This window comes from Streptomyces sp. NPDC104581 (genome assembly GCF_055583685.1).
The window spans coordinates 56,723-114,393 of sequence record NZ_JBVJNN010000008.1; the positions used below are offsets into that span (position 1 = coordinate 56,723).

Genomic DNA, 57,671 nt, shown 5'->3' on the forward strand with positions numbered 1-57,671 from the left:
TCGGGCTGCCCGCAGGGGCAGCGGTGCGCGATGGCGCGCAGACCGCGCGGGGGCCGGCCGAGCTGTTGCCTGAACGCCGCGACGTCCGCCTCGGTGAGTTCGGTGCGTCCGGTCTGCGGAGGGGGCGTTTCCATACCTGCGTCGGTTTCCTTGGTGTCTATCTGTCCGTCCGGTCGGCGCTGTCGACGCCGTCCAGGAGATTGGAGTACCAGGGCCGGTCGGCCGCGCCCTGGTCGGTGCGGCGCTCCTCGGCCGCCCGGGGGTCGGACATGATGTAGCCGGTCTCCCCCGGCATCACGTAGTGCAGATGCTCGCGCGCCAGGCGCTGGATGTACGCGTCGTCCTGGAGGCGGGCCCTCTCGTCGCGCAGCTCCTCGACCCGCTGCCGGGCCTCCCGCGTCAGCCGCTGCTGCTCGGCGATCTCGCCGCGCTGCGACACGTACTGCCGCATCGGGTAGGCGAGCGCCACGACCAGCGAACAGACGACGAGCACGAGGAACGCGGCGCGTCCGGTGAGCCGGGAACGGCGGGCCTGCCTGCGGGTCTGCGAGCGGTAGACCCGGGCGGCGGTCTGCTCGCCCAGAATCCTGATCTTGGTCGCGGTGGAGAACCGGTCCCGGTTCGCGGCCATGGTCCCGCCTCCCTCAGAGGTCCGAGCGGGCCCCGTACCTCTGGTACTGCCGTTACCGCCTCTGTACGCGCGTACGTCCCCGGACACGGTACGGGACCGGGGACGGGGACGTACGCACGACTGGCTGTGCCGGTCAGTCCTTGAAGCGGGGGAACGCGCTGCGGCCCGCGTACACGGCCGCGTCGTCCAGGATCTCCTCGATGCGCAGGAGCTGGTTGTACTTGGCGACGCGCTCGGAGCGGGCCGGGGCGCCGGTCTTGATCTGGCCGCAGTTGGTGGCGACGGCGAGGTCGGCGATCGTGACGTCCTCGGTCTCGCCGGAGCGGTGCGACATCATGCACTTGAAGCCGCTGCGCTGCGCCAGCTCGACGGCGTCCAGGGTCTCGGTCAGCGAACCGATCTGGTTGACCTTCACGAGCAGGGCGTTGGCGGAGCCCTCCTCGATACCGCGGGCCAAGCGCTCGGGGTTGGTGACGAAGAGGTCGTCGCCGACGATCTGGACCTTGGTGCCCAGCTTCTCGTTGAGGACCTTCCAGCCGGCCCAGTCGTCCTCGAAGAGCGGGTCCTCGATGGAGACCAGCGGGTACGAGGCGACGAGCTCCGCGTAGTACTCGGTCATCTCGGCGGCCGAGCGGGACTTGCCCTCGAACTCGTACGAGCCGTCCTTGTGGAACTCGGAGGCCGCCACGTCGAGCGCGAGCGCGATGTCCTTGCCCGGGGCGTAGCCGGCTTCCTTGATGGCCACGAGGATCAGGTCGAGCGCGGCGCGGTTGGACTCCAGGTTCGGCGCGAAGCCGCCCTCGTCGCCGAGGCCCGTGGAGAGCCCCTTCTCCTTCAGGACCTTCTTCAGCGTGTGGTAGACCTCGGCGCCCCAGCGCAGGGCCTCGGAGAACGACTCGGCGCCGATCGGCGCGATCATGAACTCCTGGATGTCCACGTTGGAGTCCGCGTGCGAACCGCCGTTGAGGATGTTCATCATCGGCACGGGCAGCAGGTGCGCGTTCGGACCGCCGAGGTAGCGGAACAGCGGCAGGTCGGACGCCTCGGAGGCGGCGTGCGCCACGGCGAGCGAGACGCCGAGGATGGCGTTGGCGCCGAGCGAGGACTTGTCGGGCGTCGCGTCCAGGTCGAACATCGCCTGGTCGATCAGCCGCTGCTCGGTGGCGTCGTAGCCGACCAGCTCCGGGCCGATCTGCTCGATGACGGCGAGGACGGCCTTCTCGACACCCTTGCCCTGGTAGCGGTTCGGGTCACCGTCACGGAGTTCGAGGGCCTCGAACGCGCCGGTGGAGGCACCGGAGGGGACAGCAGCACGGCCGGTGCTGCCGTCGTCGAGGCCGACCTCGACCTCGACCGTTGGGTTGCCTCGGGAGTCAAGGATTTCCCGGGCTACGACGACGTCGATGGACGGCACGAGCATCTCCTTCTGGGATGTGACGCGTTGGTGCGGGGCCTCATTGGTCCTGCGGCATGAGCCTAACCGGCTCCCGGGCGAGGGTCGGCCGATGCCCGCCCGCTGGGACGAAAAGAGTCCGGAATGCACGATGTGCGGCGAATGTCGCACCGGAGTCACGCCGATTCACCCGGCGGACGGACCCCGGCCCCGGACCCGGCGCGTCCGGGGGGAGTGAGGCGCGCCGGGCCGGGGCCGGGGTTCCGGGGAAGGGTCAGCTCAGGTGGAGCTGCTGACCCGGGAAGATGACATCGGCCTTCTCGACGATGTCCTTGTTCAGCTTGAACAGCTTCTTCCAGCCGCCTTCGACCTTCTCGGCCTCGGCGATCTTGGAGAGGGTGTCACCGGCCTTGACCTTGTACTCGCCGTCGCCCTTCTTGACCGGGCCGCGCGTCTCGCCACGCGAGGCGGGCTGCTCCTGCTCGGTGCGCGGCTCGGCCTTCCGCGGGGCCGGCTGCGCCTCGGGGGCGGACTGCTCCGGGGCCGCTTCGGCGGAGCCGGCGTCGTTCGAGGCGTTGGACAGGCCGACGCCGCAGCTCGGCCAGGCACCCTTGCCCTGGCCCGCCAGGACCTTCTCGGCGATCTGTATCTGCTGGGCCTTCGACGCCTGGTCGGCGCTGGAGGCGAAGGCGCTGCCGCCGTACGCGGCCCAGGTGGAGGCGGAGAACTGGAGGCCGCCGTAGTAGCCGTTGCCGGTGTTGATCGACCAGTTGCCGCCGGACTCGCACTGGGCGACGGCGTCCCACTCGGCGGTGGTGGCGGCGGAGGCGGAGGTGGCGCCGAGCAGCGGGGCCGCGACAGCGGCACCGGTGATGCCGGCGAGGGTGGCGTAGCGGACGGTCCTGGAGGGACGGCGGTGCTTGCCCTTGCCTGAGTTGCTGGAAAACAGCATGCGTGATCTCCTCACCGACGCCTGCGAGGTGAGCTGTCGGGTTCGGGCCAAGTGAGTTGCCCGGCCGCGCCGCCGGAGAACGTCTTCACGTCCTCCCGCGCACGGCTGCACCCCGAGCCGGCCGTGATGACCGGCACTTACCTTGGGTCCCCCGCTCCTGCCTTCGGCGCTTGACGCGACGAGTACTCCCCCCGACCGACGGCAGGATTCGGCGTGACGGTCGACGGTGCCCGCGGTGCGAGCGGTTAAGACGTTAAACACAGGCATCCCGGATGTTCAAAGACGGAACATCCGGGATGATTCGCCCGTCCCGCCCCGAGGAAACCTCTGTTTACGCAGGTCGGAAAGGACGTGGGGTGAGTTGCCGGGCAGACCGTGTCAGTTGGGGCGAAGAGACGCTTGTCTCACTTGCGCAGATACGGACATAGTCCGCCTAACTACCCCTGACCCACGGCCAGATCGAGGCTCTGGCCCGGCAGGATCAGATCGGCGTCGGAGCCCACGACCTCACGGTTCGCCTCGTACAGGGCGGGCCAGCCACCCTCCACCTTCTGCTCGTCCGCGATGGCCCACAGGTTGTCGCCGGAGCGGACGGTGTACGAGCCCTCGGCGGCGGCGTCGTCGCGTGCCGAACCGTCACCCCGTGAGGCATGACGACCGCTATCACGCGCCTCGCCGGACGTGCCGGGATCGCCCGCCTCCGCCGAGGCGTCAGAACCGCCCGAACCGTCCGCCGACTCCGGCGAACCGGTCGTCGCGTCGCTCTCGGGGGCCGGCTCGCCGCGGTGCTTGCCCTTGCCCGTGCCGGCCTCGGTGCTCGGCCGCGCGCTCGACTCCCCCGTGCCGGGCTTCTCGCCGCCGGCGGCGGAGTCACGGCCGAACTGACCGGAGGGGGGCACCGACTCGGGAGCGGCGGGCAGGACGGCCGTCTCGGTCGGCTCGGGCTCGGGCTCGGCGGGCGTCTCCGGCTCCTCGGTGGCACCGCCGGAGGGCTCACCGTCCGGAGCGCTGTCGGCGTCCGCCGTGAGACCGGTGATCAGCGCGCACGTCGGCCACGCGGTCGGCCCCTGCGCGTCGAGGATCTTCTCCGCGACGGCGATCTGCTGGCTGCGGCTGGCCTGGTCGGGGCTGGGCGCGTACGCCGTACCGCCGAAGTCCGCCCAGGCGTCCTGGGAGATCTGGAGTCCGCCGTAGTACCCGTTGCCGAGGTCGGCGCTCCACATGCCGCCGCTCTCGCACTCGGCGACCCGGTCCCAGGTGGTGGCGTCGGCCGCACTGGCGCCGGTCGCACCGAGCAGCGGGATGGCGATCGCCGAGCCTGTCACCCCTGCCGCGACGACAAGGGCGGGGGCCTGGCGGGGCCGACGGTGCCGGCCGTTCCCGGAGCGCATGCGGTTGCCTTCCTTGAGACTGCTGAAACGTGAGTTGCGAACACGTGACTGCTGAGACGGACGTGAAGGTAGCGGTACTCGAACGTCTGTCACAAGTCGATGCAGCGGAGATCACGTGAAAGTCACAGTGCTGACGGCCCGTCAGTCACGCACCGCTGTGAACTGCACCGGGAGCGTGCGCAGTCCACGCATGATGAGCCCGCCGCGCCACCGCAAATCGGATGGATCGACCGCGAGCCGCAAGTCGGGCAACCGCGTCAGCAGAGTGCGGAGCGCGGTCTGTCCCTCCAGCCGGGCGAGCGGCGCGCCGAGGCAGTAGTGGATGCCGTGGCCGTATCCGAGGTGCTTGTTGTCGCCGCGCGACAGATCGAGCCGGTCGGGATCGGCGAAGCGTTCCGGGTCACGGTCGGCGGCGGCGAGCACGACGAGTACGGGGTCGCCCACCGCGACGCTCTGCCCGCCGAGTTCGACGGGCTCGGTGGCGTAGCGCCAGGTGGCCAGCTCCACCGGCCCGTCGTAGCGCAGCAGTTCCTCTATCCCGGTCGCGAGCAGCGCACTCTCGCCGGCGTCGAGCGAGCGCTGGAGCCGGGCGCGCTGGCCGGGGTTGCGGAGCAGGGCGTACGTGCCGTTGCCCACCAGGTTCACGGTGGTCTCGAACCCCGCGAAGAGAAGGATGAACGCCATCGCGGCGGCCTCGTTCTCCGTCAGGTGCTCGCCGTGGTCGCTCGCCCGGATCAGGCCGGAGATCAGGTCGTCGCCGGGGTCGTCCCGCTTGCGGTGGATGAGGTCGGCGAGGTACGCGCGCATCTTCTTCACGGACCGGGCGACCCCGCCGCGCGGTCCGCCACCGTGCCGGATCATCATCCCGGCCCAGTCGCGGAAGTCGTCCTGGTCATCGCGCGGGACGCCGAGCAGGTCGCAGATCGCGTAGATGGGCAGCGGGAAGGCGAAGTCGTGGATCAGGTCGGCCTCCCCCTTCGCCGCGAAGGCGTCGATCAGGCCGTCCGTCAACTCCTGTACGCGGGGCTCGAATTCGGCCACCCGCCGGGGCGTGAACGCCTGCGAGACCAGCCGACGCAGCCGGGTGTGGTCGGGCGGGTCGATGTTCAGCAGGTGCGTCATCAGCTCCGCCCGGCGCTCACCCGGAATCCCGGTCTTCCCCTTGGCGTGCGCCTGCTCGGCGTGGTGCGCGGGGTTCTTGGACAGCCGGGGATCGGCGAGGGCGCGCCGTGCGTCCGCGTACCGCGTCACGAGCCACGCGTCGACCCCGCTGGGCAGCCGGGTGCGGTGCACGGGGGCGTGCTCGCGCAGCCAGGCGTAGGCGGGGTAGGGGTCGGTGGCGAACTCCCAGGTGAAGAGTTCGGGCGGGGCGTCGGCGGGTGGCGGGTTCTGCATGCGACGACCGTACGCAACGGGTCACGCCTGTCCGCACGCCGAGGCCCCGAGGGGCTGCTACGAGGTGGTCACCCTCACGCCCACGGCACGGCCCCGGTGGACGGGAGGCCGACATGAACGCCCGCGAGACGTACCGGTCCCCGGCAGTGGGCCGCCGGGGCCCGGTCGCTGACCGGCCCCGGACGGCAGACCGCACGAACGGCGGGTCGCCCGACCGGCTGCGGTGGACGGGGGGTCGGCATGAACGCCCGTGGGGCGCCACGAGGCGCCATGCAGCCCCCGACAGTGGGCCACCCAAGGGCCCGGTCACTGACCGACCCCCAACGGCAGGCAGCACGGACAGCAGACCGCACGGCGGCGGCCGGCGCGGGCGGTGGGCCGCCCGACGGGCCGCGGTGGACGGCGGGCGGCACGGGCGGCGGGCCGCACAGGCGGTGGGGGCGTGCCCCGGTGGGTGGCTAGCGGGCCGGAGCGTGCCCCTCCGCCGCGCGGATCGCGTCGCGGTAGCCGCGGGCCGCCGCGCGCAGGGCGGCCTCCGGGTCGACGCCCGACTCCTCGGCGCGGGCGGCCAGGGCGAGCAGTTCGTAGCCGATGCCCTCGCCGCGCGGGAGGGGCACGTCCAGCGGCGAGGCGGTGGCGCGTGAGACGAGTTTGGCGGCCAGGGCGAGCGCCGGCTGGCCGAGCGGGACGCCGTCCGTGACGGACTCGCGCCGTTTCTCCTCCGCCTTCGTACGCAGCCAGTGCGCCTTGACGTCGGCCGGGGTCTCGGCGCTCTCGTCGCCGAAGACATGGGGGTGGCGGTGGATGAGCTTCTCGACGATCGTGGCGGCGACGTCGTCGATGGAGAACGGTTCGTCGTCCTCGTCCGGGCCGCCCTCCTCCGCGATCCGGGCGTGGAAGACCACCTGGAGCAGTACGTCCCCCAGTTCCTCGCGCAGTTCGTCGCGGTCGCCGCTCTCGATCGCCTCCACCAGTTCGTACGCCTCCTCGATGGCGTACTTGGCGAGGCCCTCGTGCGTCCGGGTGGAGGACCACGGGCATTCGGCGCGGATCCGGTCCATGACCTGGACGAGGTCGAGGAGCCGGGCGCCCGGCAGGTCGTACGAGCCGGGGAGCAGTTCCAGGTCGGGCATGCGCGTCCTGCCCGAGCCCGCGAGCCGGGAGAGGCCGTCGGTGAGGGCCCGGTCGCCCTCCCCGGAGGGCAGGACGACGACCGTACGGCCGCCGGCGCAGGCGTCGACGAGTTCGGCGGCGCCGGGCGCGGACCGTTCGACGGTGACGCCGGCCTCGCGCAGATACGGCAGCTGGGGGTGGTCGGGGTCCGCGCACAGGACCTGGTCGGCCTCGCGGAGCGTCTGCCAGGCGGGCCAGGACAGCACACCGGGCGCGACCCGGTGGCTGACGGTCAGCAGGACGATACGGCCGGGGTCGACGGCGGGTTCTTCAGTCACCCGAAGCAACCTACCCCCGGCCGCCGGCCGTCCCTCACGCGCGGGCGCGCCCGGCTCGGGCGCGGGCGGTCACGCCCCGGCCGGGACCTGCTCCGGGGGTGCCTCCTTGGTGACCTGGGTGAGCCACGGCGTGCTGGTCTCGCCGAGCCTGACCTGCTTCACGTCCCAGGCGCCGTACCTCGGGTTGACGTCGATGCCCAGCTCCTCGGACGTCTTGACCAGCGTCGCGAGAACCTGCTGCTGGCCCTCCGGCGTCGTCGTGTTGGCGCCGAGCGACTCCGCGAGCTTCGACATCAGCACCTCGCGGCGGATCGCGGTGTCGATCTGGCCGGGGGTGAGCGCGCCCTGCTGGAGGAGCATCGCCGCGAGCTGGTCCTCGCCGCCGGACTGCTGGGCCGCCGCCTGCCGGGTGCTCTGGATCTCCTTGCGGGAGACCTTCACACCGGCGTCGTCCGCGGCCTTCTCCAGGATCCGGTCGAAGATCATGCTGTTGAGCTTGACCTGGCCGAGCTGGGCGGTGTTCTTGAGGAGCTCGGCCGCCTGCGGGGACGCCTCCTGCGCGTCGCGTACGTCCCGTACCTGGGCCTGCAGCGCGGACACCTCGATGCGCTCGCCGCCGACGACGGCCGCGGCGCCGGGGTGGGCGTCGTTGCCGCAGGCGGTGAGGAGCGGGGCCGCTGCGAGGAGCGCGGCGGTGAGGGTGAGCGCTGTGCGACGGCGGCGGTGCAAAGGGTGCCTCCTGGATCGTGACAACGACCGTGCGTTGATCGATGTTAGGCAGTGGCGGCGGATCCGATCCAGTCGGCCGGAGTTTTTTCGAAAACTTCGCCGAACAAGCGATCACGTCTACGCCGGCCGGGCACGGTCGGGGCGCAGCATGATCGTGTGGGAGAGGGCGAACGTGATCGGGACCGCCGCGGCGGCGGCGATCAGCGGCGCGTATCCGCTGCTCAGGTGGAGCACGTCGACCAGCAGACAGACACCGCCGGTGGTGACGGTGAAGTTCGCCGCGTTGGTGAGCGGGAAGAGCAGGAACTTCCGCCAGGTCGGCCGGGTCCGGTAGGTGAAACGGGAGTGGAGGAAGAAGGAGCCGGTCATGCTGAGCGCGAAGGCGACGACATGGGCCGCGACATACGGCAGCCGGGTCAGCAGCACTAGGTAACAGGCGTAGTACGTACCGGTGTTGGCGACTCCGACGAGCGCGAATCTGATCAGCTGGCCCCGCACCGTCATGTGCCCACGAGCTCCTGCTCCTGATCCTGTTCCGTCGGGGACCCGGTCCGCAGTGTGACACAGGCGGGGTGCCGAAGCCGGTTTCCGTGGACGGCCCGGAGCGGAGGCGCTACGCGCGCCGGGTGGTGCCGCCCCGGAACTGCTGCCGCCGGTCGAGCCCGCGCCGCAGTTCGATCGGCAGGGGGTGGTACGGGCCGTAGACCCGCTCCGCGTCGTACAGCAGGTACTGCAACTGCTGCTGCGCCGCCGCGTGGTCGCCCACCGCGAGCAGCAGATGCCCGATGCGGTGCCTGATGTCGAAGGCGCGCGACTGGTCGCCGCCCGGCTGCCCCGTGCCTTCGTAGTAGGGCAGCACCGCGCGGTACTCCTCCAGCGCCGCGCCCGCCTCGCCGAGCTGTTCGAGGCACTGCGCCGCGTCGTAGCGGAACTGGAGCGTCTGCGGGTCGCCGGGACCGGCGTCGGCCGCGCGGTCGTCGGCGAGCCGGCGCAGCTCGGGCAGGGCGCGGCGGTACTGGCCGTCGTCCATCAGTGTCGTCGCGTACTGCTTGCGCAGGATGCGCACGACCGGTGAGCGTTCGCCGTGCTCGGCCGCCGCGGCGGGGAGGATTCCGCCGAGGATGTCGACGGCCTGGGTGATGCTGCCCTCGCCGAGGAGCCGCTTGGCCTCGTCGACGGCCGCCGCGACGTCGGGGCGCCGGGCGGGTACGTGCTCCGGCCTGGGCGGCGGCAGGGGTACGGACGGCGGGGCGGTGGCCCGGTCGGGCCAGGGCGCGTGCGGGCGCAGGAAGGGGCGGGTCGGGTCGAGCGGTGTGCCGGAGCCCGTGGAGCCGGGCGCGCCGACCACACCGCGGGTGGGCAGCAGCGGGGCGAGCGCCTCGTACACCTCCTGTGCCCCGGCCGGGCGGTGCTGCGGGTCCTTGGCGAGCAGGCGCAGGACGAGCGCCTCCAGGGTCTCGGGGATCTCCGGGCGGATCCGGCGGACCGGCATCGGCGGCTCGTACAGGTGCCGGTGCAGGACTCCGAGGGCGGTCGCGCCGGGGAACGGGACGGTGCCGCTGAGGAGTTCGTGCAGGACCACGCCGAGGGCGTAGAGGTCGGTGTACGGGCCGACGGCCCCGCCCATCACCTGCTCGGGGGCCATGTAGGCGGGGCTGCCGATGACCGACCCGGTGTGGGTGAGACGGGTGGTGTCGGTGTCGATGACGGAGGCGACGCCGAGGTCGAGTACGAGGACCGTCCCGTCGGGCTTGACCATCACGTTCCGCGGCTTGAGGTCGCGGTGCACGATGGGCACCGCGTGTACGGCGGCGAGGGCGGCGCAGAGCTGGGCGGCGATCGAGGCCGCCCACTGCCACGGGTAGGGCGCGTGCGTGGCGAAGTGGGCCGCGAGGTCGGTGCCCTCGACGTACTGCATGATCAGGAACAGTTCGTCGCCGTCGCTGCCCGCGTCGTGCACGGTGACCAGACCGGGGTGGTTGACCTGGGCGGTGACCCGGCATTCGCGGATGAAGCGGCGGCGCATGTCCTCGGCGCCGGTGTCGGCGGCCATCTTGTCGGGGCGCAGCAGTTTCACCGCGACGCGGCGGCCGAGGACCTGGTCGTACGCCGTCCAGACCTGGCCCATACCGCCCTGGCCGATGAGCGTGGCCATCTCGTAACGGCCCGCGACGACGCGGGCGTTCACCGCTTGTCGCCCTCGCCGCTGTCCCGGCGCAGGAGATCGCTGAGCTCGTCCAGTTCGGCGCGGACCTGGTCGATGCGGGGCGGGGCGGTGTGGTTGGGCTGCGGCGGCTGGTTCTGTGGCCGGGGCTGCGGCTGGGGTTGCGGCTGCGGCTGGTTCCGCACCGGCGGGGTGTTCATGGGGCGGGTCGGACCGCCGTACCCGTAACCGGTGTTGGGGGGCGGCTGGTATCCCTGCTGCGGTGTGATCTGCGGCGGGTAGTAGCCCGCGTACGTGTGCCGCTGGGGCCCGTAGTGCTTGAAGTCGGCGTACAGGTAGTAGGCGATGGCGGCGGCGCCGGTCATCAGCATGCCGCCCATGCCGGCGTTGCCGGCCGGGCTGCTGAAGTCGTCGGTGTCGTCCTGGGCGAGGAAGACGACCCACAGGATGTTGAGGGCCACGTTCCCGACGAACAGCCACCAGTTCAGGGCGGACCTGGTCACGATCGCCACCCGCAGCGTCGCCGCCCAGGCGAGGAAACCGCAGGAGATCAGCGGCAATCCCACGAAGATCACTCTTATGAAGGCGAGCATCCCCGGCGAGGACGTGCCGTTCGGCGGAGGATGCGCTATTCCGGGGCCGTGCATGCTGCTCCTGACAGGCCAGGGGGGACGACTGCGAAAGCGTATCGAGGGTATCCAGCGGCACGACCCGCCGAACCCGCATCCATGGATCCCCCTGTCGCCGGACCCGCCCCCATCGCGCGGATCCGGTGACGCACCCACACACGGGGTTCGACATGGACACCGTATCCGCGCGGGGCCCCGTGGCGCACGGGCAAGAGCGCACCCGGTACGCCGACGGGCCCGTCGGCGCCGGGCGAAGGCCCGTCCGGCGCCGGGCCGAGGCCCGTCCACGAGGCGCCAGGGCCCGTCAGCCGCCGCACTGCGTCAGCATCGTCTTCCGGTCGGCCGCGGTCACCGGCATCTCGTACTTGGCGGCGACCTGCGCGAACCGCACCACGTACGCGCAGCGCACCGGCTTGCTGGGCGGCAGCCAGGACGCCGGGCCCGAGTCCCGCTTGCCGCTGTTCGTGGGGCCGTCGACCGGGAGCAGGTTCAGCGGGTCGTTCGCCAGCCGCTCGCGCTTGTCCTCGTTCCAGCGTGCGGCACCCATCTGCCAGCTGTAGGAGAGGGGCACCAGGTGGTCTATCTGGACGGCGGTCGCCTTCTGCTTCTTCCAGGCGATGTCCTTGCCCGTGTACGGGTCGTGGAGCGTCATCGAGACGATCACGCAGTCGGAGCCCGACCGGAACTCGATGTCCTGGCCGTCGCGCTTCAGCAGGTCGTTGCGGGTGTCGCAGCCGTTGCGGGCGTACGGGACGCCGTCGGCCGTGTCCATCCACGCGTAGCCGAACTCGTCCCGGTCGTAGCCGGTCCCCGGCCCGCGCCCCTTCACCTCCAGCGCCGCGATCAGTTCGCGGGCCGCCGCCAGGTCCGCGTCCCCGGTGAGGGGCGCGAGACCGGGCTCGGTGCCGTCGGTGTTCTTCAGCGGGCTGGTCGCCCGCCCGTCCGGTGCGCCGCCGTCGGCCCCGCCGGAGGCGGCCGAGCCGGAAGACCCGGCGGATCCGGCGGATCCGGCGGAATCGAGATCGACGGAGTCGCACCCCGCGAGCAGCGACACCGCGAGGGCGGCGACGAGCAGCGGGAGTACCGGGCGGGCGGTGCGCGGGCGCGGGCGCGTAAGTCTTCTGGAGGGGGTCACGACCCCAGGATGGTCGTCAGGAACTCCCCCGTCCACGACAGCAGTTCACGGCCCACCACCGGCTTGCCGCCGATCCTGCCCGCCGTCGGGCGCGGCACCAGGATCTGCTGGGCGGTCGGCTTGATGACCGTACGGGGGTGCAGCCGCTTCAGCCGCAGCTCCTGCGACTCCCTCAACTCCACCGGTGCGAAGCGGATGTTGGGGCCCTGGAGGACGATCTCGCCGACCCCGCAGGCCCGTGCCAGCATCCGCAGCCCCGCCACCAGCAGCAGGTTCTCCACCGGTTCGGGGAGCTTGCCGTAGCGGTCCGTCAGCTCCTCGCGCACGGCGGTGATGTCGGCCTCGGAGTTGGCGGAGGCGATGGCGCGGTACGCCTGGAGGCGCAGCCGCTCGCCGGGCGCGTAGTCGTGCGGGACGTGCGCGTCGACCGGCAGCTCGATCTTGACCTCCAGCGGCGGCTCCTCCTGCACCGTGCCGTCGACGGCCGCGCGGTAGTCGGCGACGGCCTCGCCGACCATGCGTACGTACAGGTCGAAGCCGACACCCGCGATGTGCCCGGACTGCTCGCCCCCGAGCAGATTGCCCGCGCCGCGGATCTCCAGGTCCTTCATCGCGACGTACATGCCGGCGCCCATCTCGGTGTGCTGGGCGATCGTCGCGAGCCGTTCGTGCGCGGTCTCCGTCAGCGGCTTCTCCGGCGGGTAGAGGAAGTACGCGTAACCGCGTTCCCGGCCACGGCCCACCCGGCCGCGCAGCTGGTGGAGCTGGGAGAGGCCGAAGTTGTCGCCGCGCTCCACCACGAGGGTGTTGGCGTTGGCGATGTCGATGCCGGACTCCACGATCGTGGTGGAGACCAGGACGTCGAACTTCTTCTCCCAGAAGTCCACCACGACCTGCTCCAGGGCCTGTTCGGACATCTGGCCGTGCGCGGTCGCGATGCGCGCCTCGGGCACGATCTGGCGCAGCCGCGCCGTGGCGCGGTCGATCGACTCGACGCGGTTGTGAATGTAGAAGACCTGGCCCTCGCGGAGCAGTTCACGGCGGATGGCCGCGCCGATCTGCTTCTCCTCGTACGGGCCGACGAAGGTCAGCACCGGGTGCCGCTCCTCCGGCGGGGTGGTGATCGTCGACATCTCGCGGATGCCGGTCACCGCCATCTCCAGGGTGCGCGGGATCGGTGTCGCGGACATGGTCAGGACGTCGACGTTGGCGCGGAGCTTCTTGAGCTGTTCCTTGTGCTCGACGCCGAAGCGCTGCTCCTCGTCCACGATGACCAGGCCGAGGTCCTTGAACTTCGTCTCGGAGGAGAACAGGCGGTGCGTGCCGATGACGATGTCGACCGACCCCTCGCGCAGCCCTTCGAGGGTCGCCTTGGCCTCCGCGTCGCTCTGGAAGCGGGACAGGGCCCTGACGACGACGGGGAACTGCGCGTACCGCTCGGAGAACGTGCCGAAGTGCTGCTGCACGAGCAGTGTGGTCGGTACGAGGACCGCGACCTGTTTGCCGTCCTGGACGGCCTTGAAGGCGGCGCGCACGGCGATCTCCGTCTTGCCGTAGCCGACGTCGCCGCAGACGAGACGGTCCATCGGGACCGTCTTCTCCATGTCCTCCTTGACCTCGGCGATGGTGGAGAGCTGGTCGGGCGTCTCCACGTACGGGAACGCGTCCTCCAGCTCACGCTGCCAGGGTGTGTCCGCGCCGAAGGCGTGGCCGGGGGCCGCCATCCGCGCCGAGTAGAGCTTGATCAGGTCGGCGGCGATCTCCTTGACGGCCTTCTTGGCGCGCTGCTTGGTCTTCGTCCAGTCGGCGCCGCCGAGGCGGTGCAGGGTGGGTGCCTCGCCGCCCACGTACTTGGTGACCTGTTCGAGCTGGTCGGTGGGGATGTAGAGGCGGTCGCCGGGCTGGCCGCGCTTGGCCGGGGCGTACTCGACGAGCAGGTACTCGCGCGTCGCGCCCTGGACGGTGCGCTGCACCATCTCGACGTAGCGGCCGACGCCGTGCTGCTCGTGGACGATGTAGTCGCCCGCCTCCAGCGTCAGCGGGTCGATGGACTTGCGGCGCTTGGTCGGCATCCGTACGCCGTCCTTGCCCGCCGCCTTCTGGCCGGAGAGGTCGGTCTCGGTGAGGACGGCGAGGCCCAGCTCCCGGTCCACGAAGCCGTACTCGATCGAGCCGCAGGCGACGTGCACGACGGACGGGGTGATCTCGCCCAGTCCCTTGCCGCCGTGCGCGTCGGGGATGTCCAGGCGGGCGGCGATGCCCTCGCCGCCGAGCACCTCGACGGTCCGCGAGGCGGTGCCGTGGCCCTCGGTGACGTAGACGGTGCGCCAGCCGTCGGCGAGCCAGCCCTTGGTGTCGGCGAGGGCGCGGGCGGTGTCGCCGCGGTACGTCTCCGGGGCGCGCATGCCCAGCTTGAGCGTGTCCTGCGACAGCTCCTCGTCGGCGGCGAACGGCGCCACCGACCACCACATCATGCCCAGCTCGCGGGCCCGCTCGCGGACGTCCGCGATGCCCCAGAGCGACGCCGCGCCGACGTCGATGGGCGCCTCGCCGCCGCCGGCCCCGGCCGCCCAGGACGCCTGGAGGAACTCCTGACTGGTGGCGACCAGGTCGGCGGCCCGGGTCCGGACCCGCTCGGGGTCGCAGACCAGGGTCATCGAGCCCTCGGGCAGGACGTCGAGCAGCAGCTCCATGTCGTCGACGAGGACCGGAGCGAGGGCCTCCATGCCCTCCACGGCGATGCCCTCCGCGATCCTGCCGAGCATGTCGCTCAGCTCGGGGTGCACCTCGGCGAGTTCGGCGGCGCGCTCCCGTACGGCCGGTGTGAGCAGCAGCTCACGGCAGGGCGGCGCCCACAGACCGTGCTGGGCGACCTCCAGGGACCGCTGGTCGGCGACCTTGAAGTAGCGGATCTCCTCGATCTCGTCGCCCCAGAACTCCACGCGCAGCGGGTGCTCCTCGGTGGGCGGGAAGACGTCCAGGATGCCGCCGCGCACGGCGAACTCGCCGCGCTTCTCGACCAGTTCGACCCGGGAGTACGCGGCGGCCGCCAGCGCTTCGGTCACCTCGCCCAGATCGGCGGTGCCGCCGCCGCGCAGCGAGACGGGCTCCAGGTCGCCGAGGCCCTTGACCTGCGGCTGGAGCACGGAGCGGATGGGCGCGACGACGACGCTGACCGGACCGGCGCCCGGGTCGTCGGCGCGGGGGTGCGCGAGCCGGCGCAGCACGGCGAGCCGGCGGCCGACGGTGTCGCTGCGGGGCGACAGGCGCTCGTGCGGCAGCGTCTCCCAGGACGGGAACTCCGCGACGGAGTCGGCGGGCAGCAGCGACCGCAGCGCGGCGGCGAGGTCCTCGGCCTCCCGGCCGGTGGCGGTGACGGCGAGCACGGGGCGGCCCGCGTCCCGCGCGAGGGCGGCCACGGCGAAGGGCCGGGCGGCGGGCGGTCCGACCAGATCGACATGGGCGCGGTGCCCGTCGGCGGCGGCGCCGACCGCTTCGGCGAGCGCCGGGTCTCGTACTACGGCGTCGAGCAGACCGTGCAGGCTCATGAAGGGTGTTTCCGTCCGGTTCCGGGGCGTGGTGGTGCGGGTCGGTGCGGTGGTCGCGCGCTGTGAGCAACGCGAAGGGCCCGACACGTGTCACGGGCCGGGGGCCCTCCAGCGTACGACTCCGGAGGGACAGCCGTCGCACGGGACAGGGCGGGGGCGGAGCGGAACCGGGGGACGTGGACGTCTCCCGGAGGGATCCGCGCGGCCCGCTCCCCGTGGACACCACGCGCGCTCCGTGTACTCCCCGGAGACCGTGGGGAGACTGCCCCGAGACCACCCAGGGGGAGACGGAGGCCAGGCCAGGGGACCTACGCGCGGTTCGGCGGGTGTGGTGGCGGGCGGTAAGCGAGGACACGCACGGTTCACCCACATCTACGGCACAGTTCCACGCAAGATCGGCTACAGAGTCATGGTGTTGCCTTTAGTCTCTCCAAGGTTCACCGGACCGTGCGCGATCCCGGTGGGCCGTACCGACCGGCAACCGGAACCCCCCACCCGTCCTCGGCATGAATTGATCAAGTAGCGGAGGCCAAGTCTTGGGCGACAACGAGATGTCCGTCTTCGGCGTCTCTCCGGCCGAGGAAGAGATCTACCGGCATTTTCTCCGTAATCCCGATACATCGGCGGACGACATACATCTGCTGGTCCATACCGAGCAGGACGACGCCAGACGCAGTCTCGAACGGCTGCGGGAGCTGGGCCTGCTCCATCCCGACAGCAGTCTCGAATGCGTCTCCCCCGCCGATCCCGGTGTGGCGCTGGCCCGGCTGACGGACGCGCGTCTCAACGCGCTCCACGAGGAGCTGCGCCGCGTGATGCAGGCGCGCGACCTCGTCGACGGTCTGCGTGCCGAACAGGGCTCGCGGCTGCCCCCGGTCCAGGGCATCGAGCAGCTGGAGGGCCTGTCGGAGATACGGAACCGGATCGACGACCTCGCGTTCTTCGCGCGGGACGAGATCCTTTCCGTGGAGCCGTACACGAGGCTGTCGGCCGAGAACATCGAACGGTCCCGCCCGCTGGACCTGCGATGTCTGCGGCGCGGGGTGCGCATCCGCAATGTGGTGCTCGCCGCCGCGCTCGACGACCTGCCGACCCGGGAGTACCTGCGCGAACTGGTCAAGCGCGGGGCGCAGATCCGGGTCGCGGAGAACATCACGGAGCGGATCCTGGTGTACGACGGCCGCACGGCCCTGGTGCCGGTGGACCCCCAGAACACCGCGCGCGGGGCGCTGCTGGCCCACAAGAGCGGACTCGTCTCCAACATCATCGCCCTGTTCGAGAAGATCTGGACGCAGGCGGACGACCTCCTGACCGTCACGAAGGAGGCCGCCGACGCGGTGGACGGGCTCAGCGAGATCGAGCAGCAGGTGCTGATCTCGATGTGCACGGTCGGCAAGGACGAGGCGGGCGCCCGGGAGCTGGGCATCTCGGTCCGCACCTACCGAAGACACGTGGCGGACCTGCTCCAGTCGCTGGGCGCCGCCAGTCGCGCGCAGGGCGCGCTGCTGGCCCGCGAACGGGGCTGGATCTGAACGGCGGACGGGCCCCGCGGCACCCGGACGAGAAGCCCCGGCCAGGTCAGGTCTGTTCCGCCCACCCCCACAGCGCCGTGTCCGAGAGGACCGCGCGGACCGCGCGGTGGATGTCGGTGTCGGTCGTCGCGGCGTCCCGCGCGATCCACAGGCGGATCCGGTCCTCGGCGGCCTCCGGTACGCATCTCCAGTGGGCGGGCAGCAGGCCGAGCAGGCGGATAACCGTCGTTTCGGCGGACGGGGCGGTGCTGTCCTCGCGGACGGTCACCACCTCCACATAGCCGGGCGTGTCCTGGACGTCCCACTGGGCCGTCATCATGACCGTGTCTCCTTGAACAGTTGCCTGGCCGCCGTCGCCATGGCCGCGATACCGGCGGGCAGCGCGGTCCGTACGTCGGGGGCGAACTCGGCCGAGTGGTTGGGCGGTACCGGCCGGGCGGCGGAGTGGGCCTCGCGCCACTGGCGCGGCGACGTCGTACCGACCATCCAGTATGCGGTCCGTACACCGCCTGCGGCGAAACGCGGGAAGTCCTCGGTGGCCATCGAGCCCGGCCAGTCCAGCACCCGGTCTCTGCCGAACTCCCGCTCGTGGGCGGCGCGCACGGCCGCCGTGGCCGCCGGGTCGGGCAGCAGCGCCGGGGAGCGGGAGGTCAGCGTGATGTCCGGGTCCTCGGAGCATCCGGAGGCCGCGCACTCGGCCCGGACGATCCGTCTCGCCGCCTCGACGGCCCGTTCCAGGGCCTGGTCGGTCGCCGCGCGGACGGTGATGCTCAGCTCCGCCTCGTCGGGGACGACATTGCCCCGGCTGCCCGCGCGCAGCGACCCGACGGTCAGGACGACCTGGTCGGAGGGGGCCGTCTCGCGGGAGACCACCGTCTGGAGGCGCATGACGGTCGCGGCGGCCGTCACGACGGGGTCCACGGTGAGCTGCGGGGTCCCGGCGTGGCCGCCGCGCCCGTGGATGACGACGTCCAGCGCGGCGGACGCCGCCATCATCGGGCCCCGGCCGTGCGCGAGGGTCCCGGCGGGCAGGGGCGCGGTGTGCTGGGCGAGGACCGTGTCGGGGGTGCCGAACCGCTCGTAGAGACCGTCCGCGAGCATCGCGTCCGCCCCCTCCAGGGTCTCCTCGGCGGGCTGGCCCACCACGAGGAGGGTCCCGTTCCAGGTGTTCCTCTCCGCCGCGAGCAGGGCGAACGCGCCCGCGGCCGACGCCAGATGGAGATCGTGGCCGCAGGCGTGCATGGTGCCGGGCACGGTGCTCGCGTACGCCAGGCCGGTGCGCTCGGTGATCGGCAGGGCGTCCAGTTCGGCGCGGATCAGGAGGGTCGGTCCCGGTCCGTTGCGCAGGGCGCCGACGACGCCGTGGCCCCCGACGCCGCGGGTGACGGTGGCGCCGTCGCCCGCCAGATGGTCGGCGAAGCGTCCGGCGGTCCTGGTCTCGGCGCCGGACAGCTCCGGATGGGCGTGCAGTTCGAGGTAGAGCCCGAGGGCGGCCCGCAGGGTCTCCCGCGGCACGGCGGCGGGGCCGGCGGGCGCGGAGTCCTGTTCCGGTGCGGGCGTGGATGCTCGGAGTGTGTCCCCGTTCGGCGCGTGGGTCATGCGCCGCTCACCTCCTTGCTGGAAAATGGTTGAGCATTACTTGAGGTTCGAGCGTGCGGCAGGGCACGCGCACCCGCGTCGCGTTCCGCTGACACCAGGTGTCAGCGATGTGACAGCGAAAGCCGGGCCCAACTGACAGCGCCCACCGATGGAATGAGGCCATCGCAAGGGAGCTGCACCGGACAGGCCGGTGGAGCCCCGGAGAACCGAAGGAGACCCTCATGGCCCCGAAGACCGTTCTCGCCACCCTCGCCGACGAGATCCTGGAGCTCGAGTCGGAGACCTTCGAGATCTCGGACTACTCGGACGCGTCCGAGGTCGTCCTGGCCGGTTCCACGTCGTGCTCCTCGACGTCCACCTGCTCCAGCACCACCAGCACCACCTCCTGCTCCGCCTGATCCGGCTTCGCAGTCAGGGTCTGTTCGGATCCCGCTGGCCCCTTTCCCCGTGGTCACCCCCACCGGGCGAGGGGCCGGCTGCCGTCGTGCCCGGGGGCACGGCGGCCCGTGAGACCCCGCATGACACGGGGAGTCACGGGAGCCGGCTCACGCGAACGGGCCCGGGGGCCCGGTCACGGGAACGGATGCGGGACGGCCTTGATCTCCGACTCCGGCAGGTCGTCCGTACGCCGTCCGGCCACCCGCAGCGCGGTCCGCAGTCTCGGCATCAGCAGGGCGCGCTGGCGCGTCCACCCGAAGTCGAGCGGCAGCAGACCGGGCACGAGCGTGCTGACCGTGTGCAGCCCCATCCGCCGCTGCTCCGGCGTGGTCTGGTCCACGGCGATCACGTCGTACCCCGCGCCCGCCAGCTGATCGCGCAGCAGCCGCAGATCGTCGAGGAGGTCGCCGGTGCGCGGCCGGACCGGGGCCCAGTCGGCGAACGTCTCACCGAGCGTGCGCACCGCGGTCGGCTCCAGGTACTCGCGGGCGTGCCGCGCCATCTCCGGCAGGCCGTAGAGCTGCGCGTGGTCCTTGAGGTGCAGGACCTTGCGGAAGTCGTCCGCCATGGCGCGCAGTTCGCCCTCGCGTTCGGCGACCTGGTAGGGCAGGTGGGGGATGTAGGTGAGGACTTCGGAGAGCGCGGCGTCGACCGTGCCCTCCGGGTCGAAGCCGGCGGCGGCGCTGAAGGACAGCGTGCCCAGTCCGCCGTCGCGGCGCACGGCGAGTGCCGTGACGACGGGTACGGCGAGATCCATCCGGGTGTCGTAGGCGTGCACGTCGTACCCGTGCAGCGCGGCCCGGTCGAGCATGGTGCGGATCGTGCCGCTGCCGCACGAGGCGAGGTCGATCTCGGTGAGTCTGGCGCGGCCGTACCAGGCGAGCAGGAACGCGTCGCGTTCGATCAGTTCCAGCAGGCCGAAGAGGATCGCCTCCTCCAGACTCCCGCCGGTGGCACAGCCGTTGGAGCACTCGAAGACGAAGTTGTCGGCCTCGACGCCCGCGCTGTAGTGCGCCAGGCGCGCGGGGACCAGGATCGGTCGCTCGTCGCGCAGCGAGTGGCCCCACACCCAGGGGATCGGCCGGTCCGGGTCGAACGGGCTGACCAGGTGGTCCTTCTCGTACGTCGCGTCCGAGTAGAAGCCGCGGTCGGCCGGGTTCAGCGCGTCGGCCGCGAGGTTGCTGTACGAGTCGACGACCGGGCTCGTGCCACGGCGGCGGTGGGTGCCCGCGTACCGCTCCAGTCCCTCCAGGAAGGCCAGGGTCCGGCTGGTGGAGTAGCTGTTGGCCTGGCCGCTCCAGGTGACGTCGTTGAGACCGGCGTAGCCGCGGACGAAGTTGGTGCCCGCGACGGGAGCGGTCGTGGTGGACGTCGGGTTGATCCAGGTGTCCGAACCGAGCGTGCCGCAGACGGGGTTGGCGAGCGCGGCGGTCGGCAGCGGGTACGAGCCGAGCGGGTGCAGCCGGTAGCCGTCCGGGTCCGGCTTGGGCCTGGCCGTCAGCCGCATGCGCGCGGCCTCGGCGGTGTCCGGGCGCTCGGGGACGCAGGACGGGCAGACCGGTTCGGGCAGCAGCGGGAACGTCGCGAGGGCGAGCGTGCCGAGGTCGATCCGGGTGACCTGCGGCAGCTCCCGGTCGGGGGCGCCGGTGGCGGGCGGGGTGAACTCCCCCGTTCGGACGGCCCGGTACGCCGCCCAGACCGCGTCCACGGCGTAGTCGGTGAGCAGCGGCCAGTCGGCGGAGCCGTGCGGTTCGTGGCCCAGCTCCAGTGCCTCGCGCTCGGAGCGGCTGCGCAGCCGCTGCCAGCGGATGGCGAGGCACTGGCCGCAGGCGGCGCCGGCCGTACCGCCCCAGGGGCCGACGAGTACGGCGCGCGCGGTGAGCTGGACGTTGGCCCGGGGGCGTACGGCGGCGTACGGATCGGGGAGTCCGAAGCCGAGGACGTCGGCGGCGCCGAGCGGCACCACGAGCGGCGCCGGCAGGGCTCCCCCGGCGGACCCGGCGGACGCGGAAGACCCGGCGGACGCGGCGGACGCGGCGGCCCCGAACCGTACGTCCAGGGCGTGCTGGAGGTGCGCGCGACCGCGCTCCAGCGGGCTGCCGTCGGCGGCGGCGGGGGCCACAGCCGCCCCCGCCTCCTCCCCCGCGGCCGATGCGGTGACCGTCCCTGTCGTCATGACTGGTCGCTCCAGCGGAAGGTCTTGAGCGCGATCGCGCCGAAGACGACGGCGAAGGCGATGATGCCGCCGCAGGCCACCAGGATGTCGCCGCCGCCCCCGTCACCGGTGATGGCGGCGGAGATGCCGTCGTTGAAGTAGCGCAGCGGCAGGACCAGCGACACGTTCTGCATCCATCCGGGCATCGCGTCCAGCGGGAAGAACGATCCGGACAGGAACGCCATCGGCACCATGAGGCAGTTGGCGACCGCGGCGACCGCCTCGGGGGTCCTCGCGAACGAGCCGACGATCACGCCGACCGCGAGGAACGCGGTGATGCCGAGGAACAGCACGGGCAGCGCCAGCGGCCAGCTCCCGGCCGGTTCGAGCCCGAAGAAGGGCAGCATCGCGACGAGCACGAACATCGCCGCCTGCACGGTGCCGATCGCGAGCGCCAGCACGTAGCGCGAGCCGAGGATCGTCGGCAGCGGGGTCGGCGTCATCCGGATCAGCCGCAGGAGGTCGTCGCGGCGCCACTGCATGATGACGAACCCGACGCCGAAGACGGCGGCGTTGGCGACACCCCACGACAGCACACCGGGGGCGATGTAGTTGATGTAGGGGCGCCCGCTCTCCTCGACCGTCATGCCGTGGAAGATCAGGCCGAAGACGATCAGGAAGAGGAGGGGGAAGGCGAAGGTGAAGAAGAGGGTGGTCTTGTCGCGGGTGTACGCCTTGTAACCGGCCTTGCTCAGCGCGGAGTACGCGCTCATGGCGCGCGGACGCGCCGTGGTCGTGGTCGTACCGGGCGGGTTGCCGGCGGCGCTCGTGGTGCTCATCGTGTCGGTGCTCCGTCTCTCGGTGCGGGCGTCGGGCTACGCTTGCGGGCTGCCGGTCAGTTCGAGGTACACGTCCTCCAGGCTGGCGGTGCGTGTCTGTACGCCGTGCAGTCCGGCGAGCGCGTCGACCGCCGACAGCACCGGGCCCGAGTCCTCGGTCTCCAGCACGACCGAGTCGCCGTCCTCGGTGGCCCTGAGCACACCGGGGATGGCCCGCGCGTCGGCGAGCGAGAGCCGGTCGGCGGGGACCACCAGCCGGGTGAGCGAGCTGCTGGCGGCGACCAGCTTGCCCGGGGTGTCCAGCGCGACGATCCTGCCGTCGATGACGATCGCGACGCGGTCGCAGAGCGCCTCGGCCTCGTCCAGGTGGTGGGTGGTGTAGACGATGGTCCGCCCGGCGCCCTTGAGCGCGCGCAGCACCGCCCACAGCGCGCGGCGGGCCTGCGGGTCGAGCGCGGCCGTCGGTTCGTCGAGGAAGATCAGCTCGGGGTCGTGGACGAGCGCGGACGCGATCGCCAGCCGCTGGCGCTGGCCGCCGGAGAGGTCGTCGACACGGACATCGGCCTGTTCGGTGAGGTCGACGGCGGCGAGCCCGCGTTCGGCGGCCTCCCGGTCGGCCCTGTAGAGCGCGGCGACCGTCTCCAGGTGCTCGCGCGCCGTGAGCCGTACGAAGAAGGCGGACGCCTGCGTCTGGACGCCGAGCCGGGGCAGCAGTTCGGGGTCGCGCGGCCAGGGGTGCCGGCCGAGGACGGTGACCGATCCCGAGTCGGGACGGCGCAGGCCCTCCATGATCTCGACCAGGGTCGTCTTGCCGGCGCCGTTCGGGCCGAGCAGCCCGAAGAACTCACCGCGCGGGACGGTCAGCGAGATGCCGTCGACGGCCCGCTTCTCCCCGTACCGCTTGTGGATCGTGTCGAGGACGACGGCGGGTCCTTCGGTGGAGTCGCCGGCGGAGCCGTCGGCGGGGATGGGGGTCATGCGGGTCTCCTTGCGGGCGGGACGGGTGTGCGGGGGTGCGGGCGGTGCGGGCCCGCCGTGCGGACGCGGGCGGGGGCTCAGTCGGCGACGAGACGGACGGCCAGCGCGGCGGCGGCCACCACGATCCCGGCGAGGACGAGCAGCGAGCCCGCCGTGTAGCCGAGGTAGGCGGTACGGGCCCGGCGCGGGTACGCCTTGGCCGCCGGGTCGCGCCGCACGGCCAGCCGTACGTACTCCCGGCTGGAGGCGGCGAGCGCGGTCGCGCCGCACAGTTGCGCGGCGATCTTGTACCCGTCGAGGGGCGGGAACGGGACGAGCATGGCCAGCGCCTGCACACTGCCGAGGAGCAGCAGCCCGGCCAGCGCCTCGCCGGTGGCGTCGTCCACCGGTACGAAGAGCCAGACCGCGCAGAACGGCAGCAGCACCGCGAGATTCATCACCGCGCCCGCGACGGCGGTCGCGATCCGGTGCCAGCGGGTGCGCAGGTACTGGTAGTTGTCGACCGTGCAGTACATGATCACGACGGGCAGGCGCCAGCGCAGTCCGATCTCGGCGACCTGCCCGCCGTAGCGTCTCGCCACCACCCCGTGGGCCAGCTCGTGCAGCGCGGTGCTGAACCAGAGCAGCGCGGCGACACCGGCGAGCAGGACCGGGTTGGTGAAGAGCGCCACCGCGCCGTCGACGAGTTCGCCGAGCCGCGCGACGGCGACCACTTCCATGGCGGTGATCAGCAGGAGCAGCGGGACCATGAAGGGCGCGGCGAGCAGGAAGCCGACGGCGCGGTGGAGGCGGTCGGCCGTCGCGTCGGCGTCGGCGACCAGGGGGAGCGTGCCGCGCAGCAGGGTGCGCTTCGGCGGCTCGTCGGCGGTGTCGGTGGCGGAGGTCCCGGCCGCCCCGGCCGTTCCCGCCGTTCCGGCGGGCGGGGTCGCGGGGCCGCCCTCCAGCAGCCCCCGGACCCCCAGCATGCCCAGCAGCCGCTGCCAGTTGGCGTCGCCGAGGCGCTTGCCGTACTCCGCCGCGTACTCCGCGCCCAGCTCGTCCAGACCGCGCGTACCGTCCATGCGCGCCATCAGGAAGTGTTCCTTGACCCCGACCTCGTACGACTTGCCGCTCCGCGGGTTCTTGACGAGGTGCACGCTCCTGGCGCCGAGCAGGAACTCGTCGCTGACCAGCACGTCGGGGCGGAGAGCCGGGCGGTACCGGTCGGCGTCGACGCGCTCCGCGGGGGCGGTCACGGCGCGCCCACCGCCTCCGCCTCCGTCTCCCGCTCCGTGCCGGACTCCGTCCCGGACCCGGCCGGCGCCACGGACTCCCGCAGTGTCCGGCCCAGTACGTGCGAGAGATACGCCTCGTCGCGGATGGTGACGTGCAGCCGGTTGTTGGTCATGTGCATGTAGGGGGACAGCAGCAGCGGCAGCGCGACCGACGGGTCCGTCACCCGCTCGTCCCGCTCCCCGTCCCAGGACCGGAACACCAGGTCGCCGTCGAGCGCCAGCTGCCGTGCCCGGCGGTCCAGTTCGGCGCAGTGCTCGGCCCAGCCGGCGAGGAAGCCGGGCAGCCGGCCGGTCTCCCCGGCCCCGATCGCCGCCCTGATACGGGCGAAGTGGCTGGTGAGACCGGGGGCCATCGCCGCGTAGTTCTTGTCGTACTCGTCGGTCCCGATGAAGCCGGTGCCGGGGAACGCCTTGTGCCAGAACTCGTAGTAGCTCTCCAGATAGCCCGTCAGCTCACGGTCGTCGGGCAGGAAGGTCCCCGACATGACCATCATCAGCTGCGCGGACGTGCCGAGCAGCACGGTCCGCAGATGGAGGTTCTTGGTGCGCAGGGCCTCGATGACCAGATCGCTGGAGTGCCTGAAGTGCCATTCGGCCAGCTCGATCCCGGCGGGGCCGCCGTACTTGCCGTACTCCGGCTCGTACGGCTCGGCGCTGCGCGAGTTGTTGGGGCGCAGATTCATCCGGCCCTTGTCGTCCATGTAGTGGCCGCGCTCGCTGCCGGGGAACTCGATCTCGAACAGCGTGTTGTAGAAGTCGTTGAGGAACCCGGAGTCCACCTCGTACAGCGCCGGCCGCTCGGCCAGGAAGGTGTCGACGGCCTGCTCGGTGCGGGCGCGCACGGCGGGGGCCGCGGCCTCGCTGACGGGCTTGAGGCGCAGCCGTACGTGCGGGCCCTCCAGCCAGTAGTTGATGAAGAAGTAGTTGTCGATCAGTCCTTCCGCCTCCAGCTCCGCGACCAGCGGGCGCACGCACTGGATCAGGAAGGGCCGCGGGTTGGCGGCGTAGAAGACGTGGGTGGCCTGCCAGGGGCCGGAGCCGGTCATGAGGCGTCCCTCCGTGCGGAGTCGGCGGATACGAGCTCCGCGGATTCGGGTTCGGGCAGGTCCGGGGCCCGCTCGGGGGGCGCGCCGGCCAGCGTTTCGACGGCCAGTTCGGCGACATGGGCGCCGCGCTCGGAGACGGCGTGCAGCCCGTCCTCGTCGGGCAGCATCTCGCGGAACACGACGCGTGCCTCGGCCGTTTTGAGCAGCGCCTCGAACGCGGTGAGCGACAGGGCGCTGTCGAAGTCCAGATACTGCGGCTTGGCACCCGTGGCACCGCGCGCCCCGGAGTCGGAGACGGTCACGAAGACCCGGTCCGGCAGCCCGGTCGCGCGCCGGAAGCGGTGCCAGCCGAGGAACCACTCGTCGTCGGAGGTCCCCGGTGCGTGCAGCGGGAGTCCGGCGGCGGGCGCGCTCCAGCTCCGCCTGCTCAGGACGACGCTGCCGTGCCGTACGCGCGGCCTGCGGGTGACCCCGCCCACCGGCGCGCTCTCCGGGACCCCGCCCCAGACGTTGAGCGGGGCCATCGAGGTCGGCGAGAGGAGCAGCAGGGTGCGGGGCAGCTCGGGCAGGGCGAGCGGTACGAGGTAGCCGAGGTAGACGGGGATCACCTCGCGGCCGAGCCGGGTGGAGCGCAGCACCAGCCGGTCGGCGCTCTCGTCGTGCTCGATGTACAGGTCGTCGAGGTGGATCCGGTACTCCTGCGGCAGGGTGCCGGACTCGCCGGGGCAGACGATCTCGTACTCGGTGAGCCGCCCGTGCAGATTGAGGTTGCTGGTGACCGTGCCGCCGGTCACCTCGGCGAACACCGCGCCCGGCGGCCTTACCCGGTCCGCGGCGGCCAGCAGTGCGCTGTCGAGCCCCTCGAAGCACTGGGTGAAGCGGCTGAAGGGGAACGACAGCCCGCCGTACGAGCGGTTGAGGACGACCAGCGGGTCGTGCGGGCGGTCGGCGAGCTGGATGTGGTGGCTCATCGGCGCGAACGTGGGCGCGGCCGGGGCGAGTTCGGCGGTGATGTCGGCGAGGAATCGGGCGTCGAGATCGATGTCCGCGTCGTCGCCCTCCGCCCCCGCGGCCCAGAGCGCGCGCATCCGGTCGATGAACATCTGCCGCGCCGAGTCGATGGCCTTGAGCTGCGGCAGCCCGAGCCAGTTCACCTCGGGTACGTAGCGGCCGTCCGCGTCGAACGTCGTACGGCTCGCGGTGAACGTCATGTACTGGTCGAAGAAGTCCTCGTGGAAGTCGTGCACCAGCTTGAGGAGGTCGTCGCAGCGCCCGCCCTGTCCGTACCGCGCGAGGAAGAAACCCCTGAAGGTGACGCGCTGGGGCAGGGTCAGGTCGAAGGCCGGCAGGACGCCCTCCACCCGGGCGAGCGGCTCAGCCGTCAGCTCGCGCCAGGCCGCGAGGTCCATCGACGTCTCACGGCCGGCCGCCGCGTCCTCGTACAGCAGGGTCTGCGGCACCCTCGGCCGCTCGGCGCCCAGTTCCACCTGGACGTCGCCGATCGTGGCCCGGAGCGCGGCGAGCACCTCGCGGCGCTCGGCGGGCTCCGCCCCGGCGAACCGGTCGGTCAGCGCGACGGCCTCGTCCAGCCGGTCCGCCAGCGCGGTTGCCCAGGGCCGGTCCAGTGCGCGCAGCGACCGCTGGAAGGCGCGCAGCGGGTCGGTGTCGTGCACCGCCGTGCGCAGCGCGGGGACCTGGACCATGCCGATGTCCAGCAGCGCGGAGAGGTACTGCTCGACCTCCTCCGCGCCGGCCCCGGCGTCCTCGGCGAGCCATGCCGCCAGTTCGCCGTAGCGCAGCGCCGGGTTCTCCTCGAAGAAGTCGAGCAGCCGCTCCAGGGTGCCGCTGCGGCGCAGGAAGAACAGCCGGTCCTTCACGGCGTCGAAGGTGACGGCGGTGTCGTCGTCGCCGGTGGTGATCCAGCGGCGCACGTAACGCACCCGGTCGTCGTCCCTGCCCCAGCCGGACGCGGGCGCGACGGGCAGATCGGCGCGGCGTACGGGGTCGGCGATGACGCACTCGGCGAGGCGGCCCAGCGCGACGACGTTGAGCCGCGCGTGCCCGGTCCACTTCTCGGCGAACCGCACCTCGAAGCCGTCCCCGCCCGCCGGGTCCTCCCGGGACTCGTCGAACTCACCGAGCGCGACGCCGGTGAACGTGGAGAAGGGGCTGGTCTTGCAGACGGTGCGGTACAGGTACGAGAGCAGCGAGCGCTCGATCTTCCTGCGGCGCTTGTCGGGCTTGCCCTCCCCCTTCACGAACGCGTCGATCTGCGCGTCGAGCGTCGGCGAGGCCAGCAGCAGCCCCTTGCGCAGCCGCTCCTCGCCCGCGACGGCGCGCAGCGCGGCGCGCGCCTCGGCGCTCTCGCCGGCGAACAGCTCCGCGCCGTTGGCCCGCAGAGCGGCCAGGTCACGCCGGTCGAGCAGCCACCGCGACAGGGCCTCGCCCGCCGCCGCGTCGCGTCCGGCGACCAGCGCGAGGGCCTCGCCGGGCCGCTGCGGGAGCCGGTTGTTGAACACCTCGCGGCGCAGCTTCAGCAGCGCGCGCCGGTCGGCGGCCTCGTCGGGCCCGGCGTCCGCGCCGTCGCCGGTGCGGCCGACCAGATCGTGCAGCAGATCGCCGACGCGCTCCCCCGCCGCCCGCAGCCGCTCGTCCTCGGCGAGCACGGTGTCCGCCCAGCGGCGGCTCGCCGGGCAGCGCAGGGCGCGCACGGTCTCGATCGGCAGCCCGGCGACGCGCAGCATGAAGGCGCGTCTCGGGTCCTGGTCCCGCGCGTCGCGGGTCTGGTCAGACATCATGCTTCCCATCCGGTTGGTCATCGGCGCGGGCTCAGGCGATCTCGTACCGGAAGTCGGCGGGTGCGGGGCGCTCGTTGCCGATCATCATGATCAGGAGCGGCGCCTCGCCGGTGGCGTCGAGCCCCAGCTCCTCGATGTACGAGACGTTGTCGAAGCCCAGGGCGACACCGCAGCCCAGCTCCAGTGCGCTGCTCGCCGTGTAGACGGACTGCGCGACGGCTCCGATGGTGGCGTTGACGAGGCGGTAGCCGCGGTCGCCGACGGCGTCGAGGACGGCGGAGGTGCGGATCGTGGGCACCAGTACGGCGCCGGCCTGCTCCAGGTTGTAGTTGGAGAGGAAGTAGTTGCGCTGGAGGAATTCGCCGGGGCGGCCCGCCTTGACCAGCCGCAGCTCACGGGCGTCGGGGTCGTACTCGTACGCGCCCGGCTCCAGCCCCTCGACGTGGTTGACGAACGCGTACAGCTTCGTGAGCCGTACGCCGTCGCCGTCGCGGCCCGTGCCGGTGTCACCGCCGAGGCGCGCGCCCGCGGCGGACGCGGCGAGGCAGGCCGCCAGCTGCTCGCCCGTGACGGGCCTGCTCGCGTCGAACCGGCCGAAGCTGCTGCGCCGGCGGCGCAGCACGGTCCGTACGTCGGCGGGCATCGGCCGCGGCGCGGGCAGCGCCGCGACCGGCAGGTCCGCGCCGGCGGGGGGCGCCGCCGCCGGGGCGAGCGCGCCGGGGGCGGGCCGTTCGGTGGCGTGCGCCGACGTGGCCTCCTGCATCCTCAGCAGCGCGTCGAAGGTGAACACCTCGCGGGAGCGCTCGACGTCACGCCGCCGCACGGAGACAGGACCTGAGAGGGCGCCGGACCCGGCGACCGGGGCCGAACCCGCCCGCGCGCCCGCCCACTTGAGCGGGACGACCGCGAACACGCCCTCCTCCTCGCCCCGTACGCCCAGGAGCCGCTGGAGCCGCGCCTCGTCGAACCACATCGCCGGTTCGACCGACAGGCCCCGCGCACCCGCCCACATGCGCCAGGTCTGCACGGCGGCGCCGAGGTCCATGCTCACGGCGTGGAAGGAGAAGCTGTTGTACTTGAAGGAGTTCTGCCAGTACTTGATGCCCAGGACCAGGTACTGGTCGGTGTCCGCCCCGTATCCGCCCAGCGACTCCCGCACCTCGCCGGACACGTCGCCGGTGAGCAGGCGCTGCATGGCGTGGTGGCGGGTGGAGTAGTAGTGCAGGCCCGGTGTGACGGGGCCGCTCGGACCGGAGACCCAGTAGACGCTGACGGGGTAGAGGCCGCCGCCGGAGGCGGAGCCGCGCGACCAGTTGGCGAGCGGGTAGAACGGCAGGGCGCTCAGGTCGGTGTTGGCCTGGACGCCGAGCCGGCGGCCGGTCAGTCCGTAGGAGTCGAGGAGCATGCCGGAGAGCGACGTCAGGTCGAACGCCGCCTCCCCGGTGGCCGGGTCCGTCGCGCCCGCGGCGCCGTCGAAGGCGCGGTCCAGGCTCGCGTGCGCCGGATAGCCGGCGGCGGGCAGCGGCAGGCTGTCGACCCCGGGGTAGTACTTCGCCTTGCGGGGACCGTCGGACCAGTTCGGCACGAAATCGGCCGGTGCCATCGGGACCCGGCCCCGCTGCATGATCGCGGCGGCGTAGTCATGGGCGTACCCCATGGTGGGACTCCTCTCGGGGGTTCGGGTCAGGGGAAGGGGTGCGGCGCCAGGTTCAGGTCGGCGTCGGTCAGGTCGCGTTCCCGCATCCCCGCCTCGCGCAGCGCGGTGCGCAACCGGGGCAGGCCGAGCGCGCGCTGCCGGGTCCACCCGAAGTCGATGGGCAGCAGGCCGGGGACGATCACGGAGACCGTCGTCAGTCCGAGGTCACGCTGTTCGGGCATCGTCTGGTCGACGACGACCACGTCGAATCCCTTGTCGGTGACGGCGCTCACGCACCGGGTGAGGTCGTCGCGCAGATCGTCGGAGACGGGCGGCAGGGATCCGTCGCCGTACGCCCGGGCCAGGGACCGCTTCGGCGGCCGCGGCGCGCCGGGCTCGCCGATCAGGAAGTGGGCGTTGTCGCCCATCTCCGGGATGCCGTAGGCGAGCGGGTGGTCGTGCAGCGCCGCGACCTTGTCGTAGTCGGTGGCCATGGCGCGCAGCCGGTCCTCGTCGCGTTCGGTGCGGCCCTGGAGGTTGACGGCGTCGGTGGCGATCTCGCAGAGCGCCCCGGCGAGCGCGGACTCGGGGTCGAGTCCGGCGCCCGCGCCGAAGCACATCCGGCCCCTGCCGCCGTCGGGACGGACGGCGACACCGGTGATGACGGGGATGGGGAAGCTGATCCGGGTGTCGAAGAAGCGGGCCTCGTACCCGTACATCTCCAGGCGGTCGACCATCTGCCGGGTGGCGGCGCGGGTGCTGGTGCGCGGGTCGAGTTCGGGCAGGGCGGCACGCCCGTACCAGGTGAGGAGGAAGGCGTCGCGTTCCACGACCTCCATGAGGCCGAAGTACACGGCCTCCTCCATGCAGCCGCCGGACGCGCAGCCGTTGGAGCTCTCCTGTACGAACCGGTTCTCCAGACCGGGCGCGTGGTAGTACGTGAGCACTTCCGGCACCAGGACGGGCTGCTTGTCGCGGAGCGAGTAGCCCCAGACCCAGGGGAGTTCACGGTCGGGGTGGAACGGGGTGACGCGCGGGTTGGCCCGGTGGAACTCCTCGGAGTACAGGCCGACGTCGCGTGGATCGAGCGTGCGTTCCCCGGCGGACCGCAGACCGTTGAGCGAGCCGTGGACGCCGGCGACCTTGGCGCGCGAACGCATCCCCGCGTACCGCTCCAGTCCCTCCAGGACACCGATGCGCACGCTCTGCGCGAAGGTGTCGGCGTGGCCGCCCCAGAACGTCTCGCGCAGGTAGTCGCCGCTGCGCATCGAGAAGCAGCCGATGGTGGCCGAGGTGGAGGCGGAGGAGATGTCCTGGACGACGGAGGGGCCGAGGGAGCCGCAGACGGGGTTGGCGTACGGCTCCACGGGCAGTTCGTACGCGCTGATGTCGCGCAGCCGGAAGCTGCCCGGCTTGTGCTTGGGCGCGGGGTTGAGCGTGAGGACGGCCGCCTCGGCGGTGTCCTCCTCGGCGCGTCCGCAGCGCGGGCACTCGGGGTCGGGCACCAGCGGGTAGTGCCGTGTCCGAAGGGTCTGGAGGTCCACGAGGTGGACCGCCGGGAAGGAGCCGGTCGACGGCCCCGTCCCGGCGAGTCTGGCCGCGACGAGCCCGGCGAGGGCGTCGGCGGTGAACGGGGTGATGTACGGGGACTCCCCGGCGGCCCTGGTGCCGGAGCCCAGCTCCAGGGCCTCGCGCAGCGCGACGGAGCGCACGGCCTGCCAGCGGCGGGCCAGACAGCGGGCGCAGGGGCGGTGCGTGGCCGCGCCGGGCTCCGGGAAGGGTCCGACGACGGCGTGCCGGCCGTAGAACCGTACGGGCACGGCGTCCGCCGGCTCCCCGTCGGCCGGGCCCCCGTCCGCGAACGCGTCGTGGACGCCGAGCGGCGCGACGTCGAGCGCGGGCGCGGGCTCGAAGGCCGCGTCGAAGCCCCGGCGCATCAGGGTGGCGAGGTCGTGGGCCGACCGCGCCCAGGGCTCAGCGGGCATCGGGCGCACCCTCCACGCCGGTGGTGACGGCGCCGTCGCGGCCGGTGGCCGGACCGGTGGTGAGCAGGACGCGCGCCGTGCTGATGCCGCCGGCGGGCAGGTCGGCCGGGGTGGTGGGGACGTACAGCACGTCGCGCCCGGCCTCGCGGAGCCGGTCGAGGACCGCGTCGAAGGTGGTGGCCGTCGCGTCGGCGGCGACCGGATCGGCGGTCAGCAGGACGGTGGCGGCGGCGAGTTCACCCATCAGCGGGTCGCCGGTGTCGACCGCGGAATCCGGGTCCTCGGCGTCGAGCTGCACCTGGCCGATGAGGTCGCGCAGCGCGGCGCACGCGGCGGTGGTCCGGGAGAGCCCGGCCGCCACGGCCCAGCGACCCAGCCCCTCGGGCCGGTCCCCGTCCGCGCCGCCCGTCTCACGGGCCAGCACGACATGGGCGCCGGAGTGCTCCTGCTCGCCGAGGTCGACGAGTTCGGCCCGGATCCCCACGTTCGGCACGGACTTGAGCAGGAACACCAGCTCCGGGTCGGCGTCCGGCTCCCCGGCCGCCGGGGAGGTGACGAGCGCGCCCCGCGCCTCGCCGCGTACCGCGCGCAGCAGCGCGCCGTGGGCGAGCGCCGACAGCAGACCGCGGCCCGCGGCCTCCTGCGGGGTGGGGCCGGCTCCCGCGCCGGCGGTGGTCGCCTGGTGCAGACGGTCGGTGTTGTACGGGCCGAAGGGCCGCACGGCGGCGGCCGGCACCCTGACGGACTCCTTGGTCAGCAGCGAGGTCGCGGTGAGCCAGGCGCCGACCGCTTCGGCGTCCGCGCCGGTGCCGCCGCCCGTGGTCAGACGGTCGGGGACGACCGCGTCGGCCGGTGCCGGGGCGCCGGGCGCGAGGGTCTCGGGGGCGAGGGGCACGACGTGCTCGACGTACGCCTCGGCCGCCGCGTACAGCGCGCGCAGCCGGGCGCCCGCCAGGTGGTGCACGTCGAAGGCGGCGATCCGCCGGCGCGGCCCGTGGCCGACGGCCAGCTCCACGCGGCTGATCTTGAGCGGGGTCTGGGTGAGGCTCTCGTCGTCGTACCGGCCGAAGACGCCGGTGAAGGGGCGCACCAGCACCGTACTGATCCGGTTGAGGTCCTCGACCAGCGCCTCGGCGTCGCCGGCGCTCTCCACGGTCGGTGTGACGGGCAGGGTCAGTCCGCCGGGCAGCGCGGGGCCGGGGGCCGCGGCGGCGGGCGCGCAGAGCCCGCAGCGCGGGTGCGGCTGGACCGGCTCGGCCATGACGTCGAGGGATTCGAGGTCCTGGACGAGGACCTGCCCCTCGGTCTCGGCGGGCAGCACGCCGGTGGTGAGACGGAAGATCTCGTAGCCGAGGAGGTTGCCGGACATCGCGGCGACGGGGCCGGCCGGCGCGGACCGCCCCGAGGCGCCGCCGGTGGCGCCGCCCGCGACCTCGCTCCAGATGTCGGCGGCCGTGCCGGCGTCGGTGTTGCCGCCGAGGCGCAGCACCGCGCAGGACCAGCAGCCGGTCGAACCGGCCTTGCTGAGCGGCCCGGTGACCGACCTGCGGCCGAACGTCCAGGCGGGGATGAGGGTGGTGCCCTCCGGCACGCCCGCGCGAAGCAGGGCGTGGGTGCGGGCGGAGGCGTCGGGGCCGGTCACGACGACGACGTCGTAGCCGTCGAGCGCGGTCCAGCCGGGGCGCGCGGTGAGGGTGTCGAGGGTCACCGGGCAGTCCTGGGCGGCCAGTTCGGCGATCTCGGCGAGCAGGGCCGGGTCGCGGTCGGCGTCGCCCTCGACGGCGAGTGCGGCGCAGCCGTTGCGGACGAGGCTCAGCGCGCACCAGCGGGCGACGGGGCCGGTGCCGAGGATCGCGACGCGGGTGGTGCGGTAGCGGCGGAAGCGGGCCAGGGCGCCGTCGGCGTAGTGGTCGGCGTACGCGATCTGGGCGGCGAAGCGGGTGGTGACCGCGTCGGTGAGGGCGTCGTCGGCACCGGACGCGTCCGCGGCGGCGGGGTCGGCCTCCTCCTCGGGTATGTCGCGGGCGAAGCCGCGCTCGTAGAGGGTCTTGACCAGTTCGGCGGCCATGGCCTGCTGGGCGGGGCCGAAGCCCTGGCAGATGTCGCCGAGCCGGTGGTGGCCGGCGAGGTGCGGCACCATCAGCGAGGCGAACCGGTAGGCGGTGCGGCCGGTGAGGTGGAAGCCGCCGTCGGCGTTGTGGAAGAGGACCCCGCCGGGCGTCTCGGTGAACAGCACGTCCCGGCGGACCCGGGGTCTGGTGCCGGCCAGGGCGTCGAAGGCGGAAACCGCCGGGCTCGGTGCCGGGGCAGCCGAAGCGTCCGAGGCCGAAGGGGGCGCCGTCTCGGTCTGTTGTGCCGCCGGAGGCGCGACGGCCGTGGGAGTCGCTGTCGCTTCTGCAGCCATGGGATTCACACCTTCTGTATCGGTCGGGATCGAAACGGCGCGGTTCTGCGCGCGTACACGCGGAGCAGTTCGTGCACCCGGTACGGGCCGGGCGGCCCTTCCTCCAGCAGCCCGGCGTCGGCGAGCCGGTCCAGTACGTCGTCCGCCTCGGCGGGGGACGTCCCCAGCACCCGCACGCCGTCCTCGGCCGTGAAGTGGTCGGGGATCTGCGCGGCGACCTTCAGGAACGCCTCGACGAGCCGCGGGTCGAGCCGGTCGAGCGCCCCGCCCAGGACGCGGTGCACCGAGAGTTCCGGCGAGTCGGCGAGGGAGAGCCGGGCCAGCGGGTCCTCCGCGAGCCAGCTGACGGAGTCGGCCAGCCGCAGCGCCGGCCGGGTGAGCAGCCGGGCCGACATGATGCGCAGCGCGAGCGGGTGGTGCCCGCAGGCGTCGGCGAGCCGGCGGGCCTCCTCCGGTTCCGCCTCGACGCGTTCGGCGCCGAGGACGGCGACCAGCAGCGCGTACGACTCCGCCTCGGTGAAGGTGCCCAGCCGCAGCACCCAGCCGCCGTGGGTGGCGACGAGTCCGGCGAGACCGCGCCGGCTGGTGACGACGACCGCGCCGTCGGCGCCGGCCGGCAGCAGCGGGCGGACCTGGTCGGCGTCGACCACGTCGTCCAGCACCAGCAGGGCGCGTTCGCCGCGGACCTGGTCGCGCAGCGCGGCGGCCACTTCGGCCGCCGCGTCGTCGGGGCTGCGCGGCGTACCGTCCGGGGCGACCATCCGCACCATGAACAGCCCCGCCGGGAAACTGTCCTTGGCCTGGTGGGCGAGGTGCCGGGCCAGCGCGGTCTTGCCGATTCCGGGCGCTCCCGACACCAGGAGGGTGACGGGTTCCGGGCCGGGCGCGGTCAGCCGCTCCAGCAGGGCGCCGGTCTCGGCCTCGCGCCCGGTGAAGGAGTGCACGGCCGCGACGGGTTCCACGACCGCCGAGGGCGGCGCGGCGGGTGCGGTGAGCGGGCGGCGCTCGGCGCCGCCAGCCAGGGTGTACGCGGCGCCCGCCGGGTGGCGGTCGTCGGCGGGACCGAGGTCCTCGCCGCGCAGGATGGCCAGTTCCAGCCGGCGCAGCGCGGGCGACGGGTCCACGCCCAGCTCGTCGTGCAGGTACTCCTTGACCGTCCGGTACTCGGCCAGGGCCTCGGTCTGACGGCCCGTGCGGTAGAGGGCCTCGATGAGCTGTTCGCGGAACCGTTCATGGCCGGGGTGGGCCCTGCTGGCGCTCCACAGCTCCACCAGCGCCTCGCCGCAGCGGCCGAGCAGCAGCTTGAGATCGCAGGCGCGCTCCAGGGTCCGCAGCCGCTCCTCGACGAGCCGGGGGACTTCGTCGCGGTGCAGTACGTCGGAGCGGACATTGGCCAGTACGGAGCCCTCCCACAGCGACAACGCGCCTTTGAGCACGTGCAGTTCGCTCTCCGGCTCGGTGATGTCGGCGGCACGCCGCACCTCTTCGCGGAAGCCGATCAGATCGAGATGCCGGGGCCCTGCCGTGATCCGGTAGCCACCGGGCACGGCCTCGATGGGGGTCTCGGTCACCCCGTGCTTGGTGAACAGCCGGCGCAGCCGCAGGACGCACGTCTGGAGCGCGGCACGTGAGGTGGCGGGCTGTTCCTCGCCCCACATGGTCCGCTGGAGGTACTCGGCGGACACGACCGTGTTGGCGTGCAGGAGCAGCGAGGCGAGGAGGATGGTGGGTTTGGACGGCTGGAGGACGACGGTGTCGGGACCGTCCGCGATGCTGAGCGGCCCGAGGAGCTGAAACCGCACCGGCCGCGCCTAGTCCCAGCCGTTGACAAGCTTGCAGAACGCCAGGGCCGTCCCGGCGGCCTTCTCGGGGACGACGACGGCGGCGGCGGCCGACTCACACGCCGTCACCGGGTGGGGCGCGCCCGGCGCCGCGACGGGGGCGGAGGCCGACGCGGTCCCCGCGGACAGGGTCAGCGCGGCCGTACAGACACCGAGGGCGAGTGCGGTCCGTGCCGAGCGGAGGGTGCGAGCGGTACGCGAACGGGCCGTGGTCTTCTTGGAGTTGCAGTGCGGTACGCCGAGCACAATTCCCCCTGTTGAATCGTTCCGTCGGACCGGATCGCTTTCCGGTGGCACGACCATGACAGCGGGTGTCTCGAAATGGGGGGCCGGGACGTGTCAGCTTGTTGCATCTACGCGCGCAGCTTGTTGTCAGCACAGCCCTGACCAGGGCGGACAAAAACCGCTCCGGTGGACGTCAAGGACGCCCACCGGAGCCGAAAATCACCTAGCGGGTGCCGGTGGCGGCGGGTCGGCCGCCACCGGACCGTCAATCCGTGGCGATCGCATTCAGGACGTTCATCCGGCCCGCCCGGAACGCCGGGACGAGCGCGGCGAACAGTCCCACGAAGGCCGAGGCCACGAACACCCCGGCGATGGTGGGCCACGGGATCTCCAGGACCTCCAGGCCCTCCAGGGCGAGGATCTTCTGCGCCGCCGTGCCCCAGCCCATGCCCAGGCCGAGACCGAGCAGGGCGCCGAAGAGGGCGATGACGACCGACTCCAGCCGGATCATGCGCCGCAGTTGACGGCGTGACAGGCCGATGGCCCGCAGCAGTCCGATCTCCCGGGTGCGCTCCACGACCGACAGCGCGAGGGTGTTCACCACACCCAGCACGGCGACGACGATCGCGAGTCCGAGCAGACCGTAGACGATGTTCAGCAGCTGGCCGATCTGGTCCCTCAGGTCCTGCTTGAAGTCCGTCTGGTCCTGCACCTTGTACTGCGGGTACGCGGCGAGCGAGTCCTTCAGCGCCGCGTACGCCTCCTTCTCCTTGCCGTCCTCGGCCGCCGCGAACATGATCATGTTCTTCGGCATCCGCTCGGCCGGCAGATACCGCTCGGCGGTCGCTATGGACAGGTACATGGCGCCCTTGTCGACCGACACGTCGTCCGAGGTGATCGCCGCGATCCTCAGCTTCGCGCTCTCGCCGCCCTTGAACGCGACGGTCAGCTCGTCGCCGACCCCGACACCGTGCTCCTCGGCGAAGACGTCGCCGACGGACATCGAGTCCCGGTCGTACGCGGCGGACAGCTCGCCCCCGACGGTCTCGCGGCGCAGATCCCGCGCGTACGTCGAGTCCGCCGCCACCAGGTCCTCACCGACGGTCTTCCCGTCGGGCGTGGTGAGCCTGGCCTCGACCAGCCGGTACTCGGTGACGTGCGCGATTCCGGGGGCTCTCTCCAGCGCCTCCTGGGCCTGCGGCACGATCGGCTGACCGGTACCGGACTGGATGATGAAGTCCGCGCCGACGGTCTTGTCCAGCTCGTCCGTCGCCGAGGCGACCATCGACGAACCGACCACCGACAGACACGCCACCAGGGCCAGACCGATCATCAGGGCCGCGCCCGTGGCTCCCGTCCGCCGCGGGTTGCGCAGCGCGTTGCGCTCGGCCATCCGGCCGACCGGGCCGAAGCCCCGCAGCACCACGCCGCTCAGCAGCCGGACGACGAAGCCGGCGAGCAGCGGACCCACGACGACGAAGCCGATGAGCGTGAGCACGACTCCCACGCCGAGGAACAGCGAGCCCTCGGCCGCCTTGTCGGCCTGTGCGGAGACGAGCAGCGCCGCGGCACCGCCGCCGGTGAGGACCAGCCCGATCGCGCCCCGGATCCGTCCGGCGCGGCCGTCGGCCGGCGTACCGGCGTCCCGCAGCGCCGCCATCGGCGAGATCTTCCCGGCCCTGCGGGCCGGTATGTACGCGGCGAAGACGGTGACGACGACACCGAGCACCAGCCCGATCGCGGGGGTCGTCCACTTCACGGTGAGGTCCTGGGTGGACAGCTCCATGCCCATGGACGACATGAGTTCCATCAGCCCGACGGCGAGTCCCACACCCGCGGCGACACCGGCGACGGAGCCGACGATCCCGAGCAGGACGGCCTCCAGCAGCACCGAGCGGTTGACCTGCTTGCGGCTGGACCCGATGGCCCGCATCAGACCGATCTCGCGGGTCCGCTGGGCGACCAGCATGGAGAAGGTGTTGACGATCAGGAAGATGCCGACGAGGAAGGCGATCCCGGCGAAGCCGAGCATCGCGTACTTCATCACGTCGAGGAACGACCCGACGCTGTCCCGGCCCGCGTCCGCCGCCTCCTTCTGCGTCTGGAGCTTGTACGTGCCCCCGAGCGATCCCGCCAGGTCCGCCTTGAGCCGGGCGTCGCTGACCCCGGTGTCCGCCACGACGTTGATCTGCGTGAACAGGCCCGTCCCGCCGAGCAGTCCGCGCTGGGCGGTCTCGGTGTCGAAGTAGAGGACGGCGGCGCCCGGGTTGGTCACCTTGAAGGTGGCGATCCCGACGATCCGTGCCCGCAGGTCGCCCGTGACCGCGATGGTGCGCAGCTCGTCGCCGAGCCTCAGGTCGTGCTTGTCCGCGGTGTCGGCGTCGACCATGACCTCGGTGGGACCGCGCGGGGCGTGCCCGGAGGTGATCTCCATCGACCTGAGGTCGTTGTCGGTCCAGTTGCCCGCGATGGTCGGGGCGCCGGAGGACGCGCCGACGTTCTTGTTCTCCGTGTCGACGACGGTGACGCTCATGCTGCTGACCGCGCCCTCCGCGGACTTCACGCCCGGCGTCTTCTCGACACGGCCGACGACGGAGGCCGGCAGCGACTCGGGCTTCCCGGTCTGCGACGGTGACTCGTCGGCCGCCGCCGCGCCCTTGGGGCTGACGGTGACGTCGGACGCCGTCGACGCGAAGAGCTTGTCGAACGTGGTGTTCATGGTGTCGGTGAAGACGAGCGTCCCCGAGACGAACGCCACCGACAGCAGGACGGCGACGGCGGAGAGCGCCATGCGGCCCTTGTGCGCGAGGAAGTTGCGCACGGAGGTCTTGACGACGGTCACGACGTCCGCCCCCGAGCGTCGAAGTTCTTCATCCGGTCGAGGACCTGCTCGGCGGTGGGGCTGCGCATCTCGTCGACGATCCGGCCGTCGGCGAGATACAGCACGCGGTCCGCGTAGGAGGCGGCGACCGGGTCGTGCGTGACCATCACCATGGTCTGCCCCAGCTCGTCCACCGACTTGCGCAGGAAGTCCAGCACCTCGGCGCCGGCCCGCGAGTCCAGGTTTCCGGTCGGCTCGTCACCGAAGATGATCTCGGGCCGGGCGGCGAGCGCGCGGGCGACGGCCACGCGCTGCTGCTGACCGCCGGAGAGCTGGGTCGGCCGGTGCCCCAGCCGCTCGGCGAGCCCGACGGTCTCCACCACCCGCTGGAGCCACTGCCGGTCGGGCTTGCGGCCCGCTATGTCCATCGGCAGCGTGATGTTCTCCAGCGCGTTCAGCGTCGGCAGCAGGTTGTACGCCTGGAAGATGAAGCCGATCCGGTCCCTGCGCAGCTGGGTGAGCTTCTTGTCCTTGAGCTTCGTGATCTCGGTCTCGTCGAGATGGATCTCCCCCGAGGTCACGGTGTCGAGCCCGGCGAGGCAGTGCATCAGCGTCGACTTGCCGGAGCCCGAAGGGCCCATGATCGCGGTGAACTGCCCGCGGTCGATGTCGACATCGACGTGGTCGAGCGCGACGATCCGGGTCTCCCCCGCACCGTAGGCCTTGACGACCTGGCGCGCTCGCGCGGCGACGGCCAAGCGCCCTCCCGTGCCCCCGTGCTTGGGGATGGTCACAGCCGTTGTCACGGTGAATCTCCTAAAGTCCGTCGATGGTCAGGCGTGTTGAGGCACACTGCGCGCCCCGCGCCGGTGTTGGTGGTGTGGTGGTGTGTCCGCGGCGGTCGGCCGCGCGACGTGGTGTCGCGCGACCGGCCGTCGTGCGGCAGACGGGCCGGTGGGTGCTCCCGCCGGCTCGGACTTGAGTCTGCGCGCCCGAGCCCCTCCGGCGCGCTGGGGAAAAACTCAGACTTCTGCTGAGGTTTTCCTCAGGATTTCCGGGTGGTAGCCCCCCCTCGGACCCGCTCCCCCTCACCGCCCGGCCCCCCGGCCGGCCCCCGTGCGGTGTAAGACCAACTTAAAGAACCGGCACGCCTCTTCTCCTCCTCCAGCGGGACGAACCGTCCCTGGGCGTAAGTAGGGAGAACCACCTAAGGGCTCTCCACCCCGGGGTGGAGCCGCTCTGAGGGTTGCCTCCGGGGCACAGGCCGCACCCTGCCGCGGTGCCGGGGTCGGATGAGATGGTGTCCGGGGAGATACCTGCATAGGGAAGGGATTCTGTGACCGCCATACCCGAGCGCGCCGCACCCGGGCGCCGCCGCGGTCCCGTCGTCGCCGCGCTGATGCTCGGCATGGCACTGGCCGCGCTCGACGGCACGGTCCTCTCCACCGCCGTCCCGCAGATCGTCGGGGACCTCGGCGGCTTCTCCGTCTTCTCCTGGCTCTTCTCCGGCTACCTGCTCGCCGCGACGGTCACCCTCCCCGTGTACGGGAAGCTCTCCGACACCTTCGGCCGCAAGCCCGTGCTGATCGCGGGCATCGTCCTCTTCCTCATCGGCTCGGTCCTCTGCGCCACCGCGTGGAACATGGGATCCCTGATCGCCTTCCGCGTCGTCCAGGGCCTGGGCGGCGGCGCGATCCAGGGCACCGTGCAGACCATCGCCGCCGACCTCTACCCCCTCAAGGAACGCCCCAGGATCCAGGCCAGGCTCTCCACCGTGTGGGCCGCTTCCTCCATCGCGGGCCCGGCGGTCGGCGGGCTGCTCGCGGGGTACGCCGACTGGCGCTGGATCTTCCTGATCAATCTGCCGGTGGGCGCGCTCGCCCTGTACCTCACCGTCCGCCACCTCCACGAGCCCGGCCGCACACGCGCCCGCGAGAAGGCGGACACCACCCGTACGGAGCGGGGGCCGGGGCGCGCGGTCACCCCGCCCCGGCCCCGTGTCGACTGGGCGGGCGCGCTCGCCGTCTTCGCCACCGGCACGCTCCTGATCACGGCCCTCGTCCAGGGCGGGGTCGCCTGGCCCTGGCTCTCCGCCCCCTCGATCGCGCTCCTCACCGGCACCGCGCTGCTCGCCGCCGTGACCTTCCTGGTGGAACGGCGCGCGGCCGAACCGATCATTCCCGGCTGGGTCTGGCGGCGCCGCCCCATCGCCGCCGTCAACCTCGCGCTCGGCGCACTCGGGCTGCTGATGATCGCCCCGACGGTCTTCCTGCCGACGTACGCCCAGTCCGTGCTGGGCCTCGACCCGACGGCCGCCGGTTTCGTCCTCTCCGCGATGACCCTGACCTGGCCGATCAGCGCGGCCCTCGCCGACCGCGTCTACAACCGTGTCGGCTTCCGCCGCACCGCGATCACCGGCATGTCCTTCGCCCTGCTGGTCCTGCTGGCCTTCCCCCTGCTGCCCTTCCCCGGCCAGGCATGGCAGCCCGCGCTGCTGATGCTGCTGCTCGGCGGGGCGCTCGGACTGTTCCAGCTCCCGCTGATCATCGCCGTACAGGGGACGGTCGGCTGGTCGGAGCGCGGTACGGCCACCGCGTCGATACTCTTCTGCCGCCAGCTCGGCCAGAGCGTGGGCGCCGCGCTGTTCGGCGCGCTGGCCAACGGCATCCTCACCAGCCGGCTCGCCGACGCGCCCGCCGACGGCCTCCCGCGCGAACTCGACTCCGTGGCGCACGCCCTGGACGATCCGGCGTCCCTGACGGCCGGCGCGGCCGACTTCCTGCGCCGCGCGGTCGACTCGGCGGTCGACGCCGTCTTCCTGGGGGCGGCCGGCGCCGCCGCCCTCTGTCTGCTGGTGCTCCTCTTCGTGGCGCCGCGCCGCTTCCCCGTACACCAGGACCCCGCGCCGGATCCGGCCCCGGACACCCGGCCGAGCAGGGCGGGCGACACCGCTACGGACGCCCCCTGAGCGACGGGCTCCTCCTTGTGAGGGCGCGCCCGGCCGTCCGGCCGTACGAGGGTGCCCGGTCGGCCGGCCCTGCGGCCCTACGAGGCCGGCCGGTCGTCCGCCGGCTCCGTCCCGTCCTGCGCGGGAGCCCGGCCCGTCAACGCCGCCAGGCTGTTGCGCACATGCGTCATCCGCGCCCGCACCTCCTCACGGGCCTCGGTGTGCTCCCGCAGGATCCGCTCGGTCTCCCGGACCGTCCGCTCCCGCGCCGCGCGTGCCCGCCCGATCAGCTCCTCGGCGCGAGCCGCCGCGTCCTCCCGGATGTGCCCGGCGTGCTCCTCCGCCTCCGCGAAAGCACGCCTGGCGTCCGCCAGTCGAGCGTCCGAGCGGGCCGCCAGCTCCGTCTGGCGGGCCTGGGCCGCCGTGTCCCGGTCGGTGAACTCCCGCGCCGTCGCGGCCAGTCGCTCCGCCTGCTCCTGGGACAGCTCGGTGAGCAGCGCCTCCGTACGCTGCCGGATCTCGTCGAAGCGCGTCTGCGCCGCGCCCCGTACCTCCTCGGCGTCCCGGCGCGCGGCCGTCCGCAGCCCGTCGGCGGCGGCCCGCGCGCCCTCCACCGTCCGTGCCGCGTGCGCGTCCGCGTCGGCCGTGAGCGCCTCCGCGTCCGCGCGGGCCGCCTCGCGCGTCCGGCGGCCGTCGTCGTCCGCCGCGTCGGACACCGCCTGCGCGTCCTCCCGGGCCGTGGCACGCGCCGCGTCCGCCTCCTCGGCGGCCAGGGCCAGGATCTCCCGGGCCCGGTCACCCAGCGATTCGTACGTCTGCGGCGGCAGCGCCTCGACCTGCCGGCGCAGCAGTTCGGCCTCCGCCTCCAGACGCCCGGCGAGCTCCGTCAGCCGCCGCTCGTGCGCCTGGGCGTCCTCCCGGTCCCTGGCCAGTTCCGTGACCCGCCGGTCGACCTGCTCGGGGCGGTAACCACGGCCCCGGACGGGATCGAAGCCGTGAGCCGATGCCCGTGCAGCAGCCATTCCTGAAGCCTCTCTCCGACCGACGGTGACAGAAGCGGACGTCCTCGCGGAAACGTCCCACCCGTCCATCCTTCTCAAGGATGCGGCATTTGACGCCGGGTCCCCGGCGCCGCTTCCGTACCGAGGACGCGGCCGACGCGTTCAAGCCACCGCCCGATCCCGGTACCGGCACGGCGAAGGCGCCCACCGTGGTCCACGGTGGGCGCCTTCACTCGGGGTCGTACGTGGCGGATCTCACCGGCCCGCCGGGAGCGCCGGACCGGCTCCCCGCGGCCGCAGCGCCGTCCGTCCGGTCAGAGCAGTCCGTCCCACATCTGCTCCAGCAGCACCGACCACCAGCTCTCCGGCGACGACAGCGCCGCCGGGTCGATCGCGGCCAGCTGCGCCTGGAAGTCGACCGTCCAGCGGCCCGCCTGCTCCGGATTCAGACCGAAACGCAGCCGCCACATGCGGCCGAGCAGCGCCATCGAGCGGGTGAACTCCGGCAGCCCGGTGTTCACGAACTGCGGCGGGATCGTCTGACCGCCCGGACCCGTCTCGACCGACACGGCCATGATGTGCGCCGTGCCGTACTGGACACAGATCGCCCGGCCGAAGTCGCTGCCCATGACCAGGTACGAGCCCGCGTCCGCCGCCGGCTGCACCTGCCGCTGCGCGGCCAGCTCGGCCAGCGTCGGCACCACGGGCTGCGGGGGCTGCGCCCAGAAGAACGGACCGAAGTCGCCCGGCAGCCCCGCCCACACGAGCGTGCGCGCCACGACTTCCGGTACGCCCTGACGGGAGACCGCCCGCTGGTCGAAGCGGCAGATGCCCTGCGGGCCGAACGCGCCCGCCAGCTCCTGCGCGATCGCCTCCGGCGGAACCGGCTGCGCCGGCGGGACCTGCGGCAGCGGGGCGCGCACCGGGGCGGGCCGCGCCGGACCGTCCGCGACCTGGTGCAGCTCGCCCTGGTGGGTGAGCAGATGCTGCATGCCCTGCTGACGGCTGGAGTGGTCCCTGCCGTACGGGGCGACGCTGGTGATCCGTACCTGCGGCCAGGTCTCGCGGATCATGCGCGCGCAGTAACCGCCGGGCAGCTCGCAGGACTCCAGCTCCGTGTGGAGCTCCAGCACCTGCTGCGGCGGCACGTTCATGGCGCGCAGCTCGTGCAGGATCTGCCACTCGGGGTGCGGAGTGCCGGGCGCCGAGCGGCGGATGAGCTGGGCCTCGGAGCCGTCGGGCGCGCGGTAGCGCAACACGGCCTGGTAGCCGGGGCCCACCGTCGGCATGCCGGTGGGCTGCTGCGGATAGCCGTACGAACCGGGCGGAGCGCCGGGAGGCGCACCGGGCGGGCCGGGCGGATGGGGACCGGGCGGCGGGCCGGGTACGGCACCGGGGCCGGCCAGCATCGTCGCGGCGTGGTGGACACCACCGGGGGGCGGCGTACCGGGGGCGCCGGGCGCACCAGGGGCACCGGGCGGACCGGGCGGCATGCCGGGAACACCGTGCCGGCCGCCCTGGCTCGGGTCCGCCAGCATCGTCGCGGCGTGGTGGGCACCACCGGGCGGCGGCGTACCGGGAACACCGGGCGGACCAGGCGGACCAGGCGGCATGCCGGGCGCACCGGGCGCACCCGGAGGTCCGGGCGGGCCCGGTGGACGAGGGCCGCCGGACGACGGGGACTGACCGCCCTGGCTGGCGTCCGCGAACATCGTCGCGGCGTGGTGGACACCACCGGGCGGCGGCGTACCGGGAACACCGGGCGGACCAGGCGGACCAGGCGGCGTACCGGGCGCACCGGGAGGTCCGGGCGGCTGCGGGCCCCCCGGTCCGCCGGGACCGACCTGGGGGGCGAGCTGTGTCGGCTGGTACCCGCCTGCCGGGGCGCCGGGCGGACCGGGAACACCGGGCGGCGGCGGGGTCGAGGGGCCCGCGCCACGCGCGCCGCCGGGCGGCGGCGTCGCCTTGCTCGTCGCCGCGTCGGCGATGTCACCGGGACCGGAACCGGGGCCGGGCGCACCCGGCCCGCTGCCGCCCGCGGCGTCCGGGTCAAGGCTCGGGGCCAGCGTCGTGCGCGGCAGATGACTGCCACCGGACATCAGCGCCGTCGGAGCGTCGGCCGCCGCACCGGGCGGCGGGGTGTCGTCGTCGTCCGCGCCCGAGAGCGGCGGTGCGAAGACCGTCGCCGGAAGCCCCACCGACACGTCCTCACCGGCGGCGTTGGTGTCCGTGCCGGCCCAGGGAGTCGCACCGGCCCGCGCCCCGCCGCCGGACCCGGCGGACCCGTGGTCCCCGCTGCGGTCGGCGTCGGGCCACGGCGAACTGCTGCTCTGCGAGGCCGAGACCGGCTCCGCGGGCGCGCCCTGCCCGTACCCACCGCCACCGGACGAACCCGCGCCCGCGCCGGAACCCACCGACGAGGACGACGACCCGGACGACGAGGACGGCGACGACGGCGACGACGGCGAGGCCGAGGACGGCGAAGGCGACCCCGGCACACCCATCCTGTCCGCCGCGTCCTGCAACCACTCCGGCGGAGTCAGCAGGAACGACGTCTGGTTCAGGTCGATGCGCTGCGGCGCCGTCGGCGGCTCCGGGGCCTGCGCCTGCGCCCCGTACTCCTCCTCGTACCGCCGGATCACCTCACCCACCGGCAGCCCCGGCCACAGCGTCGCCTCACCGCTGTCCCTGGCGATCACCAGCCGCTGGAGACCGCCGTCCGACCTCGGACCGTCCGCGCGGTCCTCCGCCCACACCACGAAGCCCAGCTCGAACTCCCGCACCCGCACCTCGCGGTGCTGGTACGCGGGCACGTCACCGTTGACCCACTCGTCCGCGCGTTCCTGCGCCTGAGCGAATGTCACCATCGCGCTCATCCCTCCACCGGGACGGCGCGGGCGAAGCCGCCGTCCACCATCAGGTTCGCCACCGTGTCCAGCTCCGGCGGATTGCCCGCCAGCCGGGTGAGGAAGGCGTCGAAGTCCTCACCACAGGGCAGCAGCAGGCGCTCCACCCGCTCCTGCACGCTCCAGCCGTCCCGGTCGCGTGCGTCGTCGTACGCGCAGAACCACACCGAACCGGCCGAATCCCCCCGCACCTTCACCGCGAGGATGCCGCCCTGGACGAACGCCACGCCCAGATAGTCCTTGGTCAGATGGTCCCGCAGACACTTGTTCACGTACAGCAGGTCGTTGACCGCCGCCTCCTCACGGACGGTGAAGAACGGCTGGTCCACCAGCAGCCCCAGCTCCGCGTCCAGCGCCGCGCCCACCGGGGCGCAGCCGCCCGCCGCCTTGAGGAAGGTGCGGTACGCGCCGGGCAGCCGGTAGCCGAGGTCCTCCTCGACACCGAGCAACTGCTGTTCGGTCACGGACACCGAGCCCTTCGGCAGCCCGAAGTGCACCGGCCGCGTCTCCTGAAGAGGACGCGTCCCGCGCTTGCCGTGGTCCACCGGGGTCGTCGCCAGTCCGCCGTGATGACGCAGCAGCGCCTTCACCTCCACCGGCACCAGCAGCAGCCGGCGCGAATTCGGCGCGTGGTGCCAGGTCCAGCCGTGCGGGGTCGCCACGGCGGGGATCGTGTTCCACAGTTCATGGCCGTCGGCGTGCAGTGCGGCGTTGGCCGACACGTAGTCCGTGAGCCGCAACTCGTCGACGCCGAAGCCCTCCGGGGGTTCGGCGATCTCGGCGGCGGCGCGCGCGTACGGCGAGAAGTCCGGGAAGCCGCTGCCGTCCACCGGCACACCCCTGGGGTGGCGGGAGGCCCGGACGGGGTCCGGGAATTGCACGACCTGCCCGGCGTAGGCCGCGTTCGGTGGCGCGGCTTGCTGCCCGGGCCGACCTGTCGTCATGGCGGATGCCCCCTGCTGGCTTCTGACTGGTTCGGCACAGCCTATGCGGTGAAGCAACAGGGGACGCTGCCCCTCCGGTCCGTCGACGGCCCTCGCCACGGCACTCGTTCGGGTGCCGGTGACAACCGGTCACCCCAGGTCACGCAGCGACGATGCCACGCCCCGAACCCGCCCCGGCTTCCGCACGACGTGTCACATTTGGCAGGCTGTCCCCCGCAACTCGGGGGATTGCGTGGGGATTGCGTAGGGAGGGACAACGCTTTGCACACAGCACAACAGGACACATCAGGTGATTCACGCCTGGGTTCACCGGACCGCCGGGCAGCGACGTCGGGGCGCCTCGTCACGGACATCGCCGGGGCCGACCGCGCCGGGACCACCCCCGCGACCTCGGACGGAACCCTGAACGGACCCACCGGGACCCCGGCCGTCGCCCCCTCCGGCGACCCGCGCCTGAGCTGGAGCAGCACCGAACCGCACCGCGCGCCCGTCCTGCGCCAACGCCGCGACGGAATCCTGCCCGCCGTCGCCGCCGCGCTGTCCGTGCGTGGTGAAAATCTCACCTGCACCGCGGGCAAGGCAGACCAGCCGCCCGCCCTGCACCCCCTCGTACAGGACTTCCTGGACACCCTCACCAGCGGCCAGCGTGAACGATTCACCGGCCGCTGCCCCGAAGCCATCCTGCTGTCCCGGCATCTCACCGCCGTCGAGGGCGCCCGCTCCAAACGCGCCCAGCGCAAGCCCCTCACCCCCGGCGAGGCCCGCCGCTCCCTCAAGCACGCCAAGCTCACCGCGCGCCGGATCCGCGAGGACGGCGACCCGCTGCACGGCAGCTACGCGCCGCCCTGCCGCTCCTGTACGGCGATGCTCGCCCAGTTCGGCGTACGCCCCGTCGACCCGACGCAGAACGGCTGACGACCCCGTGCCCGACCTCACCACGACCCGCTTCCCCGTCGCCGTCGACGCGGCCCTGCGCGAAGCCGGCTGGCAGCCGGGTCGCTGGGACATGCGGCAGGCCGAGGAGTGGGCGGACGCGCTGCGCGCCCACGTCACCCCGGCGGGACACAGGCACGCGGTGTTCGCGGCCGTCGTCGAGATCTGGGCGGAGTTCGGCGGGCTGACGGTGACGGGGCCCGGACCGGGGCGGCAGATCGCCCCCACGACCGTACGGTTCGACCCGCTGGCCGGCATCCATCTCGCCCGCACCCTCGGGGACCTCGGACGCTCCCTGGACACCGAGATCAGCCCCATCGGCGAGGAGGGCGGCGGACAGGCCGTGCTCGCCGTCGACGCCACGGGCCGCGTCTACTCCGTCGACCACACCGGCGACTGGTACCTCGGCCCGCACATCGACCACGCGCTCGCCGCACTGGTGACCGGAGCGCAGCCGCAGCGGCTCACATCGGACTGAGCGGCCGGACCGGAGGAACGGCGGGAAGGGGACGGGACCCCCGCTGGGTCGTGTCTTCGAAGTGGCGCCGTCCGCCCGCACGGCGGGGCCCGCGGCGGCCGGTGCGGTGCGGTGCAAGGCGGAGGACCGGTCCCGTACGGGGTGTACCCGGCCGACTTACGACCACGCGGCGAGGTGCCCGCGCCAGGCGCCGCGGGCCGGGCGGGACCTCGAAGACACGACCTACGCGCTGTCCCGGTGCGGCAGCACCGCCGACACCCGGAAGCCACCCGCGTCCGTCTCCCCCGACACGAACACCCCGCCCAGCGCCAGCACCCGCTCCCGCATCCCCACCAGCCCGTTCCCGCCGCTGGGGAGCCCGGCGTCGGCCGCGCCGTACGACGGACCGTTCTCCACCTGCATCGCGACCTCGGCCTCCCGGTGGGCCAGCCGCACCATCACCTTCGCCCCCGCCGCGTGCTTGTGGACATTCGTCAGCGCCTCCTGCACCACCCGGTACGCCGTCTGCTCCACCTCCGGGGCGTACATCCGCGTCACGCCCTGCACCGCGAGCTCCACCACCATCCCGGCGTCGCGCGACTGACCCACCAGCGCCTCGATGTCCTCCAGACCGGGACCGTCGTCGGCCGCCGCCGCCGCTGCCGCCGCCGCGGCGACGGCCACCGAGGCCAGCGGCACCGTCGAACGGTCCGCCCCCGACCCCGCGTCCGCCACCTTCCGCGCCGCCTGCTGCTCCCCCGCGCGCAGCACACCCAGCATCTCCCGCAGCTCGGTGAGCGCCTGCCGCCCCATGTCCCCCACCAGCGCGGCGTTCTTCACCGCCTTCTGCGGATCCTTCAGCGCCACCGCCTGCAACGCGGCGGCGTGCACCACCATCAGGCTCACCCGGTGCGCGACCACGTCGTGCATCTCGCGGGCGATACGCGTCCGCTCCTCCGTACGGGCCCACTCCGCCCGCTGCTCGGCCCGGTCGGCCAGCAGCGACAGCTCCTGCTCCAGACTGTCCGCCCGCTCCCGCAGGCTCTCCATCAGCCGGCGCCTGGCCCCCACGTAGAGACCGAGGAGCACCGGCGGCAACGACATGCTCAGCGCCATGAAGACGGCGATCAGCGGGATGTACCAGCGGGCGGAGTCGATCTCCACGCCGCTGACGTCCTGCCGCGTCCGTACGAAGACGACGATGAGCGTCCCCACGAGGGACATCCCGGCGAGCGCGCCGATGATGCGGCGGGGCGCGTCGGAGGCGGCGAGCGTGTAGAGCCCGACGACCGCGAGCAGCACGCCCATCTCGGCCGGAGTGACGGCGACGGAGACGAGCACGACGGCCATCGGCCACCGCCGCCGCAACAGCAGCACGGACCCGACCAGCACCCCGAAAACGACCCCGAGGGCCATCGGCAGCCGGGCGTTGTCGGCGAACCGGATCCCCTCGAACGCACACTCCAGGGCTGACGCCACGGCCAGCCCCACATCCAGCACGACGCTGCGCCGCCGCGTCCACCACCAGAGGCCGCGGGTGGTCAAGCCCCCGGCCTCCTGGTGTGCCCCCGTTGTGGTCATACCTCCCAGCCTACGGGCGGCCGCGACTCAATTTCCGGCGAGTGCGATCAGCACGCGAACGGGCCCCGCACAAGGGGAAAGGGCCTCGACCACACCGATCCGGCGAACCGAGCACACATTCGAGCCGGGGCGAGGGCGCGGGAGCTACGGCTCCAAGGACAAGGCGTATCGCCGGACCGAGTAACCAAACGTGCCGATCTGTACCGTCGCACGGAGGGCGCCTGGTACGGCATAGTGTTGGGTGCAGAATCAACGACCTGAAAGAATGTCCGTTTAGGTCGTGATATTCCCCCGTGGTGTAATCGGCAAGCACTGTGGTTTTTGGTACCACCAGTTCAGGTTCGAGTCCTGGCGGGGGAGCCGGCTTCTCGGGTCCTGACCTCTCCGGTCAGGACCCGCCTTCGTTTCCGTCCCGAAACCCCCCGGTATCCTGCGGATGTCAGCCACCCCGAGCATCCGAAGCCGAAGGGCATTCCCGTGAGCGCCAACCGCCCGGCCGCCGTCGTCGTTCTCGCAGCGGGTGAGGGCACCCGCATGAAGTCGAAGACGCCCAAGGTCCTGCACGAGATCTGCGGGCGCTCGCTCGTCGGTCATGTCGTCTCCGCCGCGCGTGAACTGGAGCCGGAGCATCTCGTCGTCGTCGTCGGGCACGCCCGGGAGCTGGTCGAGGGGCATCTGGCCGCCTCGTACGACGGGGTGCGGACCGCGTACCAGGCCGAGCAGAACGGCACCGGCCACGCCGTCCGGATGGCCGTCGAGGAGCTGGGGCGGGCCCCGGACGGCACCGTCGTCGTCGTGTGCGGCGACACCCCGCTGCTCTCCGGCGCCACGCTCGCCGCGCTCGCCGCGCGGCACGAGAAGGACGGCAACGCCGTCACCGTGCTGACCGCCGAGGTGCCGGACGCGACCGGCTACGGGCGGATCGTGCGGGACGGGGCGAGCGGCGCCGTCGTCGGGATCGTGGAGCACAAGGACGCGACCGAGGAGCAGCGAGCCGTACGGGAGATCAACTCGGGGGTGTTCGCCTTCGACGGGCGGCTCCTCGCGGACGCGCTCGGCAAGGTCCGCACGGACAACAGCCAGGGCGAGGAGTACCTGACCGACGTCCTCGGCATCCTGCGGTCGGCGGGGCACCGCGTCGGCGCCTCGGTGGCCGCTGATCACCGGGAGATCCTGGGCATCAACAACCGCGTACAACTGGCGGCGGCGCGCGGGCTGCTGAACGAGCGGCTGCTGGAGCGGGCGATGACGGCCGGGGTGACGGTGGTGGATCCCGGTTCGGTGCTGATCGATGTGACGGTGACGTACGAGCCGGACGCGGTCGTGCACCCGGGTACGCAGCTGCTGGGCTCGACGCATCTGTCGGAGGGCGCGGAGGTGGGCCCCAACTCGCGGCTCACGGACACCAGGGTGGGTGTGGGCGCGCGGGTGGACAACACGGTGGCCGTCGACGCCGAGGTGGGCGAGTCGGCCTCGGTGGGCCCGTTCGCGTACTTGCGTCCGGGTACGAAGCTGGGCGTGAGGTCCAAGGCCGGCACGTTCGTGGAGATGAAGAAGGCGACGCTCGGGGCGGGTTCGAAGGTGCCGCACCTGAGTTACGTGGGTGACGCGACGATCGGTGAGCAGACGAACATCGGCGCGGCGAGCGTGTTCGTGAACTACGACGGCGAATCGAAGCACCACACGACGATCGGCTCACACTGCAAGACGGGCTCGGACAACATGTTTGTGGCGCCTGTCACTGTCGGGGACGGTGCCTACACTGCCGCCGGGTCGGTCATCACGAAGGACGTCCCCTCGGGTTCGCTGGCCGTCGCGCGGGGCCAGCAAAGGAATATCGAGGGTTGGGTGGCCCGTAAGCGGCCGGGCAGCGCCGCCGCGCAGGCCGCCGCCGCGGCGGCCGAGGCGCTCTCGGTCGAAAGCTGACCGGAAACAGGCGCCTCGTGCAGCGCGTACCGTGATAGGTGCTCACGTTCGGCTGGCTCGCAGGGACGCGCGGGTGCAGCGGCAATCAACACGTCTGAGGAGACTGTGCTGTGACCGGGATCAAGACGACCGGCGAGAAGAAGCTGATGCTCTTTTCCGGCCGCGCCCACCCCGAGCTGGCCGAGGCCGTCGCCCATCAGCTGGGTGTCGGAATAGTGCCGACCAAGGTTTTCGATTTCGCCAACGGCGAGATCTATGTGCGTTATCAGGAGTCGGCCCGTGGCGCGGACTGCTTTCTGATCCAGAGCCACACGGCTCCGATCAATAAATGGATCATGGAGCAGCTGATCATGATCGATGCTCTGAAGCGGGCGTCGGCCCGGAGCATCACGGTGATCGTCCCCTTCTACGGTTACGCCCGGCAGGACAAGAAGCACCGCGGCCGTGAGCCGATCTCGGCCCGTCTGGTGGCGGACCTGATGAAGACGGCGGGCGCGCACCGCATTCTGACCGTGGATCTCCACACGGACCAGATCCAGGGTTTCTTCGACGGCCCGGTGGACCACCTGTTCGCGCTGCCGATCCTGGCGGACTACGTGGCGACGAAGGTGGACAGGTCGAAGCTGACGGTGGTCTCGCCGGACGCCGGCCGCGTGCGGGTGGCGGACCGCTGGTGCGACCGGCTCGACGCCCCGCTGGCCATCGTGCACAAGCGCCGCGACAAGGATGTCGCCAACGAGGTGACGGTCCATGAGGTCGTGGGCAATGTCGAGGGCCGTGTCTGTGTCCTGGTGGACGACATGATCGACACCGGTGGCACGATCTGCGCCGCCGCGGACGCGCTGTTCGCGCACGGCGCCGAGGACGTGATCGTGACGGCGACGCACGGTGTGCTGTCGGGTCCGGCCGGGGACCGGCTGAAGAATTCGAAGGTCAGCGAGTTCGTCTTCACGGACACGCTGCCGGATCCGGGCAATCTGGAGATGGACAAGATCACGGTGCTGTCGATCGCGCCGACGATCGCGCGTGCGGTGCGCGAGGTGTTCGAGGACGGTTCGGTGACGAGCCTCTTCGACGAGCAGGCGTAGCACGGAGGCGTGGCACGGCCGCGCGTCGGGTGCGGAAGATCGATTTCCGGGGCGGCCTTCCCGCCGGGTAGACTCACGGAGTTGCTCGGCGAGGGAGGCCGCTTTCATCAGCGGTTGTCCGTTATCGACGCGCTCTTCGTAGCAGGCTGTCGCGGCCGGGTGACCAGCGGTCCCATCGTCACCCATGAACCATCTACGAGGAGTGCAGCCATGGCTGAGGTCAAGATCAGCGCTGAGGTCCGGTCCGAGTTCGGCAAGGGCGCTGCCCGCCGCACCCGCCGTGAGAACAAGGTTCCGGCGGTCGTCTACGGTCACGGCGCCGACCCCGTTCACATCACGCTGCCGGGTCACGACCTGATGATGGCGCTCAAGACGGCCAACGCGCTGCTGAGCGTCGACATCGAGGGCCGCAAGGAGCTGGTGATCCCCAAGGCCGTCCAGCGTGACCCGCTGAAGGGCTTCATCAAGCACGTCGACCTGCTCGCGGTGAAGCGCGGCGAGAAGGTCGCGGTCGAGGTCCCGGTGCTGACCGAGGGCGAGCTGGCCCCGGGTCCGTTCCTGCTGGAGAACGTGCTGAGCACGCTGACCCTGGAGGCCGAGGCGACGCACATCCCCGAGTCCCTGACGGTCTCCGTCGAGGGCCTGGAGGCCGGTGCCTCCGTCGTCGCCAAGGACGTCACGCTGCCCAAGGGCACGACGCTGGTGACGGACGAGGACGCGGTCGTCATCCAGGTCCTGGCCGCGCAGGCCGAGGAGCCGGCCGAGGACGCCGAGGACGAGGCCGCCGACGAGGCCTGAGCCTCCGGCGAGTCCCGAGATCGCTTTGCCCGACGGGGTGGCGGGCCGTCCCCCCCACCCCGTTGTTCTTTCCGTCCTTGAGGAGGCGCAGCGCAGATGACGACCGATGTCACCGCCCCGTGGCTGATCGTGGGCCTGGGCAATCCCGGCCCTGGTTACGCGGCCAACCGGCACAACGTGGGTTTCATGGTGGCCGATCTCCTCGCGGGCCGGATCGGCGGTTCGTTCAAGCGCGCGCAGAAGGCACAGGCGCAGGTCCTGGAGGGCCGGGTGGGGCCGATGGGGCCGGGCAGCCGGCGGGTGGTGCTGGCGAAGCCGCTGTCGTACATGAATCTGTCCGGCGGGCCGGTCGCCGGGCTGCGTGACTTCTACAAGGTGCCGACGGCCCATGTCGTGGCGATCCATGACGAGTTGGACATCGATTACGGCGTCCTGCGGCTGAAGCTGGGCGGCGGGGACAACGGGCACAACGGTCTGAAGTCGATGACCAAGTCGATGGGCCCCGACTACCACCGGGTCCGCTTCGGGATCGGCCGGCCGCCGGGGCGGATGCAGGTGGCCGATTTCGTACTGAAGGACTTCTCGTCGGTGGAGCGCAAGGAGTTGGAGTTCCTCGTGGACCGGGCGGCCGACGCCGTCGAGTGTCTGGTGACGGAGGGGCTGGAGCGCGCGCAGAGCGCGTACAACTCCTGACAACAACGGCCATTTGTCGGCCACAAGTTGACCGACCGCGTCCGGATGGCCAAGGATCGCGGTCCATGAAGCCGAGCTCCTCCTCCCAACTCGCCCTGTCGGTGGGCCGCCGCGTCGCGATGGCGTGCGTCGCCGGGCTGTTGCTCGTCGCGGGTTTCTGGACGTCCTGGGACTCGGCGCAGCACGTGCTGCTCTCCAAGGGCCGCGAGCACGGCACGCTGTCGGTCACCGAGTGCGGTGAGACGACCTGTACGGGCACATACGACCCCGAGGGGCCGCCGCCACCGCGTGCGGGGGCGCCGATAGAGCGGTCGGTGGCGGTGGAGAAGGGCCGGGAGTACGAGGTGGTGCTCAAACCCGGCACCGAGGAGCTGGTCCGGGCGGGCTCGTCCGGCGTCCTGCTGGCCTGGGTGCCGCTGGGCGGCGCGCTGCTGCTGGCGGCGCCGGTGGTCGGCGGCGGGATGCGGCTGACGCGTACGGCGTGGGGTACGGCGCTGGCGGGGGCGCTGCTCCTGGCGGGGGCGTTCTTCGCGCTCTGAACGGTGAGCCGGGCGCCGGACGGGTCGTCCCCGTCCGGCGCCCGGCCCCGTCCGGCGCCCGGCCCCGTCCGGCGCCCGGCCCCGTCCGGCGCCCGGCTCCGTCGTCCGCCCGGCTCCGTCGTCGGCTCAGCCGGTGTTGCGCAGCCCTGCCGCCACTCCGTTGACCGTCAGCAGCAGTGCCCGCGAGAGCAGCGGGTCGGGTGCTTCCTCGCGGGCCGCTGCGGCGCGCTGGCGCGCGAGCAGCGAGACCTGGAGATAGGAGATCGGGTCGAGGTAGGCGTCGCGGATGGCGAACGTCTGCCGCAGCACCGGGTTGGAGCCCAGCAGCTGGTCGTTGCCGGTGATCCGCAGGACCTCCCGGACCGTGAGCGCGTGCTCGGCCTCGATGGCGGTGAAGACGTGCTTCAGCTCGTCGGGCACCAGGGTGTCGACGTAGTGCCTGGCGATCCGCAGGTCGGTCTTGGCGAGGGTCATCTCGACGTTGGAGAGGAAGTTCCGGAAGAAGTGCCAGTGTTCGTGCATCTCGTCCAGGACCGGGTCGAGACCCGATTCGCGCAGCGCCTTGAGACCGGAGCCCACCCCGTACCAGCCGGGCACGATCTGCCGCGACTGCGTCCAGCCGAAGACCCACGGGATGGCGCGCAGCCCGTCGAGTCCGGCGCCGGAGTCCGGGCGCCGGGAGGGGCGGGAGCCGAGGTGGAGGTCGGCGAGCTGGTCGACGGGGGTCGCGGCGAAGAAGTACGCGGGCAGGTCGGGGTCCTCGACGAGCTTGCGGTAGGCGCCGTGGGCCGCGTCGGAGACGGTGTCCATGGCGGCGTCCCAGCGAGCCAGCGCCTCGTCGGACTGGCGGGGCGCGGTGTGCAGCGCGGACGCCTGGAGGGTGGCGGCGACGGTCAGTTCCAGGTTCTCCCTGGCGAGGGCCGGGATCAGGTACTTGTCGGAGATGACCTCGCCCTGCTCGGTCACCTTGATCTCGCCCTCCAGGGTGCCCCAGGGCTGCGCGAGGATCGCGTCGTGCGAGGGGCCGCCGCCGCGGCCGACGGTGCCGCCGCGGCCGTGGAAGAGGCGCAGCCGTACGCCGTAGCGGTGGGCGACGTCGCGCAGTCGGCGCTGGGCGCGGTGGATCTCCCACTGGCTGGTGGTGATGCCGCCGAACTTGGAGGAGTCGGAGTAGCCGAGCATGACCTCCTGGACGTCGCCGCGCAGTGAGACGAGCCGCCGGTAGGAGGGGTCGGCGAGCATCTCGTCGAGGATGATGTCGGCGGCGCGCAGCTCGTCGGTGGTCTCCAGGAGCGGCACGATGCCGATCTTCGCCCAGCCGGAGTGGAGGTCGACGAGTCCGGCCTCGCGGGCGAGGACGGCGGCGGCGAAGACGTCGTCGGCGCCCTGGCACATCGAGATGATGTAGGACTCGATGACCTCGGGGCCGAAGCGCTCGAACGCCTGCTTGACGGTGTGGAAGACGCCGAGGGTCTTCTCGCCGGCGGCGTCGAGGGGCGCGGGGGTGGGGGCCAGCGGGCGGCGGGAGCGCAGCTCCTTGGCGAGGAGCTTCTGCCGGTACTCGCGCGGCATGTCCGCGTACCGCCAGGACTCCTCACCGAGGCGGTCGAAGAGCTGGCCGAGCGCGTGGTGGTGGGCGTCGGCGTGCTCGCGTACGTCCATGGTGGCGAGCTGGAGCCCGAACGCGGCGAGGGTGCGGATGGTGCGGTCCATGCGTCCGTCCGCGAAGAGGCCGCCGCGGTGGGAGCGCAGGGATTCCTGGATGAGGGTGAGGTCCTCCAGGAGCTGCGAGGTGCCGAGGTAGTCGCGGCCCTCGCTGTGCGGGGTGCCCTTGGCGAGGCGCTCGCGGGTGTTGACGAGTTTCTGCCGGATGCAGGTGGCCTTGAGGCGGTACGGCTCCTCCGCGTTGAGGCGCTTGTAGCGGGGACTGATCTCGGGCAGCCGGTCGAGGTCGGTGGCGAGCGAGTCGAGGAGTTCCTGGGTGGCGCCCGCGTACCGGATGGAGTTGGAGAGCTGGCCGCGCAGCTGGTCGATGAGTTCGAGCGCGTCGGTGATGCCGTGTTCGTGCTGGAGGATCAGTACTTCCCAGGTGACGGCGGGGGTCACGTTGGGGTTGCCGTCGCGGTCGCCGCCGATCCAGGTGCCGAAGCTGAGGGGGCGGGTGCCGGAGGGCAGTTCGACGCCGACGCGTTCGAGTTCGGCGACGAGGTCCTCCAGGACGTCGCCGACCGCTTCGGCGTGCAGTTCGTCGAGGTAGTAGATGGCGTTGCGGGCCTCGTCGGCGGGTTCGGGCCGTACGACGCGCAGCTCGTCGGTCTGCCAGATCAGGTCGATGGACTCGGCGAGCCGCAGGTCGTGGCGGCGCCGGTCGGCGGCGATGACGGGCAGTTCGAGGAGTTCGGCGATGCGGCGCAGCTTGTTCAGTACGGAGCGGCGCGCGGCTTCGGTGGGGTGCGCGGTGAAGACGGGGCGGACGCTGAGGTTCTTGACGGTGGCCCGCACATGGTCCGGGTCGGCGTCCTTCAGACGGTCGGCGGTCCGGGCGAGGAGCCCGCCCTCGGCCTCCCTGCGGTCGCGCATCTCGCGGCCGCGGTGGACCTGCTCGGTGACGTTGGCCAGGTGGAAGTAGGTGGAGAAGGCGCGGACGAGCTTCGCGGCGGTCTCCAGGTCGGTGTGGCCGAGCAGCGCGGCGGCTGCCTCGCCGTCCTCGCGGGTGAGGGCGCGGACACGCTCGACGAGGTCGAGGAGTTCGGGGCCCTCCTGGCGTACGAGGGTCTCGCCTAGGAGGTCGCCGAGCCGGCGGATGTCGGAGCGCAGCTCGACGTTGGAGGTGGCGCCCTCGGTGTGGGACGGCCGGTCTGTCGTCGGC

43 protein-coding genes, 1 tRNA gene and 1 riboswitch (2 of these 45 running past the window's edge) are annotated in these 57,671 nt (G+C 72.5%); of the genes, 11 read left to right on the forward strand and 33 right to left on the reverse strand.

The window, feature by feature from the left end:
• The 13 genes from ACZ61E_RS09535 to mfd all read right to left on the reverse strand — a co-directional run.
• A protein-coding gene (locus ACZ61E_RS09535) for a DUF501 domain-containing protein (RefSeq protein WP_469698981.1) crosses the window boundary here: on the reverse strand, positions 1-134 show its 5' end (the start). The gene continues 475 nt to the left of window position 1, outside the view; 134 of the gene's 609 nt are visible here — the first part of the coding sequence; it begins with the start codon at positions 132-134; its stop codon lies off the left edge, out of view.
• Between the two features lie 23 nt (positions 135-157).
• Complete coding sequence (locus ACZ61E_RS09540; RefSeq protein WP_469698982.1) at positions 158-631, reverse strand: FtsB family cell division protein; 474 nt, start codon at positions 629-631, stop codon at positions 158-160.
• 133 nt (positions 632-764) lie between these two features.
• Positions 765-2,051, reverse strand: a complete 1,287-nt coding sequence (gene eno / locus ACZ61E_RS09545) for a phosphopyruvate hydratase (RefSeq protein WP_469698983.1) — start codon at positions 2,049-2,051, stop codon at positions 765-767.
• A gap of 247 nt (positions 2,052-2,298) precedes the next feature.
• Positions 2,299-2,976, reverse strand: a complete 678-nt coding sequence (locus ACZ61E_RS09550) for a transglycosylase family protein (RefSeq protein ID WP_469698984.1) — start codon at positions 2,974-2,976, stop codon at positions 2,299-2,301.
• 3 nt (positions 2,977-2,979) lie between these two features.
• Positions 2,980-3,155: riboswitch (cyclic di-AMP (ydaO/yuaA leader) on the reverse strand.
• Positions 3,156-3,413: 258 nt separating this feature from the next.
• Positions 3,414-4,367 carry a transglycosylase family protein gene (locus ACZ61E_RS09555; protein WP_469698985.1) on the reverse strand — a complete coding sequence of 318 codons (954 nt, stop codon included), beginning with the start codon at positions 4,365-4,367 and terminating at the stop codon, positions 3,414-3,416.
• A 141-nt stretch (positions 4,368-4,508) separates the two neighbouring features.
• Positions 4,509-5,762 (reverse strand): cytochrome P450 family protein, encoded by a 1,254-nt coding sequence (locus ACZ61E_RS09560; protein ID WP_469698986.1) that lies wholly within the window; start codon positions 5,760-5,762, stop codon positions 4,509-4,511.
• A 458-nt stretch (positions 5,763-6,220) separates the two neighbouring features.
• Positions 6,221-7,222: a nucleoside triphosphate pyrophosphohydrolase gene (locus tag ACZ61E_RS09565; protein WP_469698987.1), complete on the reverse strand. Its 1,002-nt coding sequence runs from the start codon at positions 7,220-7,222 to the stop codon at positions 6,221-6,223.
• Between the two features lie 60 nt (positions 7,223-7,282).
• The gene (locus ACZ61E_RS09570) at positions 7,283-7,942 is read right to left on the reverse strand and encodes a SurA N-terminal domain-containing protein (RefSeq protein ID WP_469698988.1); all 660 of its coding nucleotides are present in this window, start codon (positions 7,940-7,942) and stop codon (positions 7,283-7,285) included.
• A gap of 117 nt (positions 7,943-8,059) precedes the next feature.
• A complete protein-coding gene (locus ACZ61E_RS09575) occupies positions 8,060-8,446 on the reverse strand; it encodes a GtrA family protein (RefSeq protein ID WP_469698989.1) in 387 nt (128 codons plus the stop codon).
• Positions 8,447-8,555: 109 nt separating this feature from the next.
• Entirely contained in the window at positions 8,556-10,130 is a 1,575-nt protein-coding gene (locus ACZ61E_RS09580; RefSeq protein ID WP_469698990.1) for a protein kinase domain-containing protein, read from the reverse strand.
• A complete protein-coding gene (locus ACZ61E_RS09585; protein ID WP_469698991.1) occupies positions 10,127-10,753 on the reverse strand; it encodes a hypothetical protein in 627 nt (208 codons plus the stop codon). The genes ACZ61E_RS09580 and ACZ61E_RS09585 overlap by 4 nt, the downstream gene beginning before the upstream one ends.
• A gap of 286 nt (positions 10,754-11,039) precedes the next feature.
• The gene (locus ACZ61E_RS09590; protein ID WP_469698992.1) at positions 11,040-11,870 is read right to left on the reverse strand and encodes an HNH endonuclease family protein; all 831 of its coding nucleotides are present in this window, start codon (positions 11,868-11,870) and stop codon (positions 11,040-11,042) included.
• Complete coding sequence (gene mfd, locus ACZ61E_RS09595) at positions 11,867-15,418, reverse strand: transcription-repair coupling factor (protein ID WP_469698993.1); 3,552 nt, start codon at positions 15,416-15,418, stop codon at positions 11,867-11,869. Before mfd ends, ACZ61E_RS09590 begins: the two co-directional genes overlap by 4 nt.
• Before the next feature lie 536 nt (positions 15,419-15,954).
• Between mfd and ACZ61E_RS09600 the strand changes: the two genes are divergently transcribed.
• On the forward strand, positions 15,955-16,950 hold the full coding sequence (locus ACZ61E_RS09600; protein WP_469698994.1) for a helix-turn-helix transcriptional regulator: 996 nt from the start codon (positions 15,955-15,957) through the stop codon (positions 16,948-16,950).
• Positions 16,951-16,996: 46 nt separating this feature from the next.
• Here ACZ61E_RS09600 and ACZ61E_RS09605 read toward each other — a convergent pair whose 3' ends face one another.
• Together ACZ61E_RS09605 and ACZ61E_RS09610 are read right to left on the reverse strand one after the other, a co-directional pair.
• Positions 16,997-17,269 carry a hypothetical protein gene (locus ACZ61E_RS09605; RefSeq protein WP_469698995.1) on the reverse strand — a complete coding sequence of 91 codons (273 nt, stop codon included), beginning with the start codon at positions 17,267-17,269 and terminating at the stop codon, positions 16,997-16,999.
• Positions 17,266-18,549 carry an amidohydrolase gene (locus ACZ61E_RS09610; RefSeq protein ID WP_469698996.1) on the reverse strand — a complete coding sequence of 428 codons (1,284 nt, stop codon included), beginning with the start codon at positions 18,547-18,549 and terminating at the stop codon, positions 17,266-17,268. The genes ACZ61E_RS09605 and ACZ61E_RS09610 overlap by 4 nt, the downstream gene beginning before the upstream one ends.
• Positions 18,550-18,770: 221 nt before the next feature.
• Between ACZ61E_RS09610 and ACZ61E_RS09615 the strand changes: the two genes are divergently transcribed.
• Complete coding sequence (locus ACZ61E_RS09615; protein ID WP_078076938.1) at positions 18,771-18,947, forward strand: thiazolylpeptide-type bacteriocin; 177 nt, start codon at positions 18,771-18,773, stop codon at positions 18,945-18,947.
• Positions 18,948-19,120: 173 nt separating this feature from the next.
• Here ACZ61E_RS09615 and ACZ61E_RS09620 read toward each other — a convergent pair whose 3' ends face one another.
• The 13 genes from ACZ61E_RS09620 to ACZ61E_RS09680 form a co-directional block, all read right to left on the reverse strand.
• The gene (locus ACZ61E_RS09620; RefSeq protein WP_469698997.1) at positions 19,121-21,163 is read right to left on the reverse strand and encodes a TOMM precursor leader peptide-binding protein; all 2,043 of its coding nucleotides are present in this window, start codon (positions 21,161-21,163) and stop codon (positions 19,121-19,123) included.
• Positions 21,160-21,915: an ABC transporter permease gene (locus tag ACZ61E_RS09625; RefSeq protein ID WP_469699123.1), complete on the reverse strand. Its 756-nt coding sequence runs from the start codon at positions 21,913-21,915 to the stop codon at positions 21,160-21,162. Before ACZ61E_RS09625 ends, ACZ61E_RS09620 begins: the two co-directional genes overlap by 4 nt.
• A 102-nt stretch (positions 21,916-22,017) precedes the next feature.
• The gene (locus tag ACZ61E_RS09630; protein ID WP_469698998.1) at positions 22,018-22,959 is read right to left on the reverse strand and encodes an ABC transporter ATP-binding protein; all 942 of its coding nucleotides are present in this window, start codon (positions 22,957-22,959) and stop codon (positions 22,018-22,020) included.
• A gap of 77 nt (positions 22,960-23,036) precedes the next feature.
• The gene (locus tag ACZ61E_RS09635; RefSeq protein ID WP_469698999.1) at positions 23,037-24,194 is read right to left on the reverse strand and encodes a metalloprotease; all 1,158 of its coding nucleotides are present in this window, start codon (positions 24,192-24,194) and stop codon (positions 23,037-23,039) included.
• Complete coding sequence (locus ACZ61E_RS09640; RefSeq protein ID WP_469699000.1) at positions 24,191-25,279, reverse strand: lantibiotic dehydratase C-terminal domain-containing protein; 1,089 nt, start codon at positions 25,277-25,279, stop codon at positions 24,191-24,193. Before ACZ61E_RS09640 ends, ACZ61E_RS09635 begins: the two co-directional genes overlap by 4 nt.
• Positions 25,276-28,074, reverse strand: a complete 2,799-nt coding sequence (locus ACZ61E_RS09645) for a lantibiotic dehydratase (protein ID WP_469699001.1) — start codon at positions 28,072-28,074, stop codon at positions 25,276-25,278. The genes ACZ61E_RS09640 and ACZ61E_RS09645 overlap by 4 nt, the downstream gene beginning before the upstream one ends.
• Before the next feature lie 34 nt (positions 28,075-28,108).
• The gene (locus ACZ61E_RS09650; protein WP_469699002.1) at positions 28,109-29,734 is read right to left on the reverse strand and encodes a nitroreductase family protein; all 1,626 of its coding nucleotides are present in this window, start codon (positions 29,732-29,734) and stop codon (positions 28,109-28,111) included.
• A 26-nt stretch (positions 29,735-29,760) separates the two neighbouring features.
• On the reverse strand, positions 29,761-31,698 hold the full coding sequence (locus ACZ61E_RS09655) for a TOMM precursor leader peptide-binding protein (protein ID WP_469699003.1): 1,938 nt from the start codon (positions 31,696-31,698) through the stop codon (positions 29,761-29,763).
• Positions 31,688-34,102 (reverse strand): TOMM precursor leader peptide-binding protein, encoded by a 2,415-nt coding sequence (locus ACZ61E_RS09660; RefSeq protein WP_469699004.1) that lies wholly within the window; start codon positions 34,100-34,102, stop codon positions 31,688-31,690. The genes ACZ61E_RS09655 and ACZ61E_RS09660 overlap by 11 nt, the downstream gene beginning before the upstream one ends.
• A gap of 5 nt (positions 34,103-34,107) precedes the next feature.
• Positions 34,108-35,904 (reverse strand): AfsR/SARP family transcriptional regulator, encoded by a 1,797-nt coding sequence (locus tag ACZ61E_RS09665; protein ID WP_469699005.1) that lies wholly within the window; start codon positions 35,902-35,904, stop codon positions 34,108-34,110.
• 9 nt (positions 35,905-35,913) lie between these two features.
• Entirely contained in the window at positions 35,914-36,189 is a 276-nt protein-coding gene (locus tag ACZ61E_RS09670; protein WP_469699006.1) for a hypothetical protein, read from the reverse strand.
• A gap of 244 nt (positions 36,190-36,433) precedes the next feature.
• The gene (locus ACZ61E_RS09675) at positions 36,434-39,010 is read right to left on the reverse strand and encodes an ABC transporter permease (protein WP_469699007.1); all 2,577 of its coding nucleotides are present in this window, start codon (positions 39,008-39,010) and stop codon (positions 36,434-36,436) included.
• Positions 39,007-39,795, reverse strand: coding sequence for an ABC transporter ATP-binding protein (locus ACZ61E_RS09680; RefSeq protein ID WP_469699008.1), 789 nt, complete (start codon positions 39,793-39,795; stop codon positions 39,007-39,009). The genes ACZ61E_RS09675 and ACZ61E_RS09680 overlap by 4 nt, the downstream gene beginning before the upstream one ends.
• Positions 39,796-40,325: 530 nt before the next feature.
• Here ACZ61E_RS09680 and ACZ61E_RS09685 point away from each other — a divergent pair.
• On the forward strand, positions 40,326-41,957 hold the full coding sequence (locus ACZ61E_RS09685) for an MDR family MFS transporter (RefSeq protein ID WP_469699009.1): 1,632 nt from the start codon (positions 40,326-40,328) through the stop codon (positions 41,955-41,957).
• A gap of 77 nt (positions 41,958-42,034) precedes the next feature.
• Here the strand turns inward: ACZ61E_RS09685 and ACZ61E_RS09690 are convergent, their stop codons facing one another.
• The 3 genes from ACZ61E_RS09690 to ACZ61E_RS09700 form a co-directional block, all read right to left on the reverse strand.
• A complete protein-coding gene (locus tag ACZ61E_RS09690; protein WP_469699010.1) occupies positions 42,035-42,958 on the reverse strand; it encodes a cellulose-binding protein in 924 nt (307 codons plus the stop codon).
• Positions 42,959-43,251: 293 nt separating this feature from the next.
• On the reverse strand, positions 43,252-45,804 hold the full coding sequence (locus ACZ61E_RS09695) for an SUKH-4 family immunity protein (RefSeq protein ID WP_469699011.1): 2,553 nt from the start codon (positions 45,802-45,804) through the stop codon (positions 43,252-43,254).
• 5 nt (positions 45,805-45,809) lie between these two features.
• Positions 45,810-46,787, reverse strand: a complete 978-nt coding sequence (locus ACZ61E_RS09700) for an SMI1/KNR4 family protein (protein ID WP_469699012.1) — start codon at positions 46,785-46,787, stop codon at positions 45,810-45,812.
• 402 nt (positions 46,788-47,189) lie between these two features.
• On the opposite strand from ACZ61E_RS09700, the gene ACZ61E_RS09705 reads away from it, so the two are divergent.
• Together ACZ61E_RS09705 and ACZ61E_RS09710 are read left to right on the forward strand one after the other, a co-directional pair.
• Positions 47,190-47,702 carry a YwqJ-related putative deaminase gene (locus ACZ61E_RS09705; RefSeq protein ID WP_469699124.1) on the forward strand — a complete coding sequence of 171 codons (513 nt, stop codon included), beginning with the start codon at positions 47,190-47,192 and terminating at the stop codon, positions 47,700-47,702.
• 7 nt (positions 47,703-47,709) lie between these two features.
• A complete protein-coding gene (locus ACZ61E_RS09710) occupies positions 47,710-48,198 on the forward strand; it encodes an SUKH-3 domain-containing protein (RefSeq protein WP_469699013.1) in 489 nt (162 codons plus the stop codon).
• A gap of 222 nt (positions 48,199-48,420) precedes the next feature.
• Here the strand turns inward: ACZ61E_RS09710 and ACZ61E_RS09715 are convergent, their stop codons facing one another.
• On the reverse strand, positions 48,421-49,758 hold the full coding sequence (locus ACZ61E_RS09715) for a sensor histidine kinase (RefSeq protein ID WP_469699014.1): 1,338 nt from the start codon (positions 49,756-49,758) through the stop codon (positions 48,421-48,423).
• A 287-nt stretch (positions 49,759-50,045) separates the two neighbouring features.
• On the opposite strand from ACZ61E_RS09715, the gene ACZ61E_RS09720 reads away from it, so the two are divergent.
• The 6 genes from ACZ61E_RS09720 to ACZ61E_RS09745 all read left to right on the forward strand — a co-directional run bounded on the left by ACZ61E_RS09720 (position 50,046) and on the right by ACZ61E_RS09745 (position 54,802).
• A tRNA-Gln gene (locus ACZ61E_RS09720) sits at positions 50,046-50,118 on the forward strand.
• 117 nt (positions 50,119-50,235) lie between these two features.
• Positions 50,236-51,684 (forward strand): bifunctional UDP-N-acetylglucosamine diphosphorylase/glucosamine-1-phosphate N-acetyltransferase GlmU, encoded by a 1,449-nt coding sequence (glmU, locus tag ACZ61E_RS09725; protein WP_469699015.1) that lies wholly within the window; start codon positions 50,236-50,238, stop codon positions 51,682-51,684.
• 110 nt (positions 51,685-51,794) lie between these two features.
• Positions 51,795-52,772 (forward strand): ribose-phosphate diphosphokinase, encoded by a 978-nt coding sequence (locus tag ACZ61E_RS09730; RefSeq protein WP_469699016.1) that lies wholly within the window; start codon positions 51,795-51,797, stop codon positions 52,770-52,772.
• A 210-nt stretch (positions 52,773-52,982) separates the two neighbouring features.
• Complete coding sequence (locus tag ACZ61E_RS09735) at positions 52,983-53,570, forward strand: 50S ribosomal protein L25/general stress protein Ctc (protein WP_469699017.1); 588 nt, start codon at positions 52,983-52,985, stop codon at positions 53,568-53,570.
• A 96-nt stretch (positions 53,571-53,666) separates the two neighbouring features.
• Positions 53,667-54,263, forward strand: coding sequence for an aminoacyl-tRNA hydrolase (gene pth, locus ACZ61E_RS09740; protein ID WP_469699018.1), 597 nt, complete (start codon positions 53,667-53,669; stop codon positions 54,261-54,263).
• 65 nt (positions 54,264-54,328) lie between these two features.
• The gene (locus ACZ61E_RS09745; RefSeq protein WP_469699019.1) at positions 54,329-54,802 is read left to right on the forward strand and encodes a hypothetical protein; all 474 of its coding nucleotides are present in this window, start codon (positions 54,329-54,331) and stop codon (positions 54,800-54,802) included.
• Positions 54,803-54,928: 126 nt separating this feature from the next.
• On the opposite strand, the gene ppc is transcribed toward ACZ61E_RS09745, so the two are convergent.
• Positions 54,929-57,671: the 3' portion of a phosphoenolpyruvate carboxylase gene (gene ppc / locus ACZ61E_RS09750; RefSeq protein ID WP_469699020.1), read on the reverse strand. The gene runs 35 nt beyond the window's last position; the window shows 2,743 of its 2,778 coding nt (coding positions 36-2,778); its start codon lies off the right edge, out of view; it ends in the stop codon at positions 54,929-54,931.

Coding starts and splice junctions, on each gene's coding strand:
- ACZ61E_RS09575 (WP_469698989.1), bottom strand. CDS start 8,446: ATGACGGTGCGGGGCCAGCTGATCAGATTCGCGCTCGTCGGAGTCGCC.
- ACZ61E_RS09550 (WP_469698984.1), bottom strand. CDS start 2,976: ATGCTGTTTTCCAGCAACTCAGGCAAGGGCAAGCACCGCCGTCCCTCC.
- eno (WP_469698983.1), bottom strand. CDS start 2,051: ATGCTCGTGCCGTCCATCGACGTCGTCGTAGCCCGGGAAATCCTTGAC.
- ACZ61E_RS09690 (WP_469699010.1), bottom strand. CDS start 42,958: ATGGCTGCTGCACGGGCATCGGCTCACGGCTTCGATCCCGTCCGGGGC.
- ACZ61E_RS09655 (WP_469699003.1), bottom strand. CDS start 31,698: ATGCCCGCTGAGCCCTGGGCGCGGTCGGCCCACGACCTCGCCACCCTG.
- ACZ61E_RS09620 (WP_469698997.1), bottom strand. CDS start 21,163: ATGACGACAGGGACGGTCACCGCATCGGCCGCGGGGGAGGAGGCGGGG.
- ACZ61E_RS09695 (WP_469699011.1), bottom strand. CDS start 45,804: ATGGTGACATTCGCTCAGGCGCAGGAACGCGCGGACGAGTGGGTCAAC.
- ACZ61E_RS09745 (WP_469699019.1), top strand. CDS start 54,329: ATGAAGCCGAGCTCCTCCTCCCAACTCGCCCTGTCGGTGGGCCGCCGC.
- ACZ61E_RS09615 (WP_078076938.1), top strand. CDS start 18,771: ATGGCCCCGAAGACCGTTCTCGCCACCCTCGCCGACGAGATCCTGGAG.
- ACZ61E_RS09610 (WP_469698996.1), bottom strand. CDS start 18,549: ATGACCCACGCGCCGAACGGGGACACACTCCGAGCATCCACGCCCGCA.
- mfd (WP_469698993.1), bottom strand. CDS start 15,418: ATGAGCCTGCACGGTCTGCTCGACGCCGTAGTACGAGACCCGGCGCTC.
- ACZ61E_RS09630 (WP_469698998.1), bottom strand. CDS start 22,959: ATGACCCCCATCCCCGCCGACGGCTCCGCCGGCGACTCCACCGAAGGA.
- ACZ61E_RS09540 (WP_469698982.1), bottom strand. CDS start 631: ATGGCCGCGAACCGGGACCGGTTCTCCACCGCGACCAAGATCAGGATT.
- ACZ61E_RS09555 (WP_469698985.1), bottom strand. CDS start 4,367: ATGCGCTCCGGGAACGGCCGGCACCGTCGGCCCCGCCAGGCCCCCGCC.
- ACZ61E_RS09650 (WP_469699002.1), bottom strand. CDS start 29,734: ATGGGGTACGCCCATGACTACGCCGCCGCGATCATGCAGCGGGGCCGG.
- ACZ61E_RS09585 (WP_469698991.1), bottom strand. CDS start 10,753: ATGCACGGCCCCGGAATAGCGCATCCTCCGCCGAACGGCACGTCCTCG.
- ACZ61E_RS09605 (WP_469698995.1), bottom strand. CDS start 17,269: ATGATGACGGCCCAGTGGGACGTCCAGGACACGCCCGGCTATGTGGAG.
- ACZ61E_RS09625 (WP_469699123.1), bottom strand. CDS start 21,915: ATGAGCGCGTACTCCGCGCTGAGCAAGGCCGGTTACAAGGCGTACACC.
- ACZ61E_RS09660 (WP_469699004.1), bottom strand. CDS start 34,102: ATGGCTGCAGAAGCGACAGCGACTCCCACGGCCGTCGCGCCTCCGGCG.
- ACZ61E_RS09645 (WP_469699001.1), bottom strand. CDS start 28,074: ATGTCTGACCAGACCCGCGACGCGCGGGACCAGGACCCGAGACGCGCC.
- ACZ61E_RS09640 (WP_469699000.1), bottom strand. CDS start 25,279: ATGACCGGCTCCGGCCCCTGGCAGGCCACCCACGTCTTCTACGCCGCC.
- ACZ61E_RS09735 (WP_469699017.1), top strand. CDS start 52,983: ATGGCTGAGGTCAAGATCAGCGCTGAGGTCCGGTCCGAGTTCGGCAAG.
- ACZ61E_RS09560 (WP_469698986.1), bottom strand. CDS start 5,762: ATGCAGAACCCGCCACCCGCCGACGCCCCGCCCGAACTCTTCACCTGG.
- ACZ61E_RS09700 (WP_469699012.1), bottom strand. CDS start 46,787: ATGACGACAGGTCGGCCCGGGCAGCAAGCCGCGCCACCGAACGCGGCC.
- pth (WP_469699018.1), top strand. CDS start 53,667: ATGACGACCGATGTCACCGCCCCGTGGCTGATCGTGGGCCTGGGCAAT.
- ACZ61E_RS09715 (WP_469699014.1), bottom strand. CDS start 49,758: ATGACCACAACGGGGGCACACCAGGAGGCCGGGGGCTTGACCACCCGC.